General features: G+C 36.3%; 60 protein-coding genes and 1 pseudogene (2 of these 61 running past the window's edge). 45 read left to right on the plus strand and 16 right to left on the minus strand.

Annotation, left to right across the window (positions count from 1 at the left end; translation table 11 throughout):
* The 9 genes from TZ94_RS08395 to TZ94_RS08435 all read left to right on the plus strand — a co-directional run.
* A protein-coding gene (locus TZ94_RS08395; protein ID WP_045615898.1) for a hypothetical protein crosses the window boundary here: on the plus strand, positions 1-516 show its 3' portion. Its footprint begins 99 nt before the window's first position; 516 of the gene's 615 nt are visible here — the last part of the coding sequence; its start codon lies off the left edge, out of view; its stop codon occupies positions 514-516.
* Between the two features lie 49 nt (positions 517-565).
* Entirely contained in the window at positions 566-1,282 is a 717-nt protein-coding gene (locus TZ94_RS08400; RefSeq protein ID WP_045615899.1) for an oligosaccharide translocation protein RFT1, read from the plus strand.
* 16 nt (positions 1,283-1,298) lie between these two features.
* Entirely contained in the window at positions 1,299-2,024 is a 726-nt protein-coding gene (locus TZ94_RS08405; protein ID WP_045615900.1) for a hypothetical protein, read from the plus strand.
* A complete protein-coding gene (locus tag TZ94_RS08410) occupies positions 2,017-2,445 on the plus strand; it encodes a hypothetical protein (RefSeq protein ID WP_045615901.1) in 429 nt (142 codons plus the stop codon). The genes TZ94_RS08405 and TZ94_RS08410 overlap by 8 nt, the downstream gene beginning before the upstream one ends.
* Positions 2,446-2,467: 22 nt before the next feature.
* On the plus strand, positions 2,468-2,923 hold the full coding sequence (locus TZ94_RS08415) for a DUF5085 family protein (RefSeq protein WP_241767293.1): 456 nt from the start codon (positions 2,468-2,470) through the stop codon (positions 2,921-2,923).
* 191 nt (positions 2,924-3,114) lie between these two features.
* Positions 3,115-3,993 carry a tRNA pseudouridine(55) synthase TruB gene (gene truB / locus TZ94_RS08420; protein WP_045615904.1) on the plus strand — a complete coding sequence of 293 codons (879 nt, stop codon included), beginning with the start codon at positions 3,115-3,117 and terminating at the stop codon, positions 3,991-3,993.
* A gap of 193 nt (positions 3,994-4,186) precedes the next feature.
* Entirely contained in the window at positions 4,187-4,678 is a 492-nt protein-coding gene (locus TZ94_RS08425; protein ID WP_004252719.1) for a DUF536 domain-containing protein, read from the plus strand.
* Positions 4,679-4,747: 69 nt separating this feature from the next.
* On the plus strand, positions 4,748-5,338 hold the full coding sequence (locus TZ94_RS08430; RefSeq protein ID WP_045615905.1) for a 3'-5' exonuclease: 591 nt from the start codon (positions 4,748-4,750) through the stop codon (positions 5,336-5,338).
* 8 nt (positions 5,339-5,346) lie between these two features.
* Complete coding sequence (locus tag TZ94_RS08435; protein ID WP_045615906.1) at positions 5,347-7,110, plus strand: glycerophosphoryl diester phosphodiesterase membrane domain-containing protein; 1,764 nt, start codon at positions 5,347-5,349, stop codon at positions 7,108-7,110.
* Positions 7,111-7,149: 39 nt separating this feature from the next.
* On the opposite strand, the gene TZ94_RS08440 is transcribed toward TZ94_RS08435, so the two are convergent.
* On the minus strand, positions 7,150-7,449 hold the full coding sequence (locus tag TZ94_RS08440) for a YbaB/EbfC family nucleoid-associated protein (RefSeq protein ID WP_045615907.1): 300 nt from the start codon (positions 7,447-7,449) through the stop codon (positions 7,150-7,152).
* Positions 7,450-7,762: 313 nt separating this feature from the next.
* Between TZ94_RS08440 and TZ94_RS08445 the strand changes: the two genes are divergently transcribed.
* The 11 genes and pseudogenes from TZ94_RS08445 to TZ94_RS08495 all read left to right on the plus strand — a co-directional run.
* Positions 7,763-8,470, plus strand: a complete 708-nt coding sequence (locus TZ94_RS08445) for an IspD/TarI family cytidylyltransferase (protein WP_045615908.1) — start codon at positions 7,763-7,765, stop codon at positions 8,468-8,470.
* A 4-nt stretch (positions 8,471-8,474) separates the two neighbouring features.
* Positions 8,475-9,497, plus strand: coding sequence for a ribitol-5-phosphate dehydrogenase (locus TZ94_RS08450; protein ID WP_045615910.1), 1,023 nt, complete (start codon positions 8,475-8,477; stop codon positions 9,495-9,497).
* Between the two features lie 12 nt (positions 9,498-9,509).
* Positions 9,510-10,379: a phosphotransferase family protein gene (locus TZ94_RS08455; RefSeq protein WP_045615912.1), complete on the plus strand. Its 870-nt coding sequence runs from the start codon at positions 9,510-9,512 to the stop codon at positions 10,377-10,379.
* Positions 10,369-11,247: a DMT family transporter gene (locus TZ94_RS08460; protein ID WP_045615914.1), complete on the plus strand. Its 879-nt coding sequence runs from the start codon at positions 10,369-10,371 to the stop codon at positions 11,245-11,247. Before TZ94_RS08455 ends, TZ94_RS08460 begins: the two co-directional genes overlap by 11 nt.
* Before the next feature lie 12 nt (positions 11,248-11,259).
* A complete protein-coding gene (locus TZ94_RS08465; RefSeq protein WP_045615916.1) occupies positions 11,260-11,949 on the plus strand; it encodes a CTP--phosphocholine cytidylyltransferase in 690 nt (229 codons plus the stop codon).
* Positions 11,950-12,197: 248 nt separating this feature from the next.
* Entirely contained in the window at positions 12,198-12,998 is an 801-nt protein-coding gene (locus tag TZ94_RS08470; RefSeq protein WP_045615918.1) for a dihydroorotate dehydrogenase electron transfer subunit, read from the plus strand.
* Positions 12,961-13,944, plus strand: a complete 984-nt coding sequence (locus TZ94_RS08475; RefSeq protein WP_071788266.1) for a dihydroorotate dehydrogenase — start codon at positions 12,961-12,963, stop codon at positions 13,942-13,944. The genes TZ94_RS08470 and TZ94_RS08475 overlap by 38 nt, the downstream gene beginning before the upstream one ends.
* A 55-nt stretch (positions 13,945-13,999) precedes the next feature.
* Positions 14,000-14,911, plus strand: coding sequence for a bifunctional riboflavin kinase/FAD synthetase (locus tag TZ94_RS08480; RefSeq protein WP_045616180.1), 912 nt, complete (start codon positions 14,000-14,002; stop codon positions 14,909-14,911).
* A 305-nt stretch (positions 14,912-15,216) separates the two neighbouring features.
* Positions 15,217-16,026 carry a hypothetical protein gene (locus tag TZ94_RS08485; RefSeq protein ID WP_241767294.1) on the plus strand — a complete coding sequence of 270 codons (810 nt, stop codon included), beginning with the start codon at positions 15,217-15,219 and terminating at the stop codon, positions 16,024-16,026.
* 138 nt (positions 16,027-16,164) lie between these two features.
* The gene (locus tag TZ94_RS08490) at positions 16,165-17,091 is read left to right on the plus strand and encodes a metal ABC transporter solute-binding protein, Zn/Mn family (protein WP_045615921.1); all 927 of its coding nucleotides are present in this window, start codon (positions 16,165-16,167) and stop codon (positions 17,089-17,091) included.
* A gap of 7 nt (positions 17,092-17,098) precedes the next feature.
* A pseudogene (locus TZ94_RS08495) lies at positions 17,099-20,125 on the plus strand (pneumococcal-type histidine triad protein); the annotation flags it as partial.
* 57 nt (positions 20,126-20,182) lie between these two features.
* Here TZ94_RS08495 and pepT read toward each other — a convergent pair.
* On the minus strand, positions 20,183-21,406 hold the full coding sequence (gene pepT, locus TZ94_RS08500) for a peptidase T (protein WP_045615923.1): 1,224 nt from the start codon (positions 21,404-21,406) through the stop codon (positions 20,183-20,185).
* A 154-nt stretch (positions 21,407-21,560) separates the two neighbouring features.
* On the opposite strand from pepT, the gene hemH reads away from it, so the two are divergent.
* Positions 21,561-22,655 (plus strand): ferrochelatase, encoded by a 1,095-nt coding sequence (gene hemH / locus TZ94_RS08505; protein WP_045615924.1) that lies wholly within the window; start codon positions 21,561-21,563, stop codon positions 22,653-22,655.
* 284 nt (positions 22,656-22,939) lie between these two features.
* Here the strand turns inward: hemH and mnmE are convergent, their stop codons facing one another.
* Together mnmE and TZ94_RS08515 are read right to left on the minus strand one after the other, a co-directional pair.
* Entirely contained in the window at positions 22,940-24,313 is a 1,374-nt protein-coding gene (gene mnmE, locus TZ94_RS08510; protein ID WP_045615925.1) for a tRNA uridine-5-carboxymethylaminomethyl(34) synthesis GTPase MnmE, read from the minus strand.
* 114 nt (positions 24,314-24,427) lie between these two features.
* Positions 24,428-24,610 (minus strand): 4-oxalocrotonate tautomerase, encoded by a 183-nt coding sequence (locus tag TZ94_RS08515; RefSeq protein ID WP_001117401.1) that lies wholly within the window; start codon positions 24,608-24,610, stop codon positions 24,428-24,430.
* A gap of 123 nt (positions 24,611-24,733) precedes the next feature.
* Here TZ94_RS08515 and TZ94_RS08520 point away from each other — a divergent pair, with 123 nt between their 5' ends.
* The 12 genes from TZ94_RS08520 (at position 24,734) to TZ94_RS08575 (ending at position 36,303) form a co-directional block, all read left to right on the plus strand.
* Positions 24,734-25,324: a thymidine kinase gene (locus TZ94_RS08520; protein WP_045615927.1), complete on the plus strand. Its 591-nt coding sequence runs from the start codon at positions 24,734-24,736 to the stop codon at positions 25,322-25,324.
* Entirely contained in the window at positions 25,321-26,400 is a 1,080-nt protein-coding gene (gene prfA, locus TZ94_RS08525) for a peptide chain release factor 1 (RefSeq protein WP_045615929.1), read from the plus strand. The genes TZ94_RS08520 and prfA overlap by 4 nt, the downstream gene beginning before the upstream one ends.
* The gene (gene prmC, locus TZ94_RS08530) at positions 26,400-27,236 is read left to right on the plus strand and encodes a peptide chain release factor N(5)-glutamine methyltransferase (RefSeq protein WP_045615932.1); all 837 of its coding nucleotides are present in this window, start codon (positions 26,400-26,402) and stop codon (positions 27,234-27,236) included. Before prfA ends, prmC begins: the two co-directional genes overlap by 1 nt.
* Positions 27,220-27,822 (plus strand): L-threonylcarbamoyladenylate synthase, encoded by a 603-nt coding sequence (locus tag TZ94_RS08535; protein ID WP_045615933.1) that lies wholly within the window; start codon positions 27,220-27,222, stop codon positions 27,820-27,822. The genes prmC and TZ94_RS08535 overlap by 17 nt, the downstream gene beginning before the upstream one ends.
* A gap of 1 nt (position 27,823) precedes the next feature.
* Positions 27,824-28,270 carry a GNAT family N-acetyltransferase gene (locus TZ94_RS08540; protein WP_045615935.1) on the plus strand — a complete coding sequence of 149 codons (447 nt, stop codon included), beginning with the start codon at positions 27,824-27,826 and terminating at the stop codon, positions 28,268-28,270.
* Complete coding sequence (gene glyA, locus TZ94_RS08545; RefSeq protein WP_045615937.1) at positions 28,267-29,523, plus strand: serine hydroxymethyltransferase; 1,257 nt, start codon at positions 28,267-28,269, stop codon at positions 29,521-29,523. Before TZ94_RS08540 ends, glyA begins: the two co-directional genes overlap by 4 nt.
* A 6-nt stretch (positions 29,524-29,529) precedes the next feature.
* The gene (locus TZ94_RS08550) at positions 29,530-30,504 is read left to right on the plus strand and encodes a nucleoid-associated protein (RefSeq protein WP_045615939.1); all 975 of its coding nucleotides are present in this window, start codon (positions 29,530-29,532) and stop codon (positions 30,502-30,504) included.
* Positions 30,504-31,106 carry a lysozyme family protein gene (locus tag TZ94_RS08555; RefSeq protein WP_045615940.1) on the plus strand — a complete coding sequence of 201 codons (603 nt, stop codon included), beginning with the start codon at positions 30,504-30,506 and terminating at the stop codon, positions 31,104-31,106. Before TZ94_RS08550 ends, TZ94_RS08555 begins: the two co-directional genes overlap by 1 nt.
* Before the next feature lie 81 nt (positions 31,107-31,187).
* Positions 31,188-32,162, plus strand: coding sequence for a DUF1002 domain-containing protein (locus TZ94_RS08560; RefSeq protein ID WP_045615942.1), 975 nt, complete (start codon positions 31,188-31,190; stop codon positions 32,160-32,162).
* Between the two features lie 74 nt (positions 32,163-32,236).
* Positions 32,237-33,592, plus strand: coding sequence for a 23S rRNA (uracil(1939)-C(5))-methyltransferase RlmD (rlmD, locus tag TZ94_RS08565; protein ID WP_045615944.1), 1,356 nt, complete (start codon positions 32,237-32,239; stop codon positions 33,590-33,592).
* A gap of 327 nt (positions 33,593-33,919) precedes the next feature.
* A complete protein-coding gene (locus TZ94_RS08570; protein ID WP_045615946.1) occupies positions 33,920-35,689 on the plus strand; it encodes a DUF262 domain-containing protein in 1,770 nt (589 codons plus the stop codon).
* A gap of 35 nt (positions 35,690-35,724) precedes the next feature.
* Positions 35,725-36,303 (plus strand): hypothetical protein, encoded by a 579-nt coding sequence (locus TZ94_RS08575; protein WP_045615948.1) that lies wholly within the window; start codon positions 35,725-35,727, stop codon positions 36,301-36,303.
* Between the two features lie 41 nt (positions 36,304-36,344).
* Here TZ94_RS08575 and TZ94_RS08580 read toward each other — a convergent pair whose 3' ends face one another.
* Positions 36,345-36,653, minus strand: a complete 309-nt coding sequence (locus TZ94_RS08580; protein ID WP_045615951.1) for a DUF5960 family protein — start codon at positions 36,651-36,653, stop codon at positions 36,345-36,347.
* Positions 36,654-36,775: 122 nt separating this feature from the next.
* Positions 36,776-37,465: a LexA family transcriptional regulator gene (locus TZ94_RS08585; RefSeq protein ID WP_045615954.1), complete on the minus strand. Its 690-nt coding sequence runs from the start codon at positions 37,463-37,465 to the stop codon at positions 36,776-36,778.
* 157 nt (positions 37,466-37,622) lie between these two features.
* Between TZ94_RS08585 and TZ94_RS08590 the strand changes: the two genes are divergently transcribed.
* Complete coding sequence (locus TZ94_RS08590; protein WP_045615956.1) at positions 37,623-39,143, plus strand: DNA methyltransferase; 1,521 nt, start codon at positions 37,623-37,625, stop codon at positions 39,141-39,143.
* A gap of 54 nt (positions 39,144-39,197) precedes the next feature.
* On the opposite strand, the gene TZ94_RS08595 is transcribed toward TZ94_RS08590, so the two are convergent.
* The 4 genes from TZ94_RS08595 to TZ94_RS08610 all read right to left on the minus strand — a co-directional run bounded on the left by TZ94_RS08595 (position 39,198) and on the right by TZ94_RS08610 (position 43,593).
* Positions 39,198-40,352, minus strand: coding sequence for a hypothetical protein (locus TZ94_RS08595; RefSeq protein ID WP_142321379.1), 1,155 nt, complete (start codon positions 40,350-40,352; stop codon positions 39,198-39,200).
* A 106-nt stretch (positions 40,353-40,458) separates the two neighbouring features.
* On the minus strand, positions 40,459-42,261 hold the full coding sequence (locus tag TZ94_RS08600) for an AAA family ATPase (RefSeq protein ID WP_045615959.1): 1,803 nt from the start codon (positions 42,259-42,261) through the stop codon (positions 40,459-40,461).
* A 5-nt stretch (positions 42,262-42,266) separates the two neighbouring features.
* Complete coding sequence (locus tag TZ94_RS08605) at positions 42,267-42,704, minus strand: ABC-three component system middle component 2 (RefSeq protein WP_045615961.1); 438 nt, start codon at positions 42,702-42,704, stop codon at positions 42,267-42,269.
* A complete protein-coding gene (locus tag TZ94_RS08610) occupies positions 42,697-43,593 on the minus strand; it encodes an ABC-three component system protein (RefSeq protein WP_142321380.1) in 897 nt (298 codons plus the stop codon). The genes TZ94_RS08605 and TZ94_RS08610 overlap by 8 nt, the downstream gene beginning before the upstream one ends.
* 422 nt (positions 43,594-44,015) lie before the next feature.
* Between TZ94_RS08610 and TZ94_RS08615 the strand changes: the two genes are divergently transcribed.
* Complete coding sequence (locus TZ94_RS08615; protein WP_045615966.1) at positions 44,016-44,615, plus strand: hypothetical protein; 600 nt, start codon at positions 44,016-44,018, stop codon at positions 44,613-44,615.
* Positions 44,616-44,655: 40 nt separating this feature from the next.
* On the opposite strand, the gene TZ94_RS08620 is transcribed toward TZ94_RS08615, so the two are convergent.
* The 6 genes from TZ94_RS08620 to TZ94_RS10125 form a co-directional block, all read right to left on the minus strand.
* A complete protein-coding gene (locus TZ94_RS08620; RefSeq protein ID WP_045615969.1) occupies positions 44,656-46,611 on the minus strand; it encodes a DNA polymerase in 1,956 nt (651 codons plus the stop codon).
* Positions 46,612-46,782: 171 nt separating this feature from the next.
* Positions 46,783-46,926 carry a hypothetical protein gene (locus tag TZ94_RS09980; RefSeq protein WP_162837936.1) on the minus strand — a complete coding sequence of 48 codons (144 nt, stop codon included), beginning with the start codon at positions 46,924-46,926 and terminating at the stop codon, positions 46,783-46,785.
* A gap of 17 nt (positions 46,927-46,943) precedes the next feature.
* On the minus strand, positions 46,944-47,489 hold the full coding sequence (locus tag TZ94_RS08625) for a DUF2815 family protein (RefSeq protein ID WP_000208941.1): 546 nt from the start codon (positions 47,487-47,489) through the stop codon (positions 46,944-46,946).
* Positions 47,490-47,493: 4 nt separating this feature from the next.
* Positions 47,494-48,615 carry a DUF2800 domain-containing protein gene (locus tag TZ94_RS08630; RefSeq protein WP_045616181.1) on the minus strand — a complete coding sequence of 374 codons (1,122 nt, stop codon included), beginning with the start codon at positions 48,613-48,615 and terminating at the stop codon, positions 47,494-47,496.
* Positions 48,608-48,925, minus strand: a complete 318-nt coding sequence (locus TZ94_RS08635; protein WP_045615974.1) for a hypothetical protein — start codon at positions 48,923-48,925, stop codon at positions 48,608-48,610. Before TZ94_RS08635 ends, TZ94_RS08630 begins: the two co-directional genes overlap by 8 nt.
* Positions 48,900-49,034: a hypothetical protein gene (locus TZ94_RS10125; protein ID WP_257994450.1), complete on the minus strand. Its 135-nt coding sequence runs from the start codon at positions 49,032-49,034 to the stop codon at positions 48,900-48,902. The genes TZ94_RS08635 and TZ94_RS10125 overlap by 26 nt, the downstream gene beginning before the upstream one ends.
* 307 nt (positions 49,035-49,341) lie before the next feature.
* Between TZ94_RS10125 and TZ94_RS08640 the strand changes: the two genes are divergently transcribed.
* The 10 genes from TZ94_RS08640 to TZ94_RS08685 all read left to right on the plus strand — a co-directional run.
* Positions 49,342-51,627, plus strand: a complete 2,286-nt coding sequence (locus TZ94_RS08640; protein ID WP_045615976.1) for a phage/plasmid primase, P4 family — start codon at positions 49,342-49,344, stop codon at positions 51,625-51,627.
* Between the two features lie 279 nt (positions 51,628-51,906).
* Entirely contained in the window at positions 51,907-52,188 is a 282-nt protein-coding gene (locus tag TZ94_RS08645) for a VRR-NUC domain-containing protein (protein ID WP_045615979.1), read from the plus strand.
* The gene (locus TZ94_RS08650; RefSeq protein WP_045615981.1) at positions 52,169-53,536 is read left to right on the plus strand and encodes a DEAD/DEAH box helicase; all 1,368 of its coding nucleotides are present in this window, start codon (positions 52,169-52,171) and stop codon (positions 53,534-53,536) included. Before TZ94_RS08645 ends, TZ94_RS08650 begins: the two co-directional genes overlap by 20 nt.
* A gap of 1 nt (position 53,537) precedes the next feature.
* Positions 53,538-54,020 (plus strand): hypothetical protein, encoded by a 483-nt coding sequence (locus TZ94_RS08655; RefSeq protein WP_045615983.1) that lies wholly within the window; start codon positions 53,538-53,540, stop codon positions 54,018-54,020.
* A 185-nt stretch (positions 54,021-54,205) separates the two neighbouring features.
* A complete protein-coding gene (locus TZ94_RS08660) occupies positions 54,206-54,433 on the plus strand; it encodes a DUF7678 domain-containing protein (protein WP_045615984.1) in 228 nt (75 codons plus the stop codon).
* A 56-nt stretch (positions 54,434-54,489) separates the two neighbouring features.
* On the plus strand, positions 54,490-54,684 hold the full coding sequence (locus TZ94_RS08665; protein ID WP_045615985.1) for a DUF6900 domain-containing protein: 195 nt from the start codon (positions 54,490-54,492) through the stop codon (positions 54,682-54,684).
* Between the two features lie 50 nt (positions 54,685-54,734).
* Positions 54,735-55,772 (plus strand): methionine adenosyltransferase, encoded by a 1,038-nt coding sequence (gene metK, locus TZ94_RS08670; RefSeq protein WP_045615987.1) that lies wholly within the window; start codon positions 54,735-54,737, stop codon positions 55,770-55,772.
* A 1-nt stretch (position 55,773) separates the two neighbouring features.
* Entirely contained in the window at positions 55,774-56,139 is a 366-nt protein-coding gene (locus TZ94_RS08675; protein ID WP_045615988.1) for an HNH endonuclease, read from the plus strand.
* Between the two features lie 262 nt (positions 56,140-56,401).
* On the plus strand, positions 56,402-56,833 hold the full coding sequence (locus TZ94_RS08680) for a zinc-finger protein (protein WP_045615990.1): 432 nt from the start codon (positions 56,402-56,404) through the stop codon (positions 56,831-56,833).
* A gap of 1 nt (position 56,834) precedes the next feature.
* Positions 56,835-57,671, plus strand: the 5' portion of a protein-coding gene (locus TZ94_RS08685) for a site-specific DNA-methyltransferase (protein WP_045615992.1). The gene runs 420 nt beyond the window's last position; only the first 837 of its 1,257 coding nucleotides appear in the window; it begins with the start codon at positions 56,835-56,837; the stop codon falls past the right edge of the window.

Below are 57,671 nucleotides of genomic sequence, written 5' to 3' on the forward strand. Positions count from 1 at the left end.
CCTTTGATAATGTTCATGTTTTTTATGACAGCAAATAGTTTAGTAAATCAATATGTTTTCAGTTCTATAAATATCATAGCAGTAGTTTTAGAGTTACTTTCTTTTGTAATTATTTTAATGTCAAAGTTACAAAGTAATTTTGCAACGGGACTAATTACCTATATTATGGGTGTTGTTACATATATAACTGGTCCCTTTGCTGTAATAGGACTAGGTGGAGGAAAACAATTCCTTTTATTTCACTTATTTGCAATATTTTTATATCCAATAATAATTTTTCTTCTTATGCTATTATTAGGTGGTGTTGATGGTCAGCAAGTGCTGAAAGAAAAAGTTATTAGTGTAATTTTTGGTATCCCAGGAGCTATTGTTGTAATTTCAGTGATCTTACTTATTTTAATAGGGAACCCTGCTGCTTCTTGGTTATTATTTGGATTACAATTGCTATTTTCACCATTCCTATTTCTTTCGTGGGGGTATATACTTTATCCATTAAGACATAGGTCAAATGTATAAAGTTTTAAGGAGTCAATAGCCTGATTAAAGGCATGAGAGGATGGTTTAAATGATACTGGAACGAATCAAAAAAACTTTTGAATTTCAACGGAGCAAAATAAAAGGCCCTGTTCCACTTTGGGGGGTGTTAAATGGGATTTTTATTTTATATCCTATATCCTTTTTGGCGTTTTTTGCAGGAGGATTAGAGGTACTCAACAATCCCTCTTTGTATCAAGGATTGATTATTACAGGAATTGTTGTTTGGGTTTTAAATCTAGTATTTTTACTGGATCTTAAGCGAGGGATATTAACCAGTTTTGGAACCTATCTCATGTATCTGACTGGTCATATTTATATCATTATTGGTTTTGGTGCTATGAGTGGGGACCATAACTTTATTGGTCTAAAGCTATCCCTCCCTCTTATTCAATCCATTATTGTTATAGTCGTCATGAGCTGCTTGGTCAATTTGGACTCTGAAGAAATTATCTCGCAGAAAGCCAGCAAATTTATGCTTAACTTTGTATTCGCTCCTCCACTTATTTTATCGTGTGTCTGTATATTTTTAGCGATAATTGGATATGAATATTTTTGGGGATGGGGTGTATCCTTATTTTCGATGACCTTTGGACATTTGTTTTATGCTACGTGGTTTATAATTATCTATGCCTACCAACATCGTCATGATATTGAGGAAACAAGACCAATCAAGCATATAGAAGTGTCTTCGGATTTGATTCAAAATAAAGAATTTGATAAAAATAGATTTAAAAAGGAAAAGTGATTATAGGATGGTTTAAATGATACTGGAAAGAATCAAAAAATTTTTTGAGTTTCAAAGGAGGAGTGTCCATGGACCAGTTCCACTTTGGGGCGTATTAAATGGGATTTTTATTTTATATCCTATAGCCTTTTTTATGTTTATGGCAGGAGGGCTAGAGGTTCTAAAAAATGAGGACTTATATCAAGGGCTGCTTATTACAGGGATTGTTGTTTGGGTTTTAAATCTGGTATTTTTACTGGATCTTAGACGAGGAATTTTAACTAGTTTTGGAACCTATCTCATGTATTTGATTGGACATGTTTTGGCTATTATTAGCTTTAGTGCTATGAGCGGTGACTATAGTTTTATTGGTTTGAAAATTTTCCTCCCCCTTATTTTTGCTATTATCGTTGTTATTGTTGGGACCTGTCTAGTCAACCTAGATTCTGAAGAAATTTTATCAGATAAGGCTGTCAAAAATATCTATAATTTTTTATTTGGACCTCCTGTAATTTTATCTCTCTGCTTTATTTTTTTAGCGATAATTGGATATGAATATTTTTGGGGATGGGGAGTATCTTTATTATTCATGATTATGGGGCCTTATTTATACCGAACTTGGTTTTATATTATCTATGCCTACCAACATCGTCATGATATTGAGGAAACAAGACCAATCAAGCATATAGAAGTGTCTTCGGATTTGATTCAAAATAAAGAATTTGATAAAAATAGATTTAAAAAGGAAAAGAAACATGATTAAAGAAATCCAAATTCATATGGAACATTTGATGACAGACCAGGTCCAGATTCAAGCGGACGAACTATTGGAGTTGTTTGTCCACACAGAACTCTTACCCTATACCAATGGCATCTATAAAGATGGTCCGACCATTTTTGAAATGACTCCAACTCAATTTGACGAAGAAGAACAGGATGTTACCCTTTATATACCGGTCATTTCAGAAACAAACTCAACGAGCCAACTAAGGTACCAAGCTAGTTTAAGTATTGAGGGTATCAGCAAACGTGTGCCATTTGAAGATGGTTTGGACCAGTCCATCTACGAGATGAAGGATTACATCAGAGAGCACGGTTGGGAGTTGCAAGATAAGTTGTATCTGGTCTTGATTCCAGTTTATGATGATTTGTTTGTAGATTTGATTATCCCAGTGGAGAAGTAAAATGGCAGAAATTACATATGGTATGAATCAATCATTAATGATGAGTAATGTCTTAAGTGTCGATTACAACATTACTGGTGATGAAATTGCAGTAGCCTTTCAAGATATGGTTCAAACAGCCGTAGCGGCTGGGTATACCCCAAAAAGCAATCCCTTTTACTCATGTCCTCATATCGGAGAGTTGGATGATGGGACATACAACATCACAGTCTATCTTCCTGTCCATGAGGATTATTTAGGAGAGAATGAATTACTGGAAGGGACTGCTTATAACAGTTATTTTTTAGTTCCTAGAATGGTAGGAGCTAGAGTTACTGGGGAGGAAGCAGTCAACTTTGATAAGGCTATATACGGTTTGACCAATTTATTGATTGATAATGACTTAGAAGAATCTACACCGGTATTTTATATTTCTAGCAAGATAAATGATGTTTTATATACAGATATCATGGTAGGGGTTCGAGATAAAATGAATTGAGTTTTGATAAATAAAATTCGCTTACATGAGAAATATAAAAAAACAGAAATATAGTTAAAGCATTTAATGAAGCTTATTTCATTTTCAGTTTTGCTTATACTATTATTCATTATTTTGGTTTTTACTGGTATTTTAAAGAAATAATAATTACTTATTTACCACATGATGAGAAAGGAAATCAGAAAGCAAACATGAACGGTATTATCAACTTAAAAAAAGAAGCAGGGATGACCTCGCATGATGCGGTTTTTAAGCTACGTAAGATTTTAGGAACAAAAAAAATCGGTCATGGTGGGACCTTGGATCCGGATGTAGTGGGCGTTTTACCCATTGCTGTGGGAAAGGCGACTCGCATGGTAGAGTTCATGCAGGATGAGGGCAAGGTCTATGAGGGGGAAATCACTCTTGGATATTCAACAACAACCGAGGACGCTAGTGGGGAAGTAGTTGCAGAGACTCCTGTTTTAAATCCACTGGATGAAAAACTTGTCGATGAGGCGATTGCGAGTTTGACAGGTCCTATCACTCAAATCCCACCAATGTACTCAGCTGTCAAGGTCAATGGTCGCAAGCTCTATGAGTATGCGCGTGCTGGTCAGGAAGTGGAACGTCCTGAACGTCAGGTGACGATTTATAGTTTTGAAAGAACGAGTCCGATTTCTTATGATGGGCATCTTGCACGATTTTCTTTTCGTGTCAAATGCAGTAAGGGAACTTATATCCGTACCTTGTCTGTTGATCTTGGAGAGAAACTTGGTTATGCTGCCCATATGTCTCACTTAACACGGACCAGTGCTGCAGGTTTGCAACTGGAGGACGCCTTGACTTTAGAAGAAATTACTGCAAAAGTAGAGTCTGGTGAATTGGACTTTCTTCATCCTCTAGAGATTGGGACCGGTGACCTTGTCAAAGTTTTTCTTACACCTGAACAGGCAGAAGAGGTGCGTTATGGGCGTTTCATTGAGTTAGAGCAAACAGAAAAACAATTGGCTGCGTTTGAAGGCGAGAAGCTTTTAGCTATTTTAGAAAAGCGTGAAAATCTTTATAAACCTAGAAAGGTTTTCTATTAAGCATTTGGCTAACCGATGATTTATATCTACTAGTCGAAAGATGGGATTTTCTCATCTTTTTAAAATATCGCAAATAACTGGTTTTAAAATTTTATATCTTAAAAAACCATTGAAAATACAGTGTTATTTGACAGTTTCAATTACTTATGATAAGATTTAATTTAAGAAATGCTAGAGAAAAATAGAGGATATTATGAGTATTGAAATGACTGTCAGTGAGATTGCTGAGGTCTTGGGACTATCCCGACAAGCAATCAATAATCGTGTCAAAGAATTACCGGAAGAAGATATTACAAAAAACGACAAGGGTGTTACTGTTGTTACTCGTAGTGGATTGATCAAACTTGAAGAAATCTACAAAAAGACTATCTTTGAAGATGAACCAGTTAGTGATGAAGTTAAGCAGCGAGAACTCATGGAGATTCTTGTTGATGAAAAGAATGCTGAAATCATCCGTCTTTATGAGCAATTAAAAGCTAAAGATAAACAACTGGCTGAAAAAGATGAACAGATGCGTGTTAAAGACCGCCAAATCGCTGAAAAAGATAAGCAATTGGATCAACAACAACAGTTGACTCTTCAAGCAATGAAGGATCAAGAAACTCTTCAGTTGGAGTTGGATCAAGCTAAGCAAGAAGTACAAGCATCGAAGAAAGGCTTCTTTGCTCGCTTATTTGGAAAATAAGAAAAAACTGCTTGGTTTCTATAAATAGACCAGGTGGTTTCTTTTTACAAACTAATTAGGTACGATAAGATGGAAACAGTAAGAGATTATATCTCATTTGATTTAGAATTTAACAAACACCAGGATAAGACTCATTTGATTCAAGTATCAGCGGTACATTTTAAAGACGGTGAAGAAGTAGGAGCGTTTGACTCTTATGTCTACACTGATGTTCCTTTGAAAAGTTTTATCAATGGTTTGACTGGTATTACTTCGGAGACTCTCAAAGATGCTCCAAAGGTAGAAGAAGTTCTCCAAAAGTTTCAAGATTTCGTTGGTAACTTGCCCCTTGTTGGATACAATGCTGCAAAGAGTGATTTACCGATTTTACTAGAACATGGGTTTGACTATCGTGATCAATATAAAGTCGATCTTTATGATGAAGCTTTTGAACGTCGTAGTTCTGATCTACACGGAATCGCTAATCTAAAATTGCAAACTGTGGCTAGCTTTCTAGGATTTAAAGGGCAATCTCATAATAGTTTAGAGGATGCTCGTATGACTGCTCGAGTGTATGAAGCTTTTCTGGAGTCAGATGAGAATAGACTGTTACTCGACTCTCAGAGTAGTCTCAGTTCTAATCCATTTGGTGCCTTAGATCTATCACAGCTTTTTGATTAGGAGTTTTTATGAAACCTGAAAAACCGAAAAAATTGGGTTTTAAAAAGATTTACCTAAATCTAGATAAAATCCTCTTTCTATTCTTTCTAATCTTTATGTTGGTTGACTATATCTGGTTGCCATTAAACTCAGTGATAGCTGGATTTTTACTAAGTCAGACTGGATATTTGTTTATTTCCTACAACAATATTTTTGAGATAATAAAAAATGCTCCCATTGTCAGTCTTGGCTTTGTAATCTTAATAGCCATCAATCTGCTGGTAGCCTATTTTCAACTTAGTATTCTCTTTATTGGAGCTCGCCACCTCCTATATCACGAAAAAAGAACTCTTATAGAATACAGTCGAAAAGTATTTCGTGAAAGCCTTGCTTTTATGAAGAAAATGACTATTTCAAAAGCTTTGTTTATCTTTTTATTTGTAGCAATGCTATTTCCTTTTATCAGAAAGATATTTAAGATTTATTATTTCAATAAAATCGTGATTCCGGAGTTTATTCAAACCTACATGGAAGATAAGTACTGGATGTGGTGGGTAGCTATTATTATTTTATCACTCTTATTCTTCTATGTTTCTGTTCGCTTGATATTCACTCTGCCTAAGGTCTTTTATGAAAAGATGACGGTCAAGGAAGCGATCATTTATAGTTTGGATAAAACTAGAGATTATTTTTGGTTTTATGCCTGGCATTTATTCTTAATTATTGTAAAAACCAATCTATTCTTCTATCTTCCTCTCATCCCAATATTATCTACTCAGTATATAGTGGATAGCCTTACTCAGAGAGAGTCTCTGTTCCTTGCTATTTTGAATTTTGTTCTGATCAAGAATTTCCACTACATGGCATTAACCTATTTCCTTGTGAAATTTACGTCCTTCTTAACAGGAGAAGAACTTGATATTATGCCAAGACGCGAGAAGGACCATATCATGAGGTGGGGTGTCATGGTGTGTGCATGTATCTTCTTTGCGATTGAAGGCTATAATTATCTAGAAGCTCCTGTAGTCAATCCACCACTTGTGATTTCACACCGTGGTGTATCAAATGGCAATGGTGTACAAAATACCATTCAATCCCTAGAAAAAACATCTCAATTAAAACCAGATTTAATCGAGATGGATATCCAGGAAACAAAGGATGGACAATTTGTCATGATGCATGATGCTAATCTTAGAGGATTAGCTGGTATCAATAAAACACCACAAGATTTGACCTTAGAAGAGTTAAAGCAGATTGACATTCATGAGAATGGTTATGAAACAAAGATATCGAGTTTTGATGATTACCTGAATCGTGCAAATGAATTGCATCAGAAACTACTTATTGAAATCAAGACTAGCCACAAAGATAGTCCGCAAATGATGGATCATTTTCTCGAAAAGTATGCTGCAAAAATTAAGGTTTATGGTCATCAAATGCAATCCTTGGATTACCATGTTGTTGAGAAAGTAACTCAGTATGATAAGAATATTCCAATCTATTTTATCCTTCCCTACAATTCTGTCTTTCCGAGAACGAATGCAACAGGTTATACAATGGAGTACTCTACACTGGATGAATATTTTGTAACTAAACTTTGGAATACTGAGCAGAAGCTCTATGTATGGACAATCAATGGTTCAGAGTCATTCGATAAATCTTTCCGTCTAGGTGTCAACGGTATGATAACAGATGACTTGGAAAGAATCAAAGATGAACTAGAAACAGATCAGGAAGATCCTGAGTATACAGACTTGTTGTTAAAGAAAGCAACTGAATTCTTTGCTTTCTAAACAAAAAGAGGCTGATAACCAGCCTCTTTTTATATGATATTAAAAAGGTAATTTACCTGCAAATGCACCAAGTTTCTTTTTGGTAGTTTCGTCAATTTGCTCAAGTGCAGCATTGAGTGCTTGGATAGTCATATCAGATAGTGTCTCAATATCTTCTGGATCTACGACTGCTGGATCAAAATCAATCTTAACGACTTTTTTATCCCCTGTTAAGGTTGCAGTTACTAGATTTTGAGCAGAAGTGCCAATAAATTCAGTAGCAGCAAGCTCAGCTTGACTTTGCTCCATTTGTTTTTGAAGTTTTTGAGCTTGACGCATCATGTTTTGCATATTCATCATAGTGGTATATAGCTTCCTTTTCTATTATTTTCCCTATTATTTTAACAATTTTAACCAGAAAAGTCTATTTTTAATTTTAGTTCTCTTTTTCTATCTAAATTCATTTTAAGCTTTCTTTAAGTTTTCTATACTATTCTAAAGAACTCTATATTAATCGAGAGCTAGAAATGTCAGATTAGAACTCAATTTTGCCAAAAACGTGCTTTTGATACTAGTTTCTAGCTATAGGGACCTAGTATTTTTTTAAGATAGTGCTAGTTTATGATATAATAGAAAAGAATGAGTTTTTAAAACAAACTAAAGGAGTATCAATATGATTTATGCTGGAATTTTAGCAGGTGGAACCGGCACGCGCATGGGAATTAGTAACTTACCAAAACAATTTCTTGAGTTGGGAGACCGCCCAATCCTAATCCATACAATTGAAAAATTTGTCTTAGAGCCAACTATTGAAAAGATTGTAGTTGGAGTTCACGGAGACTGGGTGACACACGCAGAAGATTTAGTTGAAAAATTCCTTCCACTCCACAAGGAACGTATCATCATTACGAAAGGCGGTGCGGATCGTAATTCTAGTATTGAAAAGATTATTGAAGCCATCGATGCTTACCGTCCACTAACAGAAGATGATATCGTAGTAACACATGATTCGGTTCGTCCCTTTATCACACTTCGTATGATTCAAGACAATATCGCTCTTGCTCAAAAACATGATGCTGTTGACACTGTGGTTGAAGCAGTGGATACCATTGTTGAAAGTACAAACGGTCAGTTTATCACAGATATTCCAAATCGCGCTCATCTTTATCAAGGACAAACTCCCCAAACATTCCGTTGTAAAGACTTTATTGACTTGTATGGTTCTTTATCAGCAGAAGAAAAAGAAATTTTAACTGATGCATGTAAAATCTTTGTCATTAAGGGTAAAGATGTAGCCTTAGCTAAGGGTGAATACTCAAATCTAAAAATCACAACAGTTACAGACTTGAAGATTGCTAAAAGCATGATTGAGAAAGACTAAAAACATGATTAATCAAATTTATCAACTGACAAAACCAAAGTTTATTAATATTAAATATCAGGAAGAAGAAATTGATCAAGAGAATCATATTCTCATCCGACCAAACTATATGGCTGTTTGTCATGCGGATCAGCGCTACTATCAAGGAAAACGTGATCCAAAGATTTTAGCGAAAAAGCTACCAATGGCCATGATTCACGAATCCTGTGGTACTGTCATCTCTGATCCGACAGGTACTTACAAGGTTGGTCAAAAAGTCGTTATGATTCCTAATCAACCTCCAATGCAGAGTGACGAGGAGTTCTATGAAAACTACATGACAGGTACCTACTTCTTGTCAAGTGGTTATGATGGATTCATGCGTGAGTTTGTTTCTCTTCCAAAGGATCGTGTAGTAGCTTACGAGGACATCGAAGATACAGTAGCTGCCATTACTGAATTTGTTAGTGTGGGGATGCACGCTATGAATCGTTTCTCGACAGTTTCTCACAGCAGACGTCAGCGTATTGCAGTTATTGGAGATGGTAGTCTAGCCTTTGTCATGGCGAATATTATCAACTATACCTTGCCTGAAGCTGAGATTATTGTTATCGGTCGTCACTGGGAAAAGTTAGAACTCTTCTCATTTGCAAAAGAGCTCTACATTACGGATAGCATTCCAGAAGATCTTAGTTTTGACCATGGTTTCGAATGCTGTGGTGGTGATGGATGCGGACCTGCTATTAATGACTTGATTCGTTACATCAAACCCCAGGGAACTCTATTAATGATGGGTGTTAGTGAGTATAAGGTAAATATAAATACCCGTGATGCCCTCGAAAAAGGTTTGTTACTTGTAGGTTCTTCTCGTTCTGGGCGAATTGACTTTGAAAAGGCAATTCAAATGATGGAAGTCAAGAAATTTGCCAATCGTTTGAAGAATATCATTTATCTAGAGGAACCTGTAAGAGAAATTAAAGATATTCACCGAGTATTTGCAACTGACTTAAATACTGCTTTTAAAACAGTCTTTAAGTGGGAAGTCTAATGGAGGATAATTGTGGAAAAAATCATTAAGGAAAAACTTACCTCTTTACTATCAACTGATGAGGATATTCTAAGTGTTGAGCAATTAGGTGGGATGACCAATCAAAACTACTTGGTCAAAACATCTTCAAATCAGTATATTGTTAAGTTTTTTGGAAAAGGTACAGATAAATTAATCGACCGTCAGAACGAAAAATTCAATCTTGAATTGTTGAAGGATTTGAAATTAGATGTAGAAAATTATCTTTTCGATATTGAAGCAGGTATCAAGGTCAATCAATATATTGAAAATGCAGAGACACTTGATTCAACTACCATTAAAACTAAATTTGAGAAGATAGCTCCAATTTTACAAACGATCCATGCTTCGGGTAAAGAATTAAAAGGAGAGTTTGCTCCTTTTGAGGAAATTAAAAAATATGAATCATTGATTCAAGGGGAGATTTTCTATCCGAACTATGAAGTTGTCAGAAAATCTGTATTTTCTCTGAAAGAAGAGCTTGAACAAATTGGAATGGATAAGAAATCGTGTCATATTGATTTGGTCCCTGAAAACTTTATTGAAGGATCAGATGGACATCTTTATCTCATTGATTGGGAATATTCATCTATGAATGATCCTATGTGGGATTTGGCAGCCCTCTTCCTAGAATCTGAATTTACAAGTGCAGAGGAAGAAGACTTCCTAAGTCATTATGAGAGTGATAAGACTCCCGTTTCTAGAGAGAAAATTCGTATCTACAAAATATTGCAAGATATTATTTGGAGTCTTTGGACTATCTACAAAGAAGAAAATGGTGCAGATTTCGGAGATTATGGGATCTCTCGTTACAATAGAGCTGTGAAGGAATTGGATTATATGGGAGGTTCTAATGAAGGCTAAAAATGGAGTTTCTTTTGGGCTACTATCAGGTGTGTTCTGGGGATTAGGATTAACTATTAGTGCTTATATCTTTTCAATATTCACGGATTTATCGCCCTTTGTAGTAGCAGCAGCACACGATTTCCTAAGTATTTTTATCTTGCTAGGATATCTTCTAGTTAAGGAAGGCAGAGTTCGTTTTTCAATCTTCTTGAACATTCGAAATGTCAGTGTTATCATCGGAGCTTTACTAGCCGGTCCGATTGGTATGCAGGCCAATCTCTATGCGGTTAAGTATATTGGAAGTTCATTAGCTTCGTCAGTCTCAGCTATTTATCCGGCAGTCTCAGTCTTGCTTGCCTTCTTCTTTTTGAAGCACAAGATTTCCAAAAATACAATTTTTGGTATCTTTCTAATTATTGCTGGGATTATTGCTCAGACCTATAAAGCAGAGCAGGTTAATTCTTTCTACATAGGTATTCTATGTGCTTTGATTTGTGCTTTTGCTTGGGGAAGTGAAAGTGTTCTGAGCTCCTTTGCTATGGAAAGTGACCTCAGCGAAATTGAAGCTCTCTTGATTCGTCAAGTTACATCCTTCTTGTCTTATCTTGTTATTGTGCTTTTCTCGCATCACTCATTTGCAGAAGTGGCAAATGGCCAATTGTTTGGTCTATTAATTGTCTTTGCAGCATTTAATATGATTTCTTATCTTGCCTACTATATGGCTATCAATCGATTGCAACCAGCAAAAGCAACTGGTTTAAATGTCAGTTATGTAGTTTGGACTGTCCTGTTTGCAGCGATGTTCTTGGGGACACCTCTGACTGTCTTGACCATTATAACTTCATTTGTTGTAATGGCTGGTGTTTATATTATCATTAAAGAATAAAGGAGAAAACGCGTGAAAGCGATCATCTTAGCAGCGGGATTGGGAACTCGTTTACGTCCTATGACAGAAAATACTCCCAAAGCCTTGGTTAAAGTCAATCAAAAACCTTTGGTTGAATATCAAATTGAATATTTAAAAGAACGAGGAATTGATGACATTATCATCGTCGTAGGTTATTTGAAAGAACAGTTCGACTATCTCAAAGAGAAATACGGTGTGCGTTTAGTTTTCAACGATAAGTATGCGGATTACAATAACTTTTACTCTCTTTACTTGGTAAAAGAAGAGTTGGCTAACAGCTACGTTATTGATGCTGATAATTATCTTTTCAAGAATATGTTCCGCAATGATATCGAGCGTTCAACATATTTTAGTGTTTATCGTGAGGATTGTGACAATGAGTGGTTCCTAGTTTATGGTGATGACTTCAAAGTTCAAGATATCATCGTCGATAGTAAAAACGGACGTATCTTGAGTGGGGTATCGTTCTGGGATGCTCCAACAGCTGAAAAAATTGTTGGATTTATCGATGAGGCTTATGCAAGCGGCGAGTTTGTAGACCTTTACTGGGACAACATGGTTAAAGATAATATCAAAGAACTAGATGTTTACGTAGAGGAGTTAGAAGAAAATTCTATCTACGAAATTGACAGTGTTAAAGATTATCAAAAACTAGAAAAAATTCTTTCTTCACAAAAATAAGCAACTTTTATGAACTGATACCTTACCTATTTTTACTTGACTTTTCATGTTTGATACAGTATACTAGTGAAAATTTAACCTTTAAGGGAAGTCCAGAGAGACTCACAAGGTGTCAGAGAAAAGAAGCTACAATGGGAACAAGTAAGCAAGTGCTTATTTGCTACTTTTGTGTAAATATCTTAACTGAAACCTTGCAATAGCAAGGTTTTTCTTTATCTGATCCCGTTAAAATTTAAGGAGGAAAAGTTATGAATCCAAATTGTAGAAAACGCATGGGTGCTATTCGCTTGGAAACTATGAAAGTTGTTGTCCAAGATGAGATTGCACCAGCAATCTATGAGCTAGTATTAGAAGGAGAAATGGTAGAAGCTATGAGAGCTGGACAATTTCTTCATTTACGAGTTCCTGATGATGCTCATCTCTTGCGTCGTCCAATTTCAATCTCATCTATTGATAAGTTTAAGAAACAATGCCATCTTATTTATCGAATCGAAGGTTCTGGTACAGCAATCTTTTCAACCTTAAAAGCAGGTGATAGCCTGGATGTCATGGGACCTCAAGGAAATGGTTTTGATTTATCAGAATTAGACCAGCGTAGTCGTGTTCTCCTAGTTGGTGGCGGAATTGGAGTTCCGCCCTTACTTGAAGTTGCTAAGCAATTACATGAGTGCGAGGTGGAAATTACTACTGTACTAGGATTTGCTACTAAAGATGCCGTCATTTTGGAAGATGAATTAGCCAGATACAGCAAAGTCTTTGTGACGACTGATGATGGCTCCTATGGGATCAAGGGGAATGTCTCAGTTGTGATTAAGGAATTAGACACTGAATTTGACGCCATATACTCTTGTGGGGCACCTGGTATGATGAAATATATCAATCAAACCTTTTACGACCACCCAAGAGCTTATCTATCTTTAGAATCGCGTATGGCCTGCGGCATGGGGGCTTGCTATGCTTGTGTCCTAAAAGTTCCAGATAGTGAAACAGTTAGTCAACGTGTCTGTGAAGATGGGCCTGTATTTAAAACAGGGACAGTTGTTTTATAAGGAGAGTGTCATGACTACAAATCGATTACAAGTTTCTCTGCCAGGCTTAGAGTTAAAGAATCCTATCATTCCCGCATCAGGTTGTTTTGGTTTTGGTCAAGAGTATGCTAAATACTATGATTTAGATCTATTAGGTTCTATCATGATAAAGGCTACTACGCTTGAACCACGATTTGGTAATCCAACACCTCGAGTGGCAGAAACACCTGCTGGTATGCTCAATGCCATTGGTTTGCAGAATCCTGGTTTAGATGTCGTTCTCTCTGAGAAATTACCTTGGCTTGAAAGAGAATACCCAAATCTCCCTATTATCGCCAATGTTGCTGGATTTTCAAAACAGGAGTATGCAGCCGTTTCTTATGGAATTTCAAAGGCAACTAATGTAAAAGCCATCGAGCTCAATATCTCATGTCCTAATGTCGATCATGGAAATCATGGACTTTTAATTGGACAGGACCCTGAGTTGGCTTATGATGTGGTTAAAGCAGCTGTAGAAGCATCAGATGTTCCAGTCTACGTTAAACTAACTCCAAGTGTGACTGATATCGTAGCCATAGCAAAGGCAGCAGAAGATGCTGGTGCTAGCGGTCTTACCATGATCAATACTCTTGTCGGTATGCGTTTTGACCTCAAAACTAGAAAGCCAATCATTGCAAATGGGACAGGGGGCATGTCTGGACCAGCAGTCTTTCCAGTAGCTCTCAAATTGATCCGTCAAGTAGCCCAATCTACCAATCTACCAATCATTGGTATGGGAGGAGTTGATTCAGCTGAAGCTGCTATAGAAATGTACTTAGCTGGTGCGTCAGCTATTGGTGTTGGAACAGCAAACTTTACGAATCCATATGCTTGTCCAGATATTATCGAAAACCTGCCAAAAGTTATGGACAAATATAACATCGAAAGTCTGGAACAACTTAGGAAAGAAGTGAAGAGTAGCTTATAGTCTTTTTAAATTCGTAATGTTTTGAATGCATTCTTCTTTTTGGTATAATATGACTATGATTGTAACAATACCTATAAAAACTGAAAAAGACATTGCAACACCAGGACCGACTGTCCTAGTATTAGGATATTTTGATGGTATCCACCTAGGGCATCAAAAACTATTTAGTATAGCTGGTGAAATAGCTGCAAAGAAAAGATTAAGCGTTGCTTTAATTACCTTTCATGAATCACCGAAGTTAACCTTAAAATCCTATTCACCAGAAAATTTACTTCATATCCTGAATGCAGAAGAACGTGAACGTAAGTTTAAACGAGCTGGTGTTGAAAATCTTTATCTGATGGATTTCTCAAGCCGTATTGCTAATATGACAGCGCAAGAGTTCGTAGATACCTTTGTCAAGGAAGTTAAAGCTGATACCATTGTAGTTGGATTTGACTATAGCTTAGGTTCTGATCGAAAATCAGCGGAAGATTTAAAAGAAATCTTTGATGGAGAAGTAGTTGTAGTACCACCTGTAGAAGATGAAAAAGGAAAGATTAGCTCTACTCGTATTCGTCAAGCCATTCTGGAAGGGGATGTAAAAGAAGCAGGTCAATTATTAGGAAGCCCTCTTCCGACAAGAGGAATTGTGGTACACGGTAATGCTCGTGGACGTACAATTGGATATCCTACTGCTAATCTAGTGCTTTTGGATCGTACTTATATGCCAGCAGATGGTGTCTATACTGTTGATATTGAAATAAAACGAAAACTGTATCGTGGAATGGCCAGTGTCGGAAAGAACGTGACCTTCGATGGAGAAGAAGAGCGTTTTGAAGTCAATATCTTTGATTTTGATGAAGACATTTATGGAGAGACTGTGACCGTCTATTGGTTAGATCGTATCCGAGATATGGTAAAATTTGACAGTGTTGAACAACTGGTCAAACAACTTGAAGAAGATGAACAAGCTGCAAGAAAATAAAAGTATTAAAAAGTTCGAATAATAGTTCGAGATTTTTATTTCTTCTTTAGAACTTTTAAAAATTATGCTATCTTCAATGAATCACCACTAATATTGAAAAATAAGTTTTAGTTTGATATAATTTAATTATCAAACTAAAGGAGTCTATAATGTTCAAGGAAAAACGAAACAAGGGATTCATCTCAGGTCTTGTTCTCTCATTATTTCTTTTTGCTATAGCTATTGTGATGGGATTTCTATAGAATTTGCATAAAAATCCGACAACTGCTTTTGCGACAAATAATGAATCCGGTAAACAAGTAAAAATGACTATCTATGACATTTACCCAGAAGTTATTGGTGATGTTGATGGTGGAAGCGTTGTTTATCTCGTTCAATATAGTCAAGAAGGAGAAGGTAAGTATGCAGTAGTTGAGGCTAAAGAAAATGATGCTGAGATAAAAAAATTAATAGATCAAGCAACAGCTGAAACTTTAGCTGAAAATCCAGGTACTTTGACTGGTACACAGTTACAACCCCTTAACACAAAAGCTAATACTTCAAGAAATAACAGAATTGTTGACTTAACTGGATTCTTAAGATCAATTCTAGAACCTAGTTCTACAGTTTATCAAAACATGAATACAAATGTTTATCTCAGTTTAACTGAACATTCACGAGATGGTTGGACATATGTTATAGGTGCTGTTGTTTTTGGCGGTATGGGAGTTTTTACATTAGTTGGTGCCTTCATTTTGCGAAAAAAATCAATTGCTTCATATGAGGAATTGTATCAGTCATATCCAGAATTGCAAGGAAATCTTGATAGTATTGCGGAAGAATCTGATTACTACGATCAGGATTTAAAAGTTATTCTATACAAAAACCATCTTATTACTTACTTTAAAGGGACACAAGCCGTTGATTTAAGAGAAATACAACAGATTTATCTAATTGAACAACGCTATCATCGTTATGGAGTTACAAACAAAGTATATCAATTGTGTTGCATTAACAAGAACAGTGGAAAGAAACAAAATTTGATTATTAAAACTACTAAGACAGTACAAGAACAATTGGAAGAATTCTGGAATATAATTTCTGAAAAATTTCCAGATATTTTCTTAGGAATCTAAAAAAAGCATCGTTAAAGCGGTGCTTTTTTATCAGTAAAATTTTGGGAAAAAGTAAATTTCTAGCTTGACATCTTAATTTTTAAGGAGTAGAATGTTTACTAGTTAATTAAATGGTTAAACACTAGTTAAGGAGTTGTGATGAAAAAAAGAAGTATCCTTTGGCTTATGCTGGCCTTCTTTACTCTCGTTTTAGGAGCTTGTGGACAAAAGGACAATCAAGAAAGCAAGGAAGACAAGGGAATGAAAATAGTGACCAGTTTTTATCCAGTCTACGCCATGGTTAAAGAGGTTTCTGGTGATTTAAACGATGTTCGGATGATTCAGTCGAGTTCCGGTATTCATTCCTACGAGCCTTCTGCAAATGATATTGCAGCTATTTATGATGCTGATGTCTTTATTTATCATTCACATACCTTGGAGTCGTGGGCAGGAAGTCTAGATCCTAGCCTACAGAATTCCAAAGTAAGAGTCATAGAAGCTTCAGATGGAATGACTTTGGAGCGAGTTCCCGGCTTAGAAGATATGGATGCCGGGAAAGGGATTGACGAGAAGACCTTGTATGATCCTCATACATGGCTTGATCCTGAAAAGGTTGCTGAAGAAGCACAGATTATTGCTGACAAGCTATCGGAACTAGATAGTGCTAATAAGGCTATTTATCAGAAAAACGCACAAAGTTTTAGTGATAAAGCTCATGAACTTACTAAGAAGTATCAACCAATCTTTGAAAAATCAAGTCAGAAGACATTTGTAACGCAACATACGGCCTTTTCTTATTTGTCCAAACGGTTTGGTCTAAATCAACTAGGGATTGCTGGTATTTCACCTGACCAAGAACCAAGTCCAAGACAATTGACTGAAATTCAAGAATTTGTAAAGACTTATAAAGTCAAAACTATTTTTACTGAAAGCAATGTTTCTTCTAAAGTTGCTGACACACTTGTAAAATCAACAGGTGTGAGTCTTAAAACTTTAAATCCTTTAGAGGCTGATCCACAAAATGACAAGTCTTACTTGGAGAATCTTGAAGAAAATATGGCTATCTTAGCACAAGAATTGAAATGAGGAGTTTATGAAAATTAATAAAAAATATTTAGCAGGATCCGCAGTGGTTCTTGCCTTAAGTGTCTGCGCTTACGCTTTAAATCAACATCAAGCGCCTGAGAACAAAGAAAATAACCGTGTATCCTATGTTGATGGGAAAAACAATGAGTCTAAAAAGAACGAAAATTTGACTCCTGATCAAGTTAGCAAGAAGGAAGGAATAGAAGCTGAGCAGATTGTTACTAAGATTACGGACCAAGGATATGTGACTTCACACGGCGACCATTTTCATTTTTACAATGGTAAGGTACCATATGATGCCATCTTTAGCGAAGAGTTAGTCATGAAAGATCCAAACTATCAGTTGAAAGATGAAGATATTATCAATGAGATTAAGGGTGGCTACATTATCAAGGTGGATGGGAAGTACTATGTCTACTTAAAAGATGCTAGTCATGCAGATAATATTCGTAGCAAAGAGCAAATTGAGCGCCAAAAACAAGAACATACTTCAGATCAAAGTAGTGTAAGCACAGAAGTTCTTGCTGCTAGAGCACAAGGTCGATACACAACCGACGATGGGTATGTCTTTAATCCTGCGGATATCATAGAGGATACAGGTGATGCATTTATCGTTCCTCACGGAGGTCATTATCATTACATTCCTAAGAGTGATCTGTCAGCGGGTGAATTAGCTGCCGCAAAGGCTTATTTATCTGGCAATAGTTCAGCTCTCAGTCAACCCTTGTCACTGACACCGAATAATGGTGTTTCTGCAGCAGATGATGATTATATCTTTAACCCTAATGATATTGTCAGAGATACTGGCGATGCTTATATCGTACGACATGGGGACCACTATCACTATATCCCTAAATCATCTCTTAACAATCATCAAGCACAATCTAACACTCCAAACTTAGAAAGTCCTTCTAATTCTACACCAAATAATCCGTTACCACATGTTCACCATGAAGAAGAGGAACACGATCATGGTTTTGATGCAAATAGAATTATAAGTGAAGATTCAGAAGGTTTTGTCATGAGTCATGGTGATCACAATCATTACTTCTTTAAGAAAGATTTGACACCTGAGCAAATCAAGGCAGCACAAGATCATTTGAAAGCTAAGTCACCAGTGACACCAAGTCCAAGTCATGAGGACCATGATGAAGATGAGCATGACCACCATCATGGTGAAGACCATGATCACGGCTTTGATGCGGATAGAGTCATCAGCGAAGATGCAGCTGGCTTTATCATGAGTCATGGAGATCACAATCATTACTTCTTTAAAAAAGATTTATCAGCAGAGCAGATTAAGGCTGCACAAGACCATCTTCATGGCCATCAGCAGACAGAACTTGTTAAACCACTTGCCAAGACGGTTGAAAGTTTCTCTCGAGATGCCAGCGATGAAGAAAAAATAGCTTATATTTCTAAAACATATGGCGTTCCTCTTGAGGCTATCAGAATTTCAAATGGATTCTTTGTATTTGGAAATCCAGACCAGGCTTATGACCCAACTCACATTCACCCTTATGCGGTTCGAAAGGAACACGTTCGAATTCCGCTTCAAACAGGTGATGCAGAGCTTGATTTTCTAAACGAACTCTATACAACTGCACTTCGTGACGGTGTCTCTCCTTATAGCCTACAGGTTGAAAATGGTAGCTTCGTCATACCTCATGGTGACCATAATCACTACATTAAAGTTCAGACTAAAGGTTATGAAGTTGCTTTAAAACATAAGATTCCTACTTTGCAATCTAACTACCAACCAGGAGCTTTTGATGAAGCGACTGTTCAAAATAAGGTTGATCAACTTCTAGCAGAAAGTCGTGAAGTCTATAAAGATAAACCAATTCTTCAAAGACAGATTGAACTTGCTTTGGGACAATTTTCTGAGAATATGAAGAAGCTATCAACCAACTCTACTGCAGGTTATTTGGCGGCTTTGGATTTGTTTGATAAGCAGTATATTCACATTGACTCAAGTGTCAAACCAACAGAAATCAGTCCTTTAGACAAGAAATATCAAGCTTTAGTAGATAAGATTAATACCTTAGACACAGATGCTTATGGACTTCCTAAGAAGGATTTATTGACTCAGCTCCAAGAAAATAAACTTGCCCAAGATGAAGCAGGTTTAGATGCAGTTGAAGCTAAGTTACAAGCCTTGCAAGATTTTAATGACCGTACTGGTGTTACGACAGTCGAATACATCAAGTATTTCTACCAACATCTATCTGACGGTCGCTTAAATGACACTCTTAGAAATAAAGTTGCCAACTTAACTTGGACTCTTTATCAGTCACAATCCTTCCTTAAGGCGACTGACTTGAACAAACTATTCCCAGAAATCTATCAAACAAAACTGGAAGTTGAAGAAGCTCTGAAGAATGAACCTGTTACAAGTAAGCCTTCTGAAACGATTTTAGATACTGAAAAAGTTGATGGTCATAGTGCTAAGACAGCAGTCTATGAGTTCTTGAAAGGTTTGTATGATGATATTAAGCCTGAGGAACAAAGCAATCATGTTCGAAAAGCTCAAGTAGAAGGACTCTTAACGAAAGCTGATGAATTAGTGGCTCAAGTCAAAGAAGAAGGTGTAAAAGCTTCACTCGCTGACGAAGTGAAAAATCTCAAGGTAGCATTGGAGAAAGAAGACGCGGACCTTGATGAACTAAACACACAAGTTCAAGATCTTATAAAACGTATTTCACAAACCATTCAGACTGAACGTGAGAATGCTAATCAAGACCCAGAGGTTTTAGTTCTCTATCAAAAATTATATAACGGAGTCCTTGCCCTTCATACTTATTTGGAAATGAATAATGGTTCTGATACGGACTTTGAAAAAGTGGATGCCTTGTTCGATAAATTGTCAGCTGCAAGTAAAGACAAACAAGCTCTTCTAGCTCTTGCGCAAGAAATTGTATCATTAAACCAAGAACTTCAATCCAAAGCTAAGCCGGATGGAGCAAGTTCTGAAACAACAAGCAATCAAGCAAGCGACAAACAGACTGAATCAAGCAATCCAACGACTAGTTCTCCAGAAACAAGTGAGAAAGAAGTCAACTAAAAAAGAAGTAGCTTTGCTACTTCTTTTTTAGTCTTTGTAAGATACAATGCCAATGATTGTATCAACTGCACGTTCCATTGTTTGAAGGCTGACATATTCAAAACGGCCATGCATATTTTCACCACCAGCAAAGATATTTGGCGTTGGAATTCCCATAAAGGAAATCTTTGATCCGTCAGTTCCACCACGAATAGGCTCGATAATTGGTGTAATATCAAGACTTTCCATAACCGCTTTGGCAATGGTTACTGGTGTCATATCCTTTTCAATGACTTCCTTCATGTTGTAGTATTGGTCGGTAAGAGTTAAGGTAACACGATCACTTCCAAGTTCTTGGTTCATCTTATCTGCGATTACTTGCATAGCAGCTTTTCGTGCTTCAAAGGCATCCTTTTCAAAGTCACGAATGATATAGCTAGTACGCGCTTCCTCAACATTACCAGTTATATCCATGAGATGGTAGAAACCTTGGTAACCATCAGTCAATTCAGGTCGGTCACCAGCTGGAAGTTGGTTATGGAAGTCAATTGCCAACTGAAGGGCGTTAACCATTTGTCCTTTAGCCGTTCCTGGGTGAACATTACGACCTTGGAAATGGAGTTCAGCACCCGCAGCAGAGAAGGTTTCGTACTGAAGTTCACCTAGAGGTCCACCGTCAACTGTATAAGCAAAGTCGACATTGAAGTCTTCTGCATCAAATTTATTGGCACCAACACCAATCTCTTCATCAGGTCCAAAGCCGACACGGATTTCGCAGTGTTTAATCTCAGGATGAGCAGTTAAGTATTCGATAGCTGTCATGATTTCGGCGATACCTGATTTATCATCGGCACCGAGAAGAGTAGTTCCATCAGTAGTAATCAATGTTTGTCCAGGATATTTCTCTAAGCTCTTGAAATCGGCAGGATCTAGCTTGAAACCAGAATTCCCGAGCTCGATAACTCCCCCGTCGTAGTTTTCAACTACTTGTGGATTGACACCTTCAGCGTTAAAATCAGCAGTATCCATGTGGGAGATAAAACCGATCTTTCGAGTTAAACTTGGATCGTTAGCTGGAAGCGTACCGATAGCGAAACCGTTTGGCAAATAATAGACATTTTGCAAACCGACACGCTTCATCTCCGGGATGAGAACATTAGTGGCAAAGTCTACTTGACTTTGAGTACTTGGTGTAGTAGTTGAATTTTCATCAGAACGTGTATTGACTTTGACATAAGTCAAAAAACGTTCCAACAATGTTGGATATTTCATCGTAACTCCTTTTTTCCTTCTTTTAAAACCATTGTATCATAGAAAGAAGAGAAAAACAAAAGTCGGAAGGGCGATAAAATCTTTATGTTAGCGTTTACTTATGGCTTCTTTAGTGATACAATAAGAAAGATAAAAATATCACAAGGATGCAGAGATGAAAAAAGCAATTTTAATGATGACATTTGGTTCACCAGAAGAGATTACCTTTGAGGGAGTGGCTGACTTTTTTACTAACATTCGTCGAGGAGTTCGACCTCAAGACCATGAAATTCAAACACTTTATAATAATTATGTACGAATTGGAGGAACTCCACTTCAAAAAATTACCCGTGAAGAAGTTGCCTTGGTAGAGGCTAGGTTAGGAAATGAATATAGTGTCTATTTTGCCAATAAATTTTCAAAACCCTTTATTCCTGATGTAATTCGGCAAATGGAAGCAGATGGAATTGAAAAGTGTATTTGCTTGATTTTGGAGCCACACTATTCCTTTTACTCTGTCATGGGGTACGAAAAGTTTCTGGAAAGCAAACAAATTCAGTTTTTAGTTATTAAGGACTGGTATCAAGAAGAAGCACTATTAAACTATTGGACAGATGAAATTGCTAAGATTTTAAAAGAAAAGGTGAAACAGGATAGCTTTAAAGTCATCTTCTCTGCCCACAGTGTGCCCATTTTTGCCTTGGATTTTGGTGATCCCTATATCGACCAGATTTTCGAAAATAGCAAACTAATTGCTGAGAAATTAAACTTAAATCCAGACCAATATACCAACACTTGGCAGAGTGAAAGTGATATTGGTATTCCTTGGATTAAACCAGATGTCCTGGAATATCTTAGAGAACAGGAAGAACATCCAGAGCATTATATTTTTGTACCTATTAGTTTTATTAGTGAGCACATTGAAGTTTTGTTTGACAATGATGTGGAATGTTATGACTTATGCCAGGAATTGGAGGTGAACTACCATCGTCCACCAATGCCAAATACAGATTCTCGCTTGATTGATGCCTTGGTCAATATTGTCCGAGCTAACGAACATAAAGAATTTAGAGAATTGCTCCCAGAAGAAGAGACCTTTGATGAATTAGTCCCTTCGGATGAAACTAAGAATATTTTAGATGAATCACAAGACTTACAAATGCCAGAATTTGTTAAAAAATTAATTGAGAAAAAAGGTCGTGAAAATGTCAAGATGCCTTATTTAATCAAAAAAATGCTTGAAAAAGCTGGCAAATTACCCAAAGACTAAGTAAAATAGAAAAGGACAAGTAAGGTTTGTTTCAAATATCTGCTAAGGCAGGATATAACGCAGAAGGTGAAAGAAAAGGCGGTGGGACAGAAATCGATAGACAAAGTCTTGATTTCGTAGTCCCAGCCCCGCGAGGATGATTAGGAGCTTTTTGGAGTCGAAAAGACGAACAAAAAGTTCAATCAGCTACCGCGTCAAATTATGATTGATAATAAAAAGTGAGGTCGGGATCTTTTTGTCCCAACCTCTTTTTAGGTGACTAGCATTTTTTAAACTAGTTTTTCTTATTTACCTAAACAGAATTGGCTAAACAATTGAGTAATAAGCTCATCAGGCGCTGCTTCTCCGGTGATTTCTCCGAGAATTTCCCAAGTGCGGGTCAAATCAACCTGAAGCAAATCAACTGGCATGCCCAGTTCAAGACCTTCGTTAACTGCTTGCAGACTTTCAACTGCCTTTTCAATTAATGAAATATGACGGGCATTGGATAGGTAGGTTGCATCCTGTTCAACCAAGCCAGCATTTTCAAAGAAGAGGTTGTTGATGCGTTCCTCGATTTTATCTATATTCTGATTTTTGAGGACGGAAATGCGGATGACATCATCTGGAAGCTCAGCAGTTTCAATCGCTTCTGGTAAATCAGTCTTGTTGAGAAGAATAATACGGTTGGTATCTTGACTAATTTCGAGAAGTTGTCGGTCCTGGGCAGTAAAAGGTTCACTAGCGTTCAGTACTAGTAGTACCAAGTCAGCTTCCTTGAGGGCTTTCTTGGAGCGTTCAACACCGATTTGCTCGACGATATCATCTGTTTCACGAATACCTGCAGTATCAATCAATTTCAGTGGAACACCGTTGATATTGACGTATTCTTCAATGACGTCTCGAGTTGTCCCTGCAATATCAGTTACAATGGCCTTATCTTCGCGCAAGAGGTTGTTGAGCAGACTAGATTTTCCAACGTTGGGGCGCCCAATGATGGCTGTTGAAATTCCTTCACGGAGGATTTTGCCACGTCGGGCTGTTTTAAGGAGATTTGTTAGCAATTGCTCAAACTCCAATGTTTTCTCTCGGACAACAGCAGTAGTAGCTTCTTCAACATCGTCGTACTCAGGATAGTCGATATTAACCTCTACTTGTGCCAGTGTATTGAGAATTTCCTGACGAGTATTGTTAATGAGATCAGATAGTGAACCATCTAGTTGTTTGACTGCAATATTCATGGCCTTGTCTGTCTTAGCACGGATGATATCCATGACAGCTTCAGCCTGAGTCAAGTCGACACGACCGTTAAGGAAGGCGCGTTTAGTAAACTCTCCTGGTTCTGCCAAGCGAGCTCCTTCACGGATAGCAAGCTGGAGAATTTCATTAGTTACGGCGATTCCACCGTGGGTGTTAATCTCGATAATATCCTCACGAGTAAAGGTCTTCGGGGACTTCATAGCTCCCACCATGACCTCGTCCATGACCTTGCCTGTCTGAGGATCAACGATGTGTCCGTAGTTTAGAGTGTGGCTAGCAACCTTGCTCAAGTCCTTGCCTTTAAAGATTTTCTGGGCGATAGCAAAGCTATCTGTTCCGCTTAAACGAACAATCCCAATAGCCCCTTCACCAAGCGGTGTCGAGATTGCTGCGATGGTATCAAATTCACGTGTAATCATTTCATTTCCTTTTTACAATTTATATACAAATATCACTTAAAATTGTAACAAAATCTAGTGTTTTATTCAACGAATGCCACTTATAAAGAAAAGCCTAAGCAGATTGCTTAAGCTTTATTTAGTGCGCATTTCACCTTGTGGGAAATAAGTTCCTTCAGGCATATCGTTAATAATAACGTGAACAGCTGACTGAGGTGCTCCTGTGTTACGAACAACAGCTTCTGTAACTTCCTTAGCTAGGGCTTTCTTTTGCTCTAGCGTGCGTCCTTCAAATAAATCAATGCGTACAAATGGCATAATTGCGTCCTCCACTAGTTATTTGATTTCTTCTATTTTACCACATTTTGCCATTTAAAGCTTTGAGAAATTATGGTATACTAGAATGTAGCAAAAATTTAGAAATGGACGTGAAATAGAAGCATGGCACAGTTGTATTATCGTTATGGGACTATGAACTCAGGAAAGACCATCGAGATTCTCAAGGTAGCCTATAACTATGAGGAGCAAGGAAAGGGAGTTGTGATTATGACTTCGGCTCTAGATACGCGTGATGGTGTTGGCTATGTTTCAAGTCGAATTGGGATGAAAAGACCAGCAGTTGCTATTGAGGAAACGACAGATATCTTTGGGTTTATCCGGGATTTGCCTGAAAAGCCTTACTGTGTGCTTGTTGATGAAGCTCAATTTCTAAAACGTCATCATGTTTACGACTTGGCCCGTGTTGTTGATGAGTTAGACATACCTGTTATGGCATTTGGTTTGAAGAACGATTTTCGCAATGAGCTGTTTGAAGGTTCTAAACACCTCTTGCTTTTAGCAGATAAGATTGATGAAATTAAGACCATTTGTCAGTATTGTAAGAAAAAAGCGACTATGGTCTTGCGTACGCAGGGCGGATTGCCAGTCTATGATGGTGAGCAGATCCAGATAGGTGGCAATGAAACCTATATCTCGGTTTGTCGCAAACATTATTTTGCCCCTGAAATCAATAAGGAGAATAAGAAAGAATGAATATCTATGATCAACTACAAGCTGTAGAAGACCGTTATGAAGAATTGGGAGAATTGCTCAGTGACCCAGATGTGGTCTCTGATACCAAACGTTTCATGGAGCTTTCAAAAGAAGAAGCTTCTACTCGTGATACAGTTACAACCTACCGTGAATACAAACAAGTCCTTCAAAACATTGTCGACGCTGAGGAAATGATTAAGGAATCAGGCGGAGATGCAGACTTGGAAGAAATGGCCAAGCAAGAATTGAAAGACGCTAAGGCTGAAAAAGAAGAATACGAAGAAAAACTGAAAATCTTGCTTCTTCCAAAAGATCCAAACGATGATAAGAACATTATCCTAGAAATCCGTGGTGCAGCTGGTGGAGATGAAGCAGCTCTCTTTGCTGGCGATTTGCTAACCATGTACCAAAAGTATGCTGAAGCTCAAGGCTGGCGCTTTGAAGTCATGGAAGCTTCTATGAACGGCGTTGGTGGTTTTAAAGAAGTAGTTGCCATGGTATCAGGCCAATCTGTTTACTCTAAACTTAAGTACGAATCAGGTGCCCACCGTGTGCAACGTGTCCCTGTGACTGAAAGCCAAGGTCGTGTACACACTTCAACAGCGACAGTTCTCGTCATGCCTGAAATCGAAGAAGTTGAATACGATATTGATCCAAAAGACCTTCGTGTGGATATCTATCACGCATCAGGTGCTGGTGGACAAAACGTCAATAAGGTTGCGACTGCCGTTCGTATCGTTCACTTGCCGACTAATATCAAGGTTGAGATGCAGGAAGAACGTACCCAGCAGAAAAACCGTGAGAAGGCTATGAAGATTATTCGTGCGCGTGTTGCTGACCACTTTGCACAAATTGCCCAGGATGAACAAGACGCTGAGCGTAAGTCAACAATCGGTACTGGTGACCGTTCAGAACGGATTCGTACTTATAATTTCCCGCAAAACCGTGTTACGGACCACCGTATTGGCTTGACCCTCCAAAAACTAGATACCATCTTGTCTGGTAAATTGGATGAAGTTGTAGATGCCTTGGTTCTTTACGATCAAACACAAAAATTAGAAGAATTAAACAAGTAATGAAATTAGCTCAAATTTTTAAAGATTTTGAGGAAAAGTTGATAGTACAAGGAGAGGAAGCAGAAAGCCTCTCCTTTGTCTATCGTAGCCTAAAAAATCTATCTTTTACAGACTTCGTCTTTGCACTTCAGCAAGAACTAACAGAGGAAGAGAAGCAATTTGTGGAGGAAATCTACAAAAAATTGGCAGCTCATATACCAGCCCAGTACATTATCGGTCATGCTGAATTCTTTGGGATGCAGTTAAAAGTCGATGAGCGAGTTTTGATTCCTCGACCAGAGACAGAAGAGTTGGTAGAGCTCATTCTTGCTGAAAATCCTGAGGTAAATCTCAAAGTACTAGATATCGGAACAGGAAGCGGTGCAATAGCCTTTGCTTTAGCGAAAAATAGACCAGATTGGTCAGTTACGGCTGCGGATATTTCACAGGATGCATTAGAGCTTGCAATGGAGAATGCTGAGAGGCAAAATCTAGATATCTCATTCATCAGATCCGACTGTTTCTCCGAAATTTCTGCAAAATATGATATAATTGTATCCAATCCACCATACATTTCTCGAGCAGATGAGGTAGAAGTTGGTTTGAATGTTTTGCATTCAGAGCCACATTTAGCCCTTTTTGCAGACGAGGAAGGTCTAGCAATCTATCGCAAAATCGCGGAAGGTTCCAAAGACTATCTAACTGATGGTGGTAAGATTTATCTTGAAATTGGCTACAAACAAGGTCAAAGTGTACCCGCTCTCTTTATGGAAAATCTTCCAGAGAAACGAGTTCGAACGCTCAAAGACCAATTTGACCAAGATAGGATGGTTGTCATTGATGATGGAGGAAATTAAGCAAGAGTTGGAAAAGGGTGGAGCTGTAGTTTTGCCAACGGAGACAGTTTATGGTCTTTTTGCGAAAGCTTTGGATGAGGAGGCTGTTGACCATGTTTATCGGATCAAACGTCGCCCTAGAGATAAGGCTCTCAATCTCAATGTTGCTAGTTTAGACGATATCTTGAACTTTTCTAAGAATCAGCCACCTTATTTACAACAACTTGTTGAAAGTTTTCTTCCTGGTCCATTGACCATTATCCTAGAAGCTAATGACAAGGTTCCTTACTGGGTTAATTCAGACATGACGACTGTTGGATTTCGCATGCCGAGTCATCCCGTCACTTTAGAATTGATTCGTGAGTTTGGTCCCTTAATCGGCCCGTCTGCAAATATTTCAGGACATACAAGTGGTGTTAGCTTTAAAGAAATTTTAAAAGATTTCGGACAAGAGGTTATGGGAATAGAAGATGATGCTTTTTTAACAGGTCAAGATTCGACTATTTTAGATTTGACTGCTTGTAAGGCAAGAATTCTACGCCAAGGATCAATTAAACAAGAAGATATTCTTGCCAAGATACCTGAAATTCCTTTTGAGGAGGTATGATATGCTACGTGATTTGAAAGCGGCAGATGTCGAAACAATTTGTGTCATTAACAAAGAAGCTTTAGGCTATGATTTTAGCCCTGAGGAAACGGCTAGTCAACTAGCTAAGTTGTCTCAAGACCCCCATCACTTCCTATTAGGTTTTGAAGATTCAACCAGCCATGACTTACTTGGTTATGTTCATGCTGAGGTTTATGAATCCCTTTATTCAAAACCAGGTTTTAATATCCTAGCTTTAGCTGTTTTACATCAAACACAAGGTAAAGGAATCGGTAAAACTTTGCTTGAAGGATTAGAACAGGAAGCAGAAAAACGTGGCTATAACTTTATTCGCTTAAATTCTGCAGACCATCGTCTTGGTGCGCATGCATTTTATGAAAGAGTTGGTTATACCTGCGATAAAATGCAGAAACGATTCATTAAATTAATAAAAGGAGAAGACCTATGATTTTTGACAAAGATGATTTTAAAGCCTATGACGTGGATCTTTGGAATGCCATTGCCAAAGAAGAGGAACGCCAACAAAATAATATTGAATTAATTGCTTCAGAGAACGTAGTTTCTAAGGCTGTTATGGCTGCTCAAGGGTCTATCTTGACTAATAAATACGCCGAAGGTTATCCAGGTCGTCGTTATTACGGTGGTACAGATGTAGTAGATGTTATTGAAACTCTAGCTATTGAACGTGCGAAGGAGATTTTTGGAGCAAAGTTTGCTAATGTACAACCCCACTCAGGAAGTCAAGCCAACTGTGCAGCATACATGGCTTTGATTGAGCCAGGTGATACAGTTATGGGAATGGATTTGGCTGCAGGTGGTCATTTGACTCACGGGGCTCCTGTAAGCTTCTCAGGTCAAACCTACAACTTTGTTTCATACAGCGTTGATCCTGAAACAGAACTTCTGGACTTTGATGTCATCTTGAAACAAGCCCAAGAAGTAAAACCAAAACTAATTGTTGCTGGTGCTTCAGCCTATTCTCACATTATTGATTTTTCTAAATTCCGTGAAATCGCAGATGCAGTCGGTGCTAAGCTCATGGTCGATATGGCTCACATTGCTGGTTTGGTTGCTGCTGGTCTTCATCCAAGTCCAGTACCATACGCCCATATCACTACAACAACGACCCACAAAACCCTTCGTGGACCACGTGGTGGTTTGATTTTGACCAATGACGAAGACCTTGCTAAGAAGATAAATTCTGCCATTTTCCCAGGTATCCAAGGTGGACCATTAGAGCACGTTGTTGCTGCTAAGGCTGTTGCCTTCAAAGAAGTCTTGGATCCAGCCTTCAAGGAATATGCTGCTAACGTCATCAAGAACAGTAAGGCTATGGCTGAAGTATTCTTGAAAGACCCTGATTTCCGTATTATCTCTGGTGGCACTGAAAACCACCTCTTCCTAGTGGATGTAACTAAGGTTGTAGAAAGTGGAAAAGTAGCTCAAAACTTGCTGGATGAAGTTAATATTACCCTAAATAAGAACTCTATCCCTTATGAAACCTTGTCACCATTTAAGACTAGTGGTATTCGTATCGGAGCGGCAGCAATTACTGCTCGTGGATTTGGTGAAAAAGAAAGCCGTCAAGTTGCTGAACTTATTATTAAAGCACTTAAGAATGCAGAAAACGAAGCTGTCTTAGAAGAAGTGAGAAGTGCAGTCAAATCCTTGACAGATGCCTTCCCATTATACGAGGACTAATATTTTATGGATATTTATATCAAGAAAGCCATCATCCATCAGTTCAGCCTTGATGACACAGAGTTGTTCCTAGCGGATAAGTTTCTCAATATCACTCCAAAAATAGAGGAATACTTGCGTAAAAAAGTGGAGCGTGTGTATTCGGACGATGCCAAAACTGGGATTTTTGAAGAAGATAATCCATTTTTTAACAACATTACAGAAGATTTAATGGAAACATCTGTGACGATTGCCAATCTATGGAAAGAAGAATTCTCTGTATCTGAAAATCAAAAGACAAACGATTTGGTCTTTGTACAGTTTTCAAAAGAAGGAGTGGAACATTTTGCCTTCCTGCGAATTGCATTGCGTGAGACCTTGACACACTTAGGTGGCGAGGTTGATAATCCAATTAAGTTGACGCAGAATAACCTTCCGGGGTTTGGAACTGGAGCTGATGAAGCCCTAGTAGTTAACCTTCAAAACCGCAAGTATCACTTGATTGAAAAACGCATCAAGTATAATGGAACCTTTTTAAACTACTTTTCTGAGAATCTTATTCAAGCACAACCAAAGATTTCACCTAAGAAGTCAATCAAGGAACTGGAAAAAACGGCTCAAAAAATTGCCGAAACCTTTAATGCGGATGATTTTCAATTTCAATCCAAGGTTAAATCAGCAATCTTCAATAATATCGAAGAAAACAATGAACTTTCTCCAGAAAAATTAGCTAATGATCTCTTTGACAACAATCTTACTGCCCGTCTAAGCTTTATTGACAGAGTCAAAGAAGCAGTACCTGAGCCAGTTCAGTTTGATGAGATTGATGCTAGTCGTCAGTTAAAGAGATTTGAAAATCAGAAACTTTCCTTGTCAAACGGGATTGAACTTATTGTTCCAAACAGTGTCTATCAAGACGCAGAATCTGTTGAGTTCATCCAAAATGATAATGGAACTTATTCTATCTTAATCAAAAACATCGAGGATATTCAAAATAAATAATGTTTAAACTTATACGAAGAGTGCTGGTGCTAGCAGTCTTCCTTTTCGCTGGCTATAAAGCCTATCTCATTCGTCAGGATGTCAAACAAGTTATGACCTACCAACCTATGGTACGTGAAATATTGAATGAAAGAGATACCCCAGCAAACGAAGAGCTTGTGCTCGCCATGATCTATACAGAAACCAAGGGTAAAGAAGGAGATGTGATGCAGTCAAGTGAATCTGCTAGTGGCTCTACCGATACCATAAACGATAACGCAAGTAGTATTCGTCAAGGAGTTCAAACCTTGACAGAAAATCTATATCTAGCTCAAGAAAAAGGAGTGGATGTTTGGACAGCCATTCAAGCTTATAACTTTGGACCTGCTTATATCGATTTTATCGCCCAGAATGGGAAAAAGAATACTCTTGTCCTAGCTAAGCAATACTCCAGAGATACAGTTGCGCCTATATTAGGAAATACAACAGGGAAAACCTATCGCTACATCAATCCCATTTCTATTTTTCAAGGTGGAGAACTTTATGTGGATGGGGGAAACTATTATTACTCTAGACAGGTTCAGCTGAATCTCTATATTATGAAAATTTTTAATCTATTTTAAGCATCTAGAATTTCTAGGTGCTTTTATAAGTTTTCTTTAAGGATACTTTAATATGCTAGAGTAGAAAAGGAGGAACGTCTCATGCGAAAGAAATTCTTTCTGACTAGCGCTGCAGTACTTTTAGCAGTTGCAACATTGCAAAACGTTCATGCAGCAACTGATGTTCAAAAAGTCATTGATGAAACTTATGTTCAACCTGAGTACGTCTTGGGTTCTTCATTAACGGAAGATCAAAAAAATCAAACACTTAAAAAACTTGGCTATGATGCCTCAAAAGATACTAAAGATTTGAAGACTATGACACCAGAGGTCTACTCAAAAATTATGAATGTCGCAAACGATTCAAGTCTTCAACTTTATTCATCAGCAAAAATTCAAAAATTAGGAGAAAAATCTCCCCTTGAGGTCAAGATTGAAACACCTGAAAATATCACTAAAGTGACGCAAGATATGTACCGTAATGCGGCTGTTACCTTGGGTGTGGAGCACGCGCGTATCACCGTTGCGGCCCCAATTCCAGTTACTGGTGAAAGTGCCCTAGCAGGCATTTACTATTCCCTTGAGTCAAATGGTGTAAAATTACCTCAGGAAAATAAAGACTTGGCTCAGGAAGAGCTCAAGGCCTTGTCAGATATTAACGATGAAAACAAGGACAAATCAGGCTTTGATGCCAATAAACTGAACGTAGCCCTTGCTGATATCAAGGCTGCAGTCGCTAAGGCTAAAGAGTCTAAGGGTGAACTTACAGAAGATGATGTTCGTAAGATTGTTGAAGATACTTTGAAGAACTACAAACTGGATCAAGTTGTTACAGGCAACCAAGTCAATGTCATCATCAACTTTGCCTTTAATCTTTCTAAGAGCGATATTCTCAATAACGAAGATTTCACAAAGACCCTAAAAGATTTGAAACAAAGCATTGTTGCGCAAGCAGGTGATAGTTTCAGCAATATCGACTTAAACTTTGATGCTAATAAAGCTATTCAAGATGGTGGAAACATCCTTAGCTCAATTTGGCAAGCTATCCTTGATTTCTTCAAGAGTTTTGGTGCTTAGGTCAATTCATGGTATAATAGATGGTAACAGGATTGTTGCCGTCTTTTTTTGTCGGCTTATAGAAAGAGAAAAATATGTTGAAGAAAAATGATATTGTAGAAGTTGAGATTGTCGATTTGACCCATGAAGGAGCTGGTGTTGCCAAGGTAGATGGCTTGGTCTTTTTTGTAGAGAATGCTCTTCCGACTGAAAAAATCCTTATGCGAGTCCTTAAAGTTAATAAAAAGATTGGTTTTGGTAAGGTCGAGGAATATCTTACACAATCTCCACATCGTAATCAAGACTTAGATTTGGCTTACCTGCGTTCAGGCATTGCCGACTTGGGGCATCTAGCTTATCCAGAGCAACTCAAGTTTAAAACCAAGCAAGTAAAAGATAGTCTTTATAAGATTGCTGGAATCCTGGATATAGAGGTCGCAGATACTCTTGGCATGAAAAATCCTGTCAAGTATCGTAACAAGGCTCAGGTTCCTGTTCGTCGCGTCAATGGTGTTCTGGAGACTGGTTTCTTCCGTAAGAATTCTCATGACCTTATGCCTCTAGAAGATTTTTATATCCAGGATCCAGTGATAGACCAAGTTATCCTTGCTTTACGAGATTTACTTCGTCGTTATGACTTAAAACCCTATGATGAGAAGGAACAGTCTGGCTTGATTCGCAACCTCGTTGTTCGTCGTGGTCATCATTCAGGAGAAATCATGGTTATTTTGGTCACCACTCGTCCCAAGATTTTCCGTGTGGACCAGTTGATCGAGCAGCTTATCAAGCAATTCCCAGCCATCAAATCTGTTATGCAAAATATCAACGATCAGAATACCAATGCCATTTTTGGAAAGGAATGGCGAACTCTCTATGGTCAAGATTACATTACTGATCAAATGTTGGGCAATAGCTTCCAAATCTCTGGACCAGCCTTTTATCAGGTCAATACCAAAATGGCAGAGAAGCTCTACCAGACAGCCATTGAATTTGCGGAGTTAAGAGAAGACGATGTGGTGATCGATGCCTATTCAGGAATCGGGACCATTGGATTATCTGTGGCTAAGCATGTTAAGGAAGTTTATGGTGTCGAAGTCATCCCCGAAGCAGTTGAAAATAGTCAGAAGAACGCAGAATTGAACGGTATCACCAATGCCCACTATGTTTGTAACACAGCTGAAAATGCCATGAAGAATTGGCTCAAGGAAGGTATCCAACCAACTGCCATCCTGGTCGACCCACCACGCAAGGGCTTGACCGAAAGCTTTATCAAAGCAAGCGCTCAAACAGGAGCTGACCGCATCGCCTATATCTCATGTAATGTCGCCACCATGGCGCGTGATATCAAACTCTATAAAGAGTTGGGCTACGAATTGAAGAAAGTCCAGCCGGTGGATTTGTTTCCGCAAACGCACCACGTTGAGTGTGTAGCTTTGCTGGTAAAAGCCTAGAAACCTTGTAACGAAAGGGGTTAAGAAAAGCCTTGTAGGTAAGGCTTTTTCTTATGTGCGGGGGAAGTATCAGAGTGAGAATACAAGTTGAGTATCTTGATGTGATAGCCTGATAGGCTGTCAATCTATTTCCATAAACCCTAGGGGGTACGGAGTTGTTACCATAGACTAGGCGTTAACGGGAATAAACGTATCCCCTATTAATGAAACTCAAACAAGGTTTGATCCAGGGAGATAAGTAGAAGTTAGATGGTTCGGATATACTTAGAGTTTAAATGTAGCGTTTTCGTGATATAATATCATAAGAAAAATTATTGGAGAATCTGAATGAGAAACGATATTCAACCGGCTTTACAAACAATAAAATCTTATTTTGGAAAATCAGAATTTTATATTCCAACCTATCAGAGACCCTATGCTTGGCAAGTACCACAATGTGAACAACTCATTGAAGATATTAATCTTCATATGGAAAATTTCGATGATAGTTCCCAAGACAATTATTTCTTTGGAGCTGTTCTCATTGCTCAAGAATCTGGAGAAGAGCATGAAGTAACCTTGATTGATGGCCAGCAAAGAACAACGACATTTATGTTACTTCTTAAGGCAATCTTATTGAAGATTGATAAGGAGGTTGAACTTCAACCAACTCTAGATACTGATGCACGCAGATTAGTGAAACGTCTTAATGGTCTTAAAGAGCAGATTGTCACAATGCTTTTCAATGTTTCAGATGACGAAAAAGATGATTTCGTTGATGGACTGTATTATCCTAGCGATGATAGAATAAAGTATCTAAATCATTCGATTTCAGAAAAATATGCTAGTGAGATGACTACTATCTTGCTAGGTAAAGATTTTGTATCTATTAAAGATAGAGTTCACCAAATCTATCGTCGCCAGAAAGACAACCGATATACTAACTTCTATAAAAACTTTAGATATTTTTACAATATGTGTAACGAATTGAATGTTTTTACTCTTATCAATTTTGCTAACCACTTTATTGATAATTGCCAAGTGATTACTATTACAAGTTATAATACTGATCAGGCTATAAATATTTTCAATTCTTTAAATGGGACTGGTGTTCCATTGACCCCAATTGAAGTAATCGTATCTAAGACCACCGCAAACGCATCAGATAGGAAAAATTTCGAAAAAAATTGGCAAGAGATTGTACAACGTACAGATTCATCTAGATTAGACTTAAATGCGTTAATTACTCACTATATTTTCGTAAAACTTTCAGAACAAAACGGTGCTGATCGAAGAAATCCTGGTATAAGAGCCTTTTTCTCAAAAAATAAGCATCTATTAAATGAAGATATTCTGTTTACTTCTGAACTAAATACAATAATAAACAATTTTGAACGAGTATCTGATACTATCAATGGTCAATTGATAAACAAATTAAACGGTAATTTACGACCTTTTGTTAGTAGTTATTTATTTTTCAGACAAGACAATACATATCTGGAATACTTACTAAGACTTGGAGTTTTGATTGAATTATCTGAACTCTCATATAGCCATAAACTTTTTAAAGGCTTCCTAGAAGAAATTAATCTGATGTACAGTCAAGTCGATTCAATTTCAATCGACGAACTTATTTCAAAAATAAAGAACCATATTCATACTAATTTTGTTTATGAAGATGTTAAACAAACTTTGACTGAAAGTGGTGTTTCAAATTCTATTCTTTATGTAAATGAATTCCTATTTTCATTGGAAAAAGGTATGGACTTTAATTTAGATGGAAATATTGATGTTGAACACATTATGCCGCAAAGTGGTTTGAATAGAGAAAATATTATGTCAGATGCTGGACTAGAAAGCCAGGAAGAATTTAGAGATTATGCTGAGAAACTTGGTAATAAAATTCTCCTTGAATCCGAAATTAATCGTGGAATTGGAGATGCTTGGTTTAGAACAAAAAGAGAGAATACAATCACAAGTGGTCATGGATATATAGGTAGTAAGTTCCCAATAGCTAAATCTCTTGTTAATTATGTAAATGACACTTGGACTAAAACTGACATTGAAGTGGCAACAGAAAAAGCTGCTAAACGAATTGCTGACTTTATTTTTGAATAAACTAGAACGATAGGATTAAGAGGTAAGTTATAATTATGTCATTAAATCAAGTTACTATAGAAATTCCATTAAATATTCAGAAAGGATTAGACTCTGGAATTTATAAACGTTATGGTTCAATAATCAGAAATTCATCCGGCCATATAGTAAAGCATCTAAAAGAAGTAAAGGCAGGAGAACCAGCTCAACAGATCGTTAAAGGCCTTGCAAAAAATAAATATGTGCTAGTAACAGCTATTGGTGCAACTGTTCTAGCTGTTGGTGGTGTTGGTTATTATGCTTTTATTTCAAATAGATATAAGAAGATTGTAAAGAAACTTATAGAAAAGCTAGTTCATTTCATTCAATTAGCACAAAAAGGAGAAGTAAGTGAAGAAGAGGTTGATAATTTCTTAAAATTTTTACAGGATAATCAAAAAGAACTACTTTCTTTGAAACTAAACTCTGAAATAGATGAGTTGTTTGATCTTGTATATGATTATACAATTCTATTTGCTCAAGCAAATGGATTTGAGACTGATACTATTTCAGAAGTGGCAGAAAATAATAAAGTTATTAACTTGATGGATTATCTAAATCTTCAAAAAACAATATATCGTTCTGATGCTGTTTAAGAAGGCGAGAATTTAATTTCTGGATATAAAAAAGGAGCAAATCATTTTTTTGCTCCTTGATTTATATTTGTAACAGTTTTCTGATAGGAGTACTTCCTAGTCAACTTACTTTCTTTCATAGTTTCAATATTAAAAATGAAGTAGTGATCACGATTATCTTTGGCATTTTCTTTATTTAATTTGAAGTAGTTCTTCATAGATTTAGCCATGGTAAGCATGATGTCATCTGTTAAGAAAGTCAAAGGTGTGTCTAATGCAGAATATTTATAGAAGTCTGTCTCAAACTTACGATAGCTATTGCTGAAATAATCCATTTGCAATTCATTTTTATGAAATTCAAGCTGACTCATGATTTCCCTCCGATTCTAACTGGATATTGGTGATGTCTGAAATTGGAATGTTCCCGTAATTACTTGGTGTTTTAAGCAGTACTTGCTTATTTGAAATATTTGCTATAATGCCTATATATGTTTTAACTTCCAATTACAGGCATAAAGTGACCTACGACTTTGCCAACAATGCGTGGTTCATCTTCATAAGGAATAAACTTATCTGGATACTTATCATTTAAGGATACCATTCTAAAACCCTCTTTTTCACGATAAAGTTTCTTGATAAAGACTGAATCATTCCACGATAGAGCATATACTGCACCATCATAGTCGAATCCACTGGAACGAATAAGAGCTACTTCACCATCTTGATAGATTGGTTCCATAGACTTACCACTAATCCAAGTAGCGATATCATATCCAAGCTGTTCTTCATCTGAGAAGACGGTTTCAGTTTCATATTCATCAAATAAAAATTCTCCAAGACCGGCAGAAAGTTGGATATCTGATAGTACCTGCACTGAGAAGAGTGGAGTGACTTTTGAGGATTGTTGTGAAAGTAGTAATTCATCAACATATTCCTCAGCTTTTGCTTGATTATCAGGAGACAACTGAAGATAGTTATTGACAATATTGTACTCAGACTCGAAGTAGGTTACATCAACATCTAAGATTTTAGCAAGTGCTGCTAGATTTTTTTGATTGGGCTTGGCACGTCCAGATTCCCAACTACTGTAGGAAGATTTATTTATGCTAAGCATTTCTGCAATTTCTACCTGCGATAAATCTTTCTCAAGTCTTCTTTTCTTTAGACTTATTTCTGAAAACATGGTATACTACTCCTTGTAAGTTGTTTAATAGAACAACAAAATTTTATCAAATTTTTGAAAGATTTACAAGATTTAGCTAATGACTTTTTTGTGATATAATTTAATTTGACAATTTTTTTATGACTAATGTATTAAACAAAAAGATAGGGAGGCTATAATGGATAAGAGAAATAAGAAATACATGATGCATAAATACTGGGGGAAAAAACCAGCTGGTGAACTGAAAGATTTAATTTTAAAATATAGTAGTGAGGGTGATATTTTATTAGATCCATTTGCTGGTTACGGTAGTTTTGCTAGTGAAGCTATTTTGAATGGTCGCAATGCGATTTCTAATGATTTAAATCCAATTTCAAATTTTATAACAAAAGTATTAACATCAACAAGTATTGATTTTTCGAAATTAGACAAAATGATTGAAGAAATTTATGATAAAACAATTTTGTTAAGAGAAGAGTGGTTTTACTATGAAGGAAAAGAGGTAATAACGACATTAAGGGATAATAATGGTAGAGTAAAGAAAATAAAGATAAAAAATGATGATAATAAACTTATTGAAGTCGTACCATCAGAACTTTATATCGAGAATTTGAAAGTTAAGGAAGAAAATTATGATATAGGAGATTGGTTCCCAAACAATACCTTAATTCCTAATTCTAGAATATCTGCAAAAGTAGATATGAAGGTATCAGACTTATTTGATGTACGAAGTTTATCATGTCATGCGCGTCTTCTTTCAATAATTAATAATTTTGAGGATTCTCAAGAGAAGGATGCTTTATTACTTGCCTTTACATCTAATCTAGCAAATTGTTCTAAATTAGTTCCTCCGATTAAAAGTAGGGGAGATATGTCACAAGGCGCATGGATGACAGGCTTTTATATTGGACCAACTTATTTGGAAAACAATGTTTTTCATTATTTTTTTAATAGAGTTAGGAAAGTAGTAAATGGCAAAAAAGAATTTATGGAAGAGTATTCTACTTTATTTCCAAAAGGAAAGATAAAGATAGAGAGTTTTGATGCTAAAGACTTGTTAATAAATTCAAATTCTATAGATTTAGTTTTTACAGATTTTCCTTATGGAGATGCCGTTCCTTATTTTGAACAAAGTGCTTTGTGGAATTTATGGTTAAACTTTAATGTTGATTATGAAAATGAGATAGTGATATCTGATAGTAAACTACGTAAAAAAAGTAAGGAACAATTTCAAATTGATATCGATCAAGCAATTTCTGAAATATATAGGGTTTTAAAGAAAGATAAATATTTTATTTTCACCTATCATTCATTATCTGGATTTGAATGGTCTTCAATAACAAATTCGTTATTTAAACATGGATTTGAAGTAGAAGATTGTAAATTATTAACTCAAAAAACATTCCCGCCAAGACAATTAAATAGAAAGAATACAATAAAAGGTGATGTTTTAATTGTTTGTAGAAAAAGGGAGGGACTAAATAGGAGATCTGAGTTAACATTAGAGGAACAAAATCAGTTAATAAAAGATTTATTTATTAGAGTTATAGAATTAGGACATAAAGATACTAATTCTATAATTGTTGAATTCTTAAAAGAATTTTTAAATTTAGGTATAACAGTAACAGATTCAAATATCTTTTCTCATTTATCTGAAGTAGCATATTTTGATGAAGTGTGGTCAATCAAAAATACGTAAATTCAAAAGTGGTCTGGCTAAAAGTTAGTCAGACCACTTTTGAAATTTAGTGAACTAATTTTCGTTAACATAGACTATCGACATAGCTTGGACAGTGTAATCCTTTTCGTAACTTTTTTCCTTCTCATAATGATATTGGATAGTATTAACTTTATTTAAAGTAATATTATTTAAGAGCTCATTAATTTTATCAGAGATTTGACTGATATGCCCTTTCAATTTTCTAGCATCTTGAAATTTGTCCAGATAGGTAAGAAATATGAAGAAACGGTTATTATTACAAAACAATCGTTCACCTTGGTATTTATAGTTCCACCATTCCAATATTTTTGTATTCTCAATGGTAGAAATAACGATTTGTTTTCTAGCTTCTGTAATTTCAGATAAAAATTTTGATATCACTGGATCACTGTCTTTTTCTTTCAGCTCTTGTATTAATTGGTTTGTTTTCAACCCTCCCATTTTAGGAAGAGATAGTCTCTTTTTATTCGCCTTATAGATATTTTTAATCTTTTCGCTTTCGCTTTTTTCATCGGATTCTATTGGGATAAAGTCATCAAATCCATCTGTATTTTCATGTACCCCTTTTGAGAATAGGTTAAAATAGTCATCAGAGATATGTGTTATTTTAAGGTCGAAAGGAATTAATTTATCTTCAATCTTTACAAAAAAGTCAATATCGTGAATTTTTCTAAGCGTAGGTATGACATTGGGATGTTTTACTAATGTTAGTTCAATCAAGTCATTTGCGGTTTGATTATAAAAAGACCAAAGAGCGTAGTTTCGTACCTTTGTTAATAGATTATTGTCAAGTTCATTTTCTAGAATCTGAAACTCTTTTATATTTTTATTTCTAACGAATGATTTTAGCAGAGAATCGACCTTGTCATCTCTGATTCCTGCACTATGAATAGGGATTTGAGATAATAGCTCGTTAAGTCCTTCAGCCTCTTTTTCACGCTCAAGAACTAATTTATTTCGCTGTTCTAAAATGAATTTTTCAATAATAGAGGTTTCAAAATCAGAATTAAACAGTGCATTCATTAAATCAAATTCTTTAGAATATTCCACTTCTTTTTTATTTTCCTTATAAAAATCTAGGATGTATTTTTTATTCATACTTCGAATCATTAAAAAACGATCTATACTACTTTCATATTTTCTAGAAAATTCTATTAAGTCTTTGTTTGATTCAAATTCTTTATGCATTGTGGTGTATATGTTCATGGTAAGTTCCTCAAAAATGATTAATATATTTTAGTTATAACTAGCTTAATAGTTGCTTTTTTATAGAATTGGTACTTGTTTATTCAAATCATTGTTCATCATCAACCCCATTCAGGAAACCATAGCGCCCATAGCTATGATTTTTTGTAAATTCAATATAATTAATGTCATTATAATTAAGCTTTGGTAGATTTCTAGAGTTTTCAATGACGATTAGTTGTCCTTCGTAAGCTGAAGACTTAAAGTATTCAAATAAGGCAATTTGCATACTTTCTGGAGTATCATTTTTTTCCCCTTCATCTAAGCCTAGTAGAGGAGTATCAAAAATGTAGAAGAATGGTTTATATTGAGCCTGTTGAGAGAATATTTTTCTTAAAGCTAAAACTACAACAGTATTTAAATATGCAATAAAACCTTTACCATATCGGGCAATCTTCTTCTCATTCATTAGCGTAATATCAAATTCTTTCCTATCAAAACGACTAAAGCTGGCTTTGTCAAAAGCACACTCAGCTAGGATTGATTGTATATTTTTAGTCATATACTGCCAAAACTGAGCTGGGTATTCGTCTTTGGGAAGATACTCGACTTTTTCATTCTTCTCATTTTCTAAATCATCAATATCTTGAGACCAATTTTCTACCAATTTATTTATAGTTTCAATATCACTTTTTGTTTTGATGTATGATTTATACTGCTGAATTCTATAGGAAAGTTTTTTCTCATCAGGTAGCAAGATATTATCAATTTCAGCTGAAATCATTTTCTTTTGCTGTTCAAGATTAGTTTTTGACTCTAATAGTACTGAAATATTTTGTTGTAAATCAGTATTCGTTTTATTTAGAGTTTCAATTTTACTAATTAAAGTGGTCAATTCCTCACTGAAAGAGTCAAGATGATGCTCCAATGAATCTTGATTGATGTGATTATTACAGACGGGACATAAAGCTGAGTCTGCTACATTTGCTAATTCATTGTGTGACTCTACAATAAACGATAATCTATTGAAGTCAGATTGATATTGACTTGAAAGTTCATTGAAACGATTGAGTAATACGGATTTCTCAGATAGTTCAGAATCAATTTTTGCAATTTGCTGCAGTAGATTTTCATGTTTTGAATTTGTACTAGTGAGAGTATTTCGCAAGTTATGTAACTTTTCTGATAGTTGATCAATTTCAGTTTCAATATCTATGACTGATTTTTGGTCTAATTCTTTTGCTAGTCGATTGTGATGCTCATTAAACTGGATTATCTTTGAGCTAATATAGTTTTTTACAGAGTCATGTCGTATTTTTCTTTCTTCGGCTGATTCTTGTTTCTTGATTTCAGAAAAATCTTTTCCATAAAGCAAGTAAAGAAGTGCTGATAGGTAAGCTGTTCGTTGGTTTGGCATCTGAGGTAGTAAAATTGATGTAGGACGATTCATATCATTTTCATGAATTATCCAAGAATTTATAAAGGTTCTAACCCCAAGTTTTTGTGTCTTAAAGTTTTTATTTTTAACCACTGTAACTGGAGGAGTAATTCCAAAAACTTGAAGCCAGACATTACTTATTGGCTCTTTGTTTTTACTCTTGTTTTTTGAGTAGTATTCCCCTGAAAGAATACTTGGAAGTGTAGATTCAACAATAATGGTATCTTCTTCGAGGTTTCGACTTAAAATAACTAGACTATCGTCAACTGAAATTTCTAAAGTAATGGTATTGTAGTGTGTTGAAGGAGAAAAAGGGAGAGAAGAGCTACCAGTAAGATAGTCGATGCACTTAACAATGCAGGTTTTCCCGACATTGGAAGGTCCTGTGATAATGTTAAGTCCTTTATTAAAATTTATTTCAGATTTTTTATGTATTCCAGTTACAGTTAACTTTTTCAAGTAAGATGCTTCCATAATAATCATTCCTTATTTAGAATATGTTCATGAGTAAATGCGAGCAATTCTAAATCACTCATATTTTTTAAAGTATTGTAGATGCTATTGGTAACTACCTTATAGGAACTAGCAAAATCAGAATTCAGTTTGTCGACTAAATCTTGACCTTTTTGAGTTATAGAAATTTTACCTATTTTCCCTTCATCTAATCTTATAAGATGTTTTGATACCAATAGTAGAATCGCTTTTTTTACTTTTTCATGCCTGACAGTCAATTGTACTGAAGAATAAATGCTATCTCCATACAGGTTGATTTCACTAAATTTGAAATCCTTAGCATATAAGCTTAAAAAATTAATTAACCAAAGTCTATCGAGTGATAGGCTTTTTTTATTTAGGCAATTAATTGTGATTAAACATTGCATAGCTACTTCTGAAGTAGTATCAAATATATTATTCATTATCATCTACCCAGTTAAATTTGCCATCGTTTACTAGTGAATGACAAAGACCTTTCTTTTCAGAGTTACCAATGAAGTTCTGGATTTGTGTTATCTCAGGTTTTGAAAATGAAACCGTTGTGATATGTTTGAGTGTTTCAGTAACTTTTTTGAATGAAGTTTTGTAATCTTCAAACAGTATATCACTAATTGAATCATAGGTTTCTTGCTTTAGTAGTGCAATTTGTTGTTCACTATCTTTAAAGCCGTCTCTAATAGCCCGTAATACATAATCAGCGTTGAAGAAATTCACTCTTTGATCATGTAAGTGATTTCTGTACTTTTGGGGGAGATTTTGGACATTGTAATAATCTGTTTTTGGATTACCATCATTTTCAGAGTATGCAATTAAAAGTTGCTTACTGTAAACATCTTCAAATTCAACTAGAGAATCAGGAATAGGTCCTTTTTCTGGTAACTGAAGATACTGTGAGCCGATAACTATTTTTCCATTTTCATAACGGACTTTTGTAATTTCAATTTCACCAACAGATGGCAGTTCTTTTTTAAAAGTTTGGATACCTACTTTTCCTTGCAAAAAATTAAGAAAAAGTTGAGCACAAATTTCAGAAATTTCCAGTTCAGAATCATCTGTATAGAGCCCATATTGATGTAAGGTATCAGCTAGTCTATCAATGGTGTCGACTGTTAATTGATTTTCTATATGAGTTGTAAGAGCAGAGAGCTGAATAATTTTGATAAGCTTGTTAGCTTTATTCTTAGATATTGTATTGCCGGATGGCGAGAAATACCTATTAATTGTATCGGGCGCCAAATTGGAGAGGGGATTATCATCAGGATTCTCGATTGAATTTTCAATTAGTGTATTGAGAAATTCACTTTTCGACATCTCTCCCCCTATGTTGACGTATAGCAAATTAAGGAATTCTGCAAATTGCACTTATTATCACCTCCTTTTTTCCGATAGTATCCGAAAGCCTCCGAAACCATACGAGGTTAAACTTACAAATAAAGTATACTTTGTAATGTAAACCTCTCCCTAGATATAGATTTATTTACTAATAATTATATCAGAAAAATAAGGTTTTGTAATTTTATAATGAGTGCGTTTACAAAGTTACTATACAACCGAAACCTTGCCCTTGATCACGGCCTCTGACTTCAAAGGTGGAAGTTGTGAATAGCAGTTCAGTCTGTGAAGTCGACTGACCATGATTTAGCAAAGGAAATGCTGATGTGGTCAGAAATAAAATTTAATAGTTTTTTTGGCATGAGTTATTCCTTTGTGAACGAAGGAATAGGTGACAAGACATGCCAATTAATGAACAACAACGCAATTCAAAATACACTCCAGATCGCTATAAAAGTGAAAAGCCATATAACGATGTACCTTGTGAACCTAATCAAGTTCTCGCTCCTTTCGTCATTAGAGACAAAGAGATGCGACAGAGCAAAGATATCAACCCTAACAACTTAAAAACATTTAAGTTTTCAGGAAAATCTGTACTTGTAGGTTTTGTACCAGTTAATATTGAGGACTTTTACAATGTCGTAAAAATCTTTAATATGGATGTTAAGGAGTATCTTAATCGTTATACGAAATGTAATGACTTATCTTTAGATGAGATATTGGATAAAATGTCTAGTAACGAAGAAGTAGGTTTCGATCCAACTGGAGTAGACTCTCACGAAGAGATTATTATGATGTTAGAAACAATTAGTGAACTGATTGAAGAAGTAGAACGTCGAAATAAGAAATATGGTCAAATCCTAAGACTTATTTATGAGAATATGGATATCGCAAAACAAGATATTATTTCTACACTTGGAATGAAAAAGACTCAAGGTTATGCAGCTATTAAGAAAGCTCAAGCAATGGCCAAGGAAGTCTATAGAGAATTAAATCAATAATAAAAGAAGTCCGCTATCCTATCAAGGATGCGGATTTTCTTTAGTCTTTTTGATAGAAGTAACATTCATACCCTTCAGCTCGTAGATTGATGTCTCTCATCCAGATTGGAGAAATGGACATTTGATTAGATATTTCATCTAGACTTTGCTTTGGCAAGCACTCGATGATAAGCTCATCGTGAATATGGCCAACGATTTTCTTGTCGTTTAGTTGTTTTATCGAATGGGCTAGTATATCTCGACTAATTCCTTGAACGATGTTTTCTACAAACTTTGGGCCATAACTTTTCAATCTTTCCCATCGTTTTGCAGAACCGGTTCCTTCATAAGTTACCGATTCCCCTCCAAATTGATTCTCTCCAATTCTTGGTTTCACATAAGCTAATCTACGCCCAGATGGGAGAGTAATAAATAACATTCCTTTTTCAACACTGAATAGAATTCCATGACTTTCCGTTTCGGTTTGTTCCTTGATAGCAGTCTTGACAGCCTTATCGATATCCCACCACAGTAGAACGATGTTAGGATTGGCTGATCGCCAAGAATCAACAAGAGGTTGTAGTTCTTTTTCAGCTAATCCCATCTCAATAGCTCCCATTGCTTTAAGAGCGCCCACAGAACCACCGTATCCTAGAGCCAGCTCTGCAATTTTTCCCTTTTGACGTAAGTGTGCATTAACTCCATGTTTCTCCACTGGGACTTGGAACATTTTACTGGCACTGGCACAGTAAATATCTTCTCCTCTATTAAAAACTTTAGTTCTCCACGTTTCACCTGCTAGATGGGAGAGGACACGAGCTTCAATAGCAGAAAAGTCGCTAACAATAAATTTCTTATCTTTACTAGGTATAAAAGATGTTCGAATAAGCTGTGACAGTGTGTCTTGAACATCGTAGAGAAATTCAACAGTATCACTATCTCCAGTCTTAAAGAGTATTCTGGCTTCATTTATGTCTGTTAAGTGGTTTTGTGGTAGGTTTTGAAGTTGTACTAATCTTCCAGCCCATCGCCCAGTACGATTTGCTCCATAGAATTGGAACATCCCTCTTACTCGTTCATCTTTACAAACACAATTCATTATTGTCTGATATTTGGATACACTTGATTTTGCTGCTTGCTGACGTAATTTTAGAACCCTTGCAGTTTTTTCATCAACTTTTTGTAAAAGGTTATTTACGGTCTTTTTATCGAGTGAATCTGTTTCAATATTGTGCTCACGTAACCAACCAATCATCTGTAGAACGGAGTTGGGATTTTCAAGACCTGTTAAGGTTTTCAATTCTTCTTGGATTTTTGCTTTACTCTCTGCATCAATTTTGATAGCTGACTGGACAAAGTCAACATCAACTCCTATACCGTAGTCATTGATATTCTGATCAAGGTGGTACTCATCCCAGACAAAGTCAGGAACTGGGAAGTTTTGCAACCTCTTTTTGATTGCTAGTTCAACTTCTACATCTCGTTTATTATATTCGATGAAATTTTTCCATTTCTCTGGCGCGTGATTTTCATAATTACGTGTTCGACCACCATTTATTTTTGTGGGTTTACAAGGAAGGCAGAAGTAGCGAATTAATTCCCTCCCAACTTTTAGTTTTTGTTCACTAAGTTTAAGAATCGTACCTACACCTTCAAGTGACAAGGGCAATCCCAAATAAGCAGACCAAATCATGCTACATCGCCAAGAGTTTGGTGATAAAAAGCTCTCGTTAAGTAAGGTAGGGTAATGTTTCTTAATCCAATTAGACAGACAAATGCGTTCAAATGTTGCATTGAAAGCCCATTTAATGACTGTATCATCAATTAAGGCTTGTAGGATAAGATTTGGTAGTTTATCCTTAGTCAGATCATAAACAATTACAGGAGCATTATTGATAGATACTGCTATAAGAAGGATTTCAAAAGATTCATCTTCCGCATATCGATAGACTCCAGTTTTCTGTAGGTCTACATCACAGTAAGTTTCTATGTCTACTGATAGTTCTTTAATTTGCATAATTCATCCTTTCATAAAAAGGTGGCATAAAGAACTGCCACCATGTTTTAGTGTTTATTTCTGCGACTAAAGAATCGTTCTCTCTCATATCTGATGTCATTGCGAATACTAACATATAAAAGATGGCTGAGTAAAGCGATTGTGAGACAAGATGCAACAGTCCATAGAAATTCAATTATTGTCATTTGTATTCACCATTTTTTGTTTTCTCTCTTTTTCTGATCGGATATCATCTCGAATTGTCATAAATGCAGCATATAGTCCAGTAAACAGCCAAACAGCCATTAAGATAGTCATAAAAATTGAAAAAATCATCGTTCACATCTCCTTTATTAATTCAAAAAGTCATCATCGTCTGTAGCAAAGTCATCTTCAGCACTTGTACGACCTCCTAGAGGCTCACCATCGCGCAATTTTTGGAGGTTATTAAGACCGCAAGCAATTCCCTTATTTCCGTTTGAATTGAAAGCGTAGAAGGAGATACTGGCACGTCCATAGATACCGGAATATAACTCTGAAGTATCAATAATTTCTTGACGATTAGCATCAACAATACCAGGTTTATGTGGAGAGTTCGCATTTACGAAGTAGGCATTGCGATAAGCTTCATCATCAGGACGTTCCAAGTCGCCATCACGAAGTGGAGTTTTCAAAACTTCTAGGGATGGAACAGATTTTCCGTTGCCTTTTAGTTTAGATTCGCCTTCTTTGTAGGCCTGCTCAATTGCTGCTTTAATTTTATCAATAGTTTGGACATCATCTTTTGAAATGATGAGTGACACGCTATACTTTGGTTTACCACCATTAATAGCCTTTGGTTCATTAGCGTTTAAATAACTGAAACGTGTATCTTTACCTGTAATAACTTTTGTTGTCATAAGTTTAGTCCTCTTTAAAATCTGTTTTTGCTAAGTTCATTTCTTGACGATTATCATCAATTGGAACGAGTGTAGGTTTTCCAATTGGTTTTATAATTAGATTACCAAGAAGCTCATTAAAGGCTTGTTTTCCAAGCAGTTTAGTCATCCCAGTAATGTTCAGTAGTTTCTTTTCGTAGGGGTCAAATCCTGCAGCAGTTACTGTTTGAATTACTTTATTTTCATCTGAGAATTTTCGAATAGAACGTCCTTCAACTAGCTTGTAACCTGGGATTGTATGGCCATTTGTAGCTAGATTTAAAGCATGATGCTTAACATCGTTAGCCCATGTTATCAATAGTTCAATTTTGGGTAAAATCTCCGATATATCTTTATTACTGAGAGTAGCAGGATCAACAAATTCCATCTTGGCAAGTTCTAGATTATCTTCTGCACGCTTGCGGCAGATGCTTTTTATTTTGCAGAACTGGCAGTGTTTTCCTGATTTCATTTCTCCCTCACCCCTGAAAGCTAGTTCAGCTTTAGGAGATAGTTCAGTTTCAGCCCAGTGAAGTAGTTTTTCTTTGTCCATTTCAAATGTTGAGACATTATTCTTTCGTGGTTGGAAAATAGTCATTGTCACTTTATCAAAACTGTATAAGTCTTCAAACATTTCCAAAGCACCTATTGCATAGCACATCATTTGGGGGTTATGGTCAGCATCAACCAGTACACCGAGACCGTGTTTATAATCGATGATTTGTAGCAAACCATCAGCCACAATAATACAGTCTCCTGTTCCAAAACCTTCTGGAACCCATTTTGAGAAATCTAGTCGCTGTTCAACAAGAACGGTTGGATCTCTAGAATATGTTTTTGCGATTTCTATCTGTTCAACTACATAGTTCCGATATTCTTCTGCGCAATGTTGCATTTCCTCGTTATAGAAAGTTAAGTTTTCAGTAGGATCACGCGCCTTACGTCCAAGTGCAGTTTCAACTAAATAGGCACACAACTCATGGGCATCTGTTCCTTCCAAAGCATACGTTGATACCTTATCTTCTAGTTTTTCGGTTAATCTTACTGATGGTGGACAATTTAGCCATCTATGAGAAGCAGAAGCGGATAATACAGCATGATTAGTCAATACCAATACCTCCAGCTTCTTCCATTAAAGCTGAGTAGTTTTTAGGATCTAATTTTGAAAGTGAATCAGCACCATAAGCTTTTAACAAAGCTCGAATCTCATTTTTAAATCCTTCACTAGCTTTTGTAGCAAGCACACCACGAAGTTCTTCGAGAGTAACATGTCTTGGTTCTTCCATAACTTTTTCGTGACTTGAAGAAGTGTTTTCCTTAGATAGTAGTTCTTGAAATTCTTCTATAATTCTTAACTGGCACTTTGCTGATTCCTTCATTTCATTTAATAAGTCATTCAGTTGTTTCATTTTGCTCATATTGTTCGTCCTCCTTGATTTTTTTAGCTAGTTGTTTTGAGATAACACTGATGGCAGTTAGTGTATCTACTAATTGTTCATCGTGTTCAATCAATTGTTCTTTTGTCATTTCACATCCTCCTATCTTTATAGGTAAGAATCACTTTATAATTTCCGGATTTTAAAAAATATTTTTCTATTTGATTTCTAATTCTTACACCTGTATAGGTAAAAAGAGATGATTGAATTCCGGTTTTTTCAAAAATTAATAAAAAATTTAAAACAAAGAAAACTCTCCCTTTGACATAAAAAGGAAGAGTAATTTTTTTTTTGAAATAAATTTCTACTGAACCGGAAAATAGCAGGCAATTTTTACCTATAAAAGTAGAAAGAGAAATAGACTCTCAATTTATTAGCAGATTAAGGAGGAGTTGCGGATGCAATTTTCGTTATATCATTCTGGAAAGACAGGTATCCAAACAAGTACTGTATATCCCAATGAAGTCAGAATAACAGATGACAAATCATTATTGAATACAGTTCAATACGATCATGTAGGTGCAGAGTTTACCAATCATACTCGCTCAAACTCAAATTTTATAAAATCAGATGTTATTGTCATGGATATTGATAATGACAAGACTGATAACCCTAACGAGTGGGTTACAGAAGAGAACATTAAAGAAATCTTTATTGATTATGACTTTGCTCTAGTTACTAGCCGAAATCATATGTTGTCTAAGGGTGCCATGATAGCACGTCCAAAATTTCATATTTATTTCCCAATTAAAGAAACGAACGATAGGGAGGCTTATGTAGCTATGAAAGAAGAGCTCACGAATAGGTATCAATTTTTTGATGATAATGCAAAAGATGCAGCAAGGTTCTTCTTTGGCAATCCGAATGCAAAAGTCATATGGAATGATTCCTGGATGACTATCGACGAAGGTTTACTTCAACTTAATTCTATAGAGCTAGAAGAAGATTTTGATGCTGACTTATATAGACCACCTAAAGGACCTATCGCTGAGGGAAGTCGAAATTCAACCATGTCAGTTTTTGCGGCTAAAATTCTTAAAAGATTAGGAGTTACACAAGAAGCAAGAAGTGGTTTTGATGAGCAGGCATCTAGATGTGAACCGCCATTAGAAAAATCTGAACTAGATACAATCTGGGGAAGTGCAGTTCGATTTTACAATAAGACTATTAAAGCTTCAGATGATTATATTTCACCAGATAGTTTCAATAGGCCTTCTTTAAAACCGGATGATTTTTCTGATATCGGAGAAGCCGGAGTATTAGCTAGAGAGTATGGCGATGTTTTAGCTTATACAAATGCGACAGACTATTTAACTTTTAATGGTCAGTATTGGAAAGAAGATAAACAATTGGCCATAGGAAAGGTTCTTGAGTTTATGGACTTTCAACTAGCAGATGCTCTTAAACAATACGAAAAGTCCGTTATAGAGTTAGTCAACTCCGGAATTGATGAATCAGTAGTTCGTGAAGGTGGTAAAGCTCTTGCTAAAGTGATTGAAACACCGATTCAACAAAAACTTCATTCTATTTATCTTTCCTCAAAATCTTATTATCAGTTTGTTATGAAACGAAGAGATTATCGCTATATTACTGCGACTCATAATACTGCAAAACCAATGCTAGCCATTGATTTATCAGAACTTGATAAGGACGATATGTTGCTCAATACTCCTAACGCTACCTACAACTTAAGAAATGGACTTAGGGATTACCATGAACATGACCCAAAAGACTACATCACTAAGATAACCACTGTTTCTCCAGGTGATGAAGGCTTGGGATTATGGAAGGAAACTTTAGCTACTTTTTTCTGTAATGACCAGGAGTTGATTGATTATGTACAGGAAATCATCGGTATGACAGCAATCGGAAAAGTCTATCAAGAACATATGATTATCGCTTATGGCGGAGGAGCAAATGGGAAATCAACCTTTTGGAATACAATCGCTAGAGTACTTGGAAGCTATTCTGGCAAATTATCTGCAGATGCTTTAACCATGAATAATAAACGAAATGTGAGTCCAGAACTTGCTGAGTTAAAAGGGAAACGACTTGTAATAGCTTCTGAAATGGCAGAAGGAATGAGATTGAATACTGCAGTTGTGAAACAAATTACCTCAACTGACGAAATTCAAGCAGAAAAGAAGTATAAGGATCCATTCCATTTTGTTCCATCTCATACGCTGGTACTTTATACGAATCATTTACCAAAAGTTGGAGCGAACGACGATGGAACTTGGCGACGTTTGGTTGTTATTCCATTTAATGCCAAAATTACTGGCCGTTCAGATATTAAGAATTTTGCGGATTATCTGTACGATAACGCTGGATCAGCAATTTTATCGTGGATTATTGAAGGAGCGGAAAAAGCCATCAAAGCAAATTTTAAAACATCAGTTCCAAAAGCAGTAACAAATTCTGTCAAATCCTACCGTGAAGCTAATGACTGGTTGGGGCATTTCATCAATGAAAGTTGTGAAGTGGGAGAAAAATTAAGTGAGAAATCAGGAGAACTGTACAGTAAATATCGTGCATATTGCCTTCAAAATTTAGAATACACACGAAGTACAACCGATTTCTATGCTGCACTTAATCAAGCCGGTTATGAACGAAAGCGAACTAATAAAGGGAATTTTATTATGGGGTTAACATTAAAAGCTGATGACGATGATTTTCTAAACTAATGACTTACACAAGTGAGGGTATATCTCCACTAGATTTTAAATCAAGTGTTTTTGGAGTGTAAGTCGTTGAAGTATTCAGTGAAAAATAATTTATGAAGTATGGTCAAAAAGTTTATGGATTAAGTTCCACGACTTCCATTTCTTTGTTTAGTGTAAGTCAATGATGGTCTTTTCTAAAACTATCTCTATAGGAAATTTAACTAAGAAAAAGTATATAAGGAAAGTTTAGGAAATGACCTCATTAGACCTCCACCATTTAAATCTGATGAGAGGACAAGAATGAGAGAAAAAGTGATTGAACAAAAGTTAGCAAGCGAGGTTTTAAAGCGTGGTGGTATCTGTCCAAAGTGGGTATCACCTTCCTTTTCAGGAGTACCTGACCGACTGGTATTCTTACCCAATGGCAAGTTTGGTTTGGTGGAAGTAAAAGCACCTAATCAACATCCTAGAGCTTTGCAGGTGTCACGGCATAAGCTATTTGAACGTTTAGGATTTCGAGTCTATGTTTTAGATAATAAGAAAGATATTGAGGGGATATTGGATGAAATTGAAACTGCATGACTATCAAGAAGTCACCAAAGACTTCATCATAAAAACTCCTTATGCAGCAGTCATTTTAGACATGGGGATGGGAAAAACAGCTACAACCTTATCAGCTATTAATGAACTGATGTTTGATCGCTATGAAATTCATAAAGTACTGGTGATTGCTCCGCTTAGAGTCGCAAATACAGTATGGAGTGACGAAATAGAGCAGTGGCAAGGACTGTCTCATTTGAGATATTCAAAAATTATAGGCAGTCCCAAACAACGACAAGAAGCACTACAAAAAGATGCGGATATCTACATCGTAAATCGTGAAAACATCCCTTGGTTAGTTGAACAGTGTCATCCTCATTTCAAGTGGGATATGATTGTCATTGATGAATTAAGTTCATTCAAATCATGGCAATCAAAACGTTTTAAAGCTTTTATGGCTATGCGCCCCTACATGAAACGAGTGGTAGGTTTAACAGGCACACCGAGTTCCAACGGATTGATGGATTTGTTTGCGGAGTTCAAAGTCATAGATGGTGGTGTCCGTTTGGGACGTTTTATTGGAGAATATCGAAGTCGTTATTTTAGAGAGGGACGTAGAAATGGAAATGTCGTTTATGAATATATTCCAATGGACTATGCAGAGTGTCAAATCTTTGACAAGATTGATGACATCACAATTTCTATGAGAGCGATGGATTATCTACAAATGCCAACATTAATCTCAACGAAAAAATCAGTCCATCTAACAAATGCAGAAGCAAAAAAATATAAAGAGTTTAAAAAGGAATCTGTTATTTCTGATTCTAACGAAATTGAAGTAACGGCAGCAAATGCTGCTAGTTTATCCAATAAACTGGTTCAAATGGCAAATGGTGCAGTTTATTCTGATGATCATAGAATTATCAAGTTACATGATCAAAAACTAGATGCACTTGAAGATATTATCGAAGCAGCAAATGGAGAACCTGTGTTGGTTGCTTATTGGTTCAAGCATGATTTACTTCGTATTCAAGAACGATTGAACAAGCTTAGGGTTAAAAGTACAGTTCTTAAAAGTGAAACTGATATTCATGAATGGAATAAAGGGAACATCACTGTTGGTTTGCTACACCCAGCTAGTGCAGGACATGGTCTAAATTTACAAAAGGGAGGTCATCACTTAGTGTGGTTTGGGTTAACTTGGTCTCTTGAACTTTACCAACAAACAAATGCTAGACTTTGGCGTCAAGGGCAACAATCAAACACAGTCATTATCCAACATATTGTAACGGAAGGTACAATTGATGATGATATTCTAAAAGCTTTAACTGCCAAGGACGCACAACAATCACGTTTGATTGAAGCAGTAAAAGCACAAGTAGGAGGATGATATGGATAAAGTAGACTACTATTTTCAACACTATCAAGATGCAAAAAGAGATTTAACAATTGCAAAGAACTTGATTGAAAACTATAAACCCATTTCAGAAGATGCTTTTCTCTATTCTCTTGCTACTAGACAGACAAATGAAGAACGTGTTAAGACGAGTAAAACTAATGTTAGGACAGAAAATATGGCTCTATCTTTTCATGATAAGTTCTTAGCAGAGGAAAGAGAATATCAGGAGTCATTGTTTGAAAAGTACTGTCATTTAAAAACCGATCTCGATTTCTTTGAACTTGCTGTTTCTTCTGTTGATGAAATTATGAGAGATGTAGTAGTTGATTTAGTCTTAGCTGGATTGACATGGGATGAGTTACTACCTAAGCATAATGTTTCTAGAATGACAGTTAGTCGATATAGACAAAAAGCCTTAAAACAAGTAAAAGAATATTACCGTTTCGCAGGAAAAACCTTGAGTATAAATGGATAATGATACTAGGGTGTTACTAAGGTGGTACTACCCTGTTACTAAGTTGTTACTAAGATGGTACTGCTTTTTAAAAATGACTGTGATATACTTAAGATGTCAAAAAAGATAAAAAATCTGCTAATTTCACTGGATAAAATTATGGTTCTACGGTAATATACACCTAGAAAAACAAGAGGAGAAGAACCATGTGGACTAGAGGTCAGATTCATTATCACGAACAAATAGTTGATTACATAGCAAAAGTCAGTGACCAACCATCAGATGTAGGTATTGATTTAGGATGTGTATTCAAATTAGAGGTTGAGGTTGCTGAAAAGACTATCATTTCTTATGACAGAGGATGGGATATCTACCCAGAATCTGATGAACAGGAAGCTATACTTGAAGTGGTTTTGAAAGCTTTAAAAGTTTAAAAATATCTTTAAAATAATGCACAAATGACTGGATATATCCCGATTTTAGAGGTAATATGATTACAACAAAAAAGAAAGAGTATAAAACCATGAAGAAAGAGGATATTTTAACAAAAATCGCAAAAAATAGAATTGGCGCTGAAACGCTAGAAACGAGAAATAGCGACAGCCTTGACTTTTATGACATCAGCGTTTGGGCATTGAAAGAAATGCTTGAACAAGCCTATGAAGCAGGTAGAAAAGCAAAATAAAAAAAACAGAGCCTTACCCAAATGGGAAGGCTTTTTGCGTGGAGGAAAGAATGATTATTACGAGTGAACAAGTATCTAATGGCCATCCAGATAAAATTTGTGACCAGATTTCAGATGCAGTTCTAATAGTTTGTTTAGAACAAGATAAGAATAGCAGGGTTGCAGTAGAAACTCTTATCAAAGATAATCATATAGTGGTTGCTGGTGAAATGAAAACAACAGCCTTATTTGATTTAAAAACTGTTGTTCGAAATGTCGTTAAACCACTAGGAATGGATAATATCATTGTGACGAATCTTATCGGATTACAAAGTGATGATATTTCTCAAGGTGTTGATACAGGAGGTGCTGGAGACCAAGGGATGATGTATGGCTATGCAACTGATGAAACTGACGAATACTTACCACTTCCATACGTTTTAGCAACTCGTGTTCTTGAGAATCTTATGGAACTTCAGCATCCGCTCTTAGGGAAAGATACTAAGGCACAGGTTTCTTATGATTATGACAATAAAAGAATTACAACATTCTTAGTATCAATTCAGCATAGCGATGAAATGACAATTGAGAATTTAAGAGTAATTGTTAAAGAATCTATGATGAAAATTGCTAAACGGTATAGACAAAACCTTGATTTTAATATTTTAGTGAATCCCACTGGTCGTTTCGTTCTTGGTGGTTCTTATGCAGATGCTGGAGTTACTGGAAGAAAAATTATCGCTGATACCTATGGTGGATTTGCGCATCATGGTGGTGGTGCATTTTCAGGAAAGGATCCAAGTAAAGTGGATCGCTCAGGAGCTTATATGGCACGTAAGATTGCAAAAGACATCGTTCGTGAAGGATATGCTAAACGATGCGAAGTTCAATTAGCATACGCTATAGGGGTCGCAGAACCGGTTTCTATTCATGTAGAAACATTTGGGACAAGTAAGTATACGAGCAAACAATTGGTAGGAATGATTAGAGAACGGTACGATTTAACACCGAAAGGGATTATCAAGGAGTTGGATCTTCTAAACGTAGACTACACTCAATCTACATGTTTTGGACATTTTACGAAATCAACTTTTCCTTGGGAGCAGTAAGATGCCACGTAGACCAAGAACACCCTGCAAGCAGAATGGTTGTCCAAACCTTGTGACCTATGGAAACAAGTACTGCTATGACCACAAGACTAACCACGCACTTGACGCCAAGACAACTAAAGCTAAAGGTTACAATGCACGGTGGAATAAGGCACGGATTCGTTACTTAAAGCTCAATCCTCTCTGTGTTTACTGTCAAAGAGAGGGACGACTGGCCAAGGCAACAGTGGTTGACCATATCACTCCCCACCGAGGTGACCAAGAACTTTTTTGGAATCAATCTAACTGGCAAGCCCTTTGTAAATCTTGTCATGATAGAAAGACCAAGACGACTGATAGATATGTGGAATATACCTATCGGTTTTAATATTGTAGATTCGTACTAAAAGTATTTATTTTTTTCTCTCTGGGGTAGGGGGGATAAAATCTCTAACCCCTTGTCTGTAAAAGACCGACGCCCCCTTAAACGTAAAATTTCGCAAAATTGATAGGGTGGGATATAAAAATCAATTCAAAATAGTAAAGAATCCAGTAAGAATATAGAATTAAGTGAGTGTTATTTTCGTAAATTCGTTTAAATTTAGGTACGAAAATAACCTTATTTTTTAGTATAAAAGTGAGGAACAGGTATGAATAACTTTCAACGAGAACAAATTTGGTTACTTAGGAAAAATGGTTTAGGATACGGTGAAGTTTCTAAAGTAATTGGTTTATCTAAAGACTCTGTTAAGAAGTATTGTAAAAGACATCCTGAGTTAAAGGGACAAGGAACATTACCGTATTTGATGGTTGAGAAACGAGTTCAAGATGGTACAAACTGTCCTCAATGTTTTCAACCTATGGTTCCTAATAAAACTGGACGACCGAAGAAATTTTGCTCAGATAGGTGCAGAATAAATTGGTGGAAAAATCATCAAGAGGAGCATGATAAGGAACAAACTGCATATGAAGAAATGACTTGCCAGTGTTGTGGTAGGTCATTTTTATCTTATGCCAATCCCAATAGAAAGTATTGTAGCCATGCCTGCTACATACAGATAAGATTTTACAAAGGAGTCTAAAATGACGAAGCAACCAACAATGGAAATAAAAGAACTTCCTCTGAAAGAATTAAAGCCTGCAGCTTATAATCCTCGAAAGAAACTGAAAAAAGGGGATAAAGAATATGAAAAAATTAAAAAGTCGCTTCTTAAGTTTGGATATGTTGATCCTATTATTGTCAATGAAGATTTAACTGTAATTGGTGGTCATCAACGCTTGACAGTTCTTAAAGACTTAGACTATGAAACTGCTAAGTGCGTCATCGTTGATTTACCCAAAGAAGATGAGAAAGCATTGAACATTGCACTCAATAAGATTACAGGTCAATGGGATGAAGCTCTCTTAGCGGACTTACTTTTGGATTTACAGGAGTCTGATTTCAATCTAGACCTTACTGGTTTTGAGCCACCAGAGATTGATGACATCCTCTCAAATGTCCATGACAAGGAGTTGTCTGAAGATGAGTTTGATGTGGAAGAAGAATTGAAGAAACCAACGGTATCAAGACATGGGGACATTTGGCAATTGGGAAAACATAGAGTCATTTGTGGTGATTCTACAAAAGCTGAAACCTATAAGCAGTTGCTAGATGATAGGAAAGCTAATTTAGTAGTAACGGACCCACCTTATAATGTGGACGTTGAAGAGACGGCTGGGAAAATCCTAAATGATAATATGTCTGACGGAGACTTCTATCAGTTTCTCCTTTCTATGTTTACTCAAGTAGAAAATCACATGGAAGATGATGCGTCTATCTATGTTTTTCATGCAGATACGGAAGGACTCAACTTCCGTAAAGCTTTTAAAGATGCTGGTTTCTATTTGAGTGGGTGTTGCATCTGGAAAAAGAACTCACTT

Source organism: Streptococcus infantis, from assembly GCF_000960085.1.
Classification (GTDB): Bacteria; Bacillota; Bacilli; order Lactobacillales; family Streptococcaceae; genus Streptococcus; species Streptococcus infantis_C.

Bases quoted from the DNA above. Each gene is read 5' to 3' on its own strand.
- TZ94_RS08460 (WP_045615914.1), top strand. From the start codon at position 10,369: ATGAAGGCTAAAAATGGAGTTTCTTTTGGGCTACTATCAGGTGTGTTC.
- TZ94_RS08575 (WP_045615948.1), top strand. From the start codon at position 35,725: ATGTCATTAAATCAAGTTACTATAGAAATTCCATTAAATATTCAGAAA.
- TZ94_RS08680 (WP_045615990.1), top strand. From the start codon at position 56,402: ATGAATAACTTTCAACGAGAACAAATTTGGTTACTTAGGAAAAATGGT.
- TZ94_RS08480 (WP_045616180.1), top strand. From the start codon at position 14,000: ATGATTGTAACAATACCTATAAAAACTGAAAAAGACATTGCAACACCA.
- TZ94_RS08415 (WP_241767293.1), top strand. From the start codon at position 2,468: ATGAATCAATCATTAATGATGAGTAATGTCTTAAGTGTCGATTACAAC.
- TZ94_RS08440 (WP_045615907.1), bottom strand. From the start codon at position 7,449: ATGATGAATATGCAAAACATGATGCGTCAAGCTCAAAAACTTCAAAAA.
- TZ94_RS10125 (WP_257994450.1), bottom strand. From the start codon at position 49,034: ATGACAAAAGAACAATTGATTGAACACGATGAACAATTAGTAGATACA.
- TZ94_RS08640 (WP_045615976.1), top strand. From the start codon at position 49,342: ATGCAATTTTCGTTATATCATTCTGGAAAGACAGGTATCCAAACAAGT.
- TZ94_RS08470 (WP_045615918.1), top strand. From the start codon at position 12,198: ATGAATCCAAATTGTAGAAAACGCATGGGTGCTATTCGCTTGGAAACT.
- pepT (WP_045615923.1), bottom strand. From the start codon at position 21,406: ATGAAATATCCAACATTGTTGGAACGTTTTTTGACTTATGTCAAAGTC.
- TZ94_RS08560 (WP_045615942.1), top strand. From the start codon at position 31,188: ATGCGAAAGAAATTCTTTCTGACTAGCGCTGCAGTACTTTTAGCAGTT.
- TZ94_RS08675 (WP_045615988.1), top strand. From the start codon at position 55,774: ATGCCACGTAGACCAAGAACACCCTGCAAGCAGAATGGTTGTCCAAAC.
- TZ94_RS08580 (WP_045615951.1), bottom strand. From the start codon at position 36,653: ATGAGTCAGCTTGAATTTCATAAAAATGAATTGCAAATGGATTATTTC.
- TZ94_RS08585 (WP_045615954.1), bottom strand. From the start codon at position 37,465: ATGTTTTCAGAAATAAGTCTAAAGAAAAGAAGACTTGAGAAAGATTTA.
- mnmE (WP_045615925.1), bottom strand. From the start codon at position 24,313: ATGATTACACGTGAATTTGATACCATCGCAGCAATCTCGACACCGCTT.
- glyA (WP_045615937.1), top strand. From the start codon at position 28,267: ATGATTTTTGACAAAGATGATTTTAAAGCCTATGACGTGGATCTTTGG.
- TZ94_RS08610 (WP_142321380.1), bottom strand. From the start codon at position 43,593: ATGTCGAAAAGTGAATTTCTCAATACACTAATTGAAAATTCAATCGAG.
- TZ94_RS08515 (WP_001117401.1), bottom strand. From the start codon at position 24,610: ATGCCATTTGTACGCATTGATTTATTTGAAGGACGCACGCTAGAGCAA.
- TZ94_RS08435 (WP_045615906.1), top strand. From the start codon at position 5,347: ATGAAACCTGAAAAACCGAAAAAATTGGGTTTTAAAAAGATTTACCTA.
- TZ94_RS08450 (WP_045615910.1), top strand. From the start codon at position 8,475: ATGATTAATCAAATTTATCAACTGACAAAACCAAAGTTTATTAATATT.
- TZ94_RS08655 (WP_045615983.1), top strand. From the start codon at position 53,538: ATGGATAAAGTAGACTACTATTTTCAACACTATCAAGATGCAAAAAGA.
- TZ94_RS08430 (WP_045615905.1), top strand. From the start codon at position 4,748: ATGGAAACAGTAAGAGATTATATCTCATTTGATTTAGAATTTAACAAA.
- TZ94_RS08550 (WP_045615939.1), top strand. From the start codon at position 29,530: ATGGATATTTATATCAAGAAAGCCATCATCCATCAGTTCAGCCTTGAT.
- TZ94_RS08535 (WP_045615933.1), top strand. From the start codon at position 27,220: ATGATGGAGGAAATTAAGCAAGAGTTGGAAAAGGGTGGAGCTGTAGTT.
- TZ94_RS08410 (WP_045615901.1), top strand. From the start codon at position 2,017: ATGATTAAAGAAATCCAAATTCATATGGAACATTTGATGACAGACCAG.
- TZ94_RS08425 (WP_004252719.1), top strand. From the start codon at position 4,187: ATGAGTATTGAAATGACTGTCAGTGAGATTGCTGAGGTCTTGGGACTA.
- TZ94_RS08600 (WP_045615959.1), bottom strand. From the start codon at position 42,261: ATGGAAGCATCTTACTTGAAAAAGTTAACTGTAACTGGAATACATAAA.
- TZ94_RS08605 (WP_045615961.1), bottom strand. From the start codon at position 42,704: ATGAATAATATATTTGATACTACTTCAGAAGTAGCTATGCAATGTTTA.
- TZ94_RS08615 (WP_045615966.1), top strand. From the start codon at position 44,016: ATGCCAATTAATGAACAACAACGCAATTCAAAATACACTCCAGATCGC.
- TZ94_RS08645 (WP_045615979.1), top strand. From the start codon at position 51,907: ATGAGAGAAAAAGTGATTGAACAAAAGTTAGCAAGCGAGGTTTTAAAG.
- TZ94_RS08405 (WP_045615900.1), top strand. From the start codon at position 1,299: ATGATACTGGAAAGAATCAAAAAATTTTTTGAGTTTCAAAGGAGGAGT.
- truB (WP_045615904.1), top strand. From the start codon at position 3,115: ATGAACGGTATTATCAACTTAAAAAAAGAAGCAGGGATGACCTCGCAT.
- TZ94_RS08570 (WP_045615946.1), top strand. From the start codon at position 33,920: ATGAGAAACGATATTCAACCGGCTTTACAAACAATAAAATCTTATTTT.
- TZ94_RS08555 (WP_045615940.1), top strand. From the start codon at position 30,504: ATGTTTAAACTTATACGAAGAGTGCTGGTGCTAGCAGTCTTCCTTTTC.
- TZ94_RS08490 (WP_045615921.1), top strand. From the start codon at position 16,165: ATGAAAAAAAGAAGTATCCTTTGGCTTATGCTGGCCTTCTTTACTCTC.
- TZ94_RS08475 (WP_071788266.1), top strand. From the start codon at position 12,961: ATGGGCCTGTATTTAAAACAGGGACAGTTGTTTTATAAGGAGAGTGTC.
- hemH (WP_045615924.1), top strand. From the start codon at position 21,561: ATGAAAAAAGCAATTTTAATGATGACATTTGGTTCACCAGAAGAGATT.
- TZ94_RS08665 (WP_045615985.1), top strand. From the start codon at position 54,490: ATGATTACAACAAAAAAGAAAGAGTATAAAACCATGAAGAAAGAGGAT.
- TZ94_RS08400 (WP_045615899.1), top strand. From the start codon at position 566: ATGATACTGGAACGAATCAAAAAAACTTTTGAATTTCAACGGAGCAAA.
- TZ94_RS08620 (WP_045615969.1), bottom strand. From the start codon at position 46,611: ATGCAAATTAAAGAACTATCAGTAGACATAGAAACTTACTGTGATGTA.
- TZ94_RS08635 (WP_045615974.1), bottom strand. From the start codon at position 48,925: ATGAGCAAAATGAAACAACTGAATGACTTATTAAATGAAATGAAGGAA.
- TZ94_RS08485 (WP_241767294.1), top strand. From the start codon at position 15,217: ATGACTATCTATGACATTTACCCAGAAGTTATTGGTGATGTTGATGGT.
- TZ94_RS08625 (WP_000208941.1), bottom strand. From the start codon at position 47,489: ATGACAACAAAAGTTATTACAGGTAAAGATACACGTTTCAGTTATTTA.
- prfA (WP_045615929.1), top strand. From the start codon at position 25,321: ATGAATATCTATGATCAACTACAAGCTGTAGAAGACCGTTATGAAGAA.
- TZ94_RS08590 (WP_045615956.1), top strand. From the start codon at position 37,623: ATGGATAAGAGAAATAAGAAATACATGATGCATAAATACTGGGGGAAA.
- prmC (WP_045615932.1), top strand. From the start codon at position 26,400: ATGAAATTAGCTCAAATTTTTAAAGATTTTGAGGAAAAGTTGATAGTA.
- TZ94_RS08445 (WP_045615908.1), top strand. From the start codon at position 7,763: ATGATTTATGCTGGAATTTTAGCAGGTGGAACCGGCACGCGCATGGGA.
- rlmD (WP_045615944.1), top strand. From the start codon at position 32,237: ATGTTGAAGAAAAATGATATTGTAGAAGTTGAGATTGTCGATTTGACC.
- TZ94_RS08595 (WP_142321379.1), bottom strand. From the start codon at position 40,352: ATGCATAAAGAATTTGAATCAAACAAAGACTTAATAGAATTTTCTAGA.
- TZ94_RS08650 (WP_045615981.1), top strand. From the start codon at position 52,169: ATGAAATTGAAACTGCATGACTATCAAGAAGTCACCAAAGACTTCATC.
- metK (WP_045615987.1), top strand. From the start codon at position 54,735: ATGATTATTACGAGTGAACAAGTATCTAATGGCCATCCAGATAAAATT.
- TZ94_RS08660 (WP_045615984.1), top strand. From the start codon at position 54,206: ATGTGGACTAGAGGTCAGATTCATTATCACGAACAAATAGTTGATTAC.
- TZ94_RS09980 (WP_162837936.1), bottom strand. From the start codon at position 46,926: ATGATTTTTTCAATTTTTATGACTATCTTAATGGCTGTTTGGCTGTTT.
- TZ94_RS08520 (WP_045615927.1), top strand. From the start codon at position 24,734: ATGGCACAGTTGTATTATCGTTATGGGACTATGAACTCAGGAAAGACC.
- TZ94_RS08540 (WP_045615935.1), top strand. From the start codon at position 27,824: ATGCTACGTGATTTGAAAGCGGCAGATGTCGAAACAATTTGTGTCATT.